Here is a 56,691-nt window from a genome sequence, read left to right on the forward strand (position 1 = left end):
GGTGATCCCGCCCGGGACGGTTCCGAGGCCCTGCCTGGGGCGATCCCGTGGCCCCGTCCGAGGCGGTCCCGAGGCTCCGTCCGGGAGCGTGAGACGCGCCGCCGGGCGCGGCTCGGCCCGGGAGGGTCGGGAGGCGGCGCCTCTACGGGTACAATTTCCGATGGCCTGTCACCGGCAGGCCGACTTCGCATGCCCCAGCAGGGGCCGTTCCCCCGGTCCGGGCTCAGCCCGGCGGGAGCGGTCCGGGGGCATCAGGGCGGCAACCGAGGGTTGCCGCGTCAACCGCAACCGCGCCCAGCGATGGGCGCCACGACTTGGAGGACAATTCCGTGTCCACCCCCGTCGTCACCATGCGACAGCTGCTCGAGAGCGGCGTTCACTTCGGCCACCAGACCCGTCGCTGGAACCCGAAGATGAAGCGCTTCATCTTCACCGAGCGCAACGGCATCTACATCATCGACCTGCAGAAGTCGCTGTCCTACATCGACCGTGCCTACGACTTCGTCAAGGAGACCGTCGCGCACGGTGGCACGATCATGTTCATCGGCACGAAGAAGCAGGCCCAGGAGGCCATCGCCGAGCAGGCCTCCCGCGTCGGCATGCCGTACGTCAACCAGCGCTGGCTGGGCGGCATGCTCACCAACTTCTCCACCGTGCACAAGCGGCTCCAGCGTCTGAAGGAGCTCGAGGAGCTCGACTTCGACAACGTCGCCGGCTCGGGGCTCACCAAGAAGGAGCTCCTCATGCGCCGCCGCGAGAAGGAGAAGCTGGAGCGCACCCTCGGCGGCATCCGCGACATGTCCCGCGTGCCCAGCGCGGTGTGGGTCGTCGACACCAAGAAGGAGCACATCGGGATCAGCGAGGCCCGCAAGCTCAACATCCCGGTCGTCGCGATCCTCGACACCAACTGCGACCCGGACGAGGTCGACTACCCGATCCCGGGTAACGACGACGCCATCCGCGCCGTCGACCTGCTGACCCGGGTCGTCGCCGACGCCGTCGCCGCCGGTCTCATGGCCCGCGCCGGCGCCGGCCGTGGCGGCGACGACAAGCCGGCCGTCGCCGGTGGCGCCGAGCCGCTGGCCGAGTGGGAGCAGGAGCTCCTCGAGGGCGCCGGCGCCCGCGAGGCCGAGGCCGCCCCGGCCGTCGAGAACGACGCCGAGGCCGAGGCTCCGGCCGCTGAGGCCGAGGCCGCTCCGGCCGCCGAGGCTGAGGCCGCTCCGGCCGCCGAGGGCGAGCAGGCCTAGGACCGCGACCGCCGGGATCCGCCCGATGAGCGGACCGGGGCGACGGCACCCGTCGAGGTGCCGCCCCGGGCCGCTCGACGGGTGAAGACCGGTGGGAGGGGCACCAGGACTGTCTGGCGAATGCTGCCCGTCGCGAGCGAGATCCGGACGGACGCCTCGCGAGGCGGAGGACGTGGCCGAGTCCACGGCCGACGACTCGCCCGGGCCCCGGCGGGAACGTGAAGCTTGTGAAGCGTTCCCTCCGGGGCGAGGGCGACGACGGAGCGGGGCGCCGTCCGGGCCACGCGGCAGGGCATGATTCGTCAGACACGACTAAGTTCTCCTCGTACGGCATGCGGCCGTACGACCCGCAAGGCTCCTTCCGGGCGGGCCTCCTCCATGAGGGCGCCCACCCGGGTCCACCCAGAACCCTGATCTCATGCCGACTCCTGAGATCAGTGACGATTCCCACGAGGAAAAGACAATGGCTTCCGTGAACATGGCCGACGTCAAGCGGCTTCGTGAGCTGACCGCGGCCGGCATGATGGACTGCAAGAAGGCGCTGGAGGAGTCTGAGGGCGACTTCGACCGCGCCGTCGAGATCCTGCGCCTCAAGGGCGCCAAGGACGTCGGCAAGCGCGAGGCCCGCACCGCCTCCAACGGCCTGGTCGCCCTGAAGCAGGACGGCGACTCCGCCGCCGCGCTGCTGGAGCTCAACTGCGAGACCGACTTCGTCGCCAAGGGCGAGCGCTTCCAGGAGCTGGCCTCCCAGGTCGTCGCGCACATCCTGGCCACCAAGCCGGCCGACGTGCCGACCCTGCTCGAGTCGCAGTTCGACGGCAAGACCGTCAAGGAGCAGCTCGACGAGGCCAACGCCGCGCTCGGCGAGAAGATCGAGATCCGCCGCTTCGCGGTGCTCGAGGGCGGCTACGTCGGCGCCTACATGCACAAGACCGACCCGCAGCTCCCGCCGGCGGTCGGCGTGCTCGTGCAGCTCGACAGCGCCAACGCCGAGGTCGCCAAGGACATCGCGCAGCACGCCGCCGCGATGGCCCCCAAGTACCTCAGCGCCGACCAGGTCCCCGCCGACGTCATCGAGAAGGAGCGCGCGCTCTTCGAGGAGATGACCCGCGAGGAGGGCAAGCCCGAGGCTGCCATCGCGAAGATCGTCGAGGGTCGCGTCAACGGCTGGTACAAGGACTTCACCCTGCTCCAGCAGGCGTTCGTCAAGGACAACAAGAAGACGATCGAGAAGTACGCCGCCGAGAACGGCGTCGAGGTCCGGGCTTTCGTCCGTTACAAGGTCGGCCAGGCCTAAAGGTCCGTTCCCCGGATCCTCGCCGCGGCGGGGGTCGGTTCGACGGACGCCCCGCGAGGCGCCGTCCGGGTGACCGCGGTAGGCGTGTCTGATGGATCCTCTCCGCGCGGGCGACCGCGGCGGGCGAGGAGATCCATCGGACACGCCTCAGCGAGAGGATCCGCGGGACAAGCCGTAGGCTTGACCCAGCTTCTCTCAACAGAACAGCTACGAGGAGGCCGCCGTCGTGCAGGAGAACTCAGAACCCGCTACGTCGGCGGTTTCGTCGTATGCGGGCTCGCTTCGCTGGAAGCGCGTCATGCTGAAGCTGTCCGGCGAGGCGTTCGCCGGCGGCGATCCGATGGGCATCGACCCCGTGGTGGTCAGCCATCTGGCCGACTCGATCGCCGAGGCCGTCCGCGTGGGCGTGCAGGTCTCCGTCGTGGTCGGCGGGGGCAACATGTTCCGCGGCGCCGCGCTGTCGGAGAGCGGCATGGACCGCGCCCGGGCCGACTACATGGGCATGCTCGGCACCGTCATCAACTGCCTGGCGCTTCAGGACTTCCTGGAGAAGCGGGGCATCGAGACCCGTGTTCAGACGGCCATCACCATGCAGCAGGTGGCCGAGCCCTTCCTGCCCCGCCGGGCCATCCGCCACCTGGAGAAGGGGCGAGTGGTGATCTTCGGGGCGGGCCTCGGCTCGCCGTTCTTCTCCACCGACACCTGCGCCGCGCAGCGCGCGCTGGAGATCGGCGCGGAGGCGCTGCTGAAGGGCACCCAGGTGGACGGCGTCTACGACTCCGACCCGCGGAAGAATCCCGACGCGGTCAGGTTCGACCACCTCGAATATGGTGAGGTCTTGACCCGTGGTCTCGGTGTCATGGACGCCACCGCCATCAGCCTCTGCATGGACAACGGTCTGCCGATCGTGGTCTTCGATCTCATGGGCGAGGGCAACATCCTGCGGGCGGTACGCGGTGAGAAGATCGGCACGTTGGTGAGCCCGGCAGGGAAATAGGGAGTGAGCCCGACGCAGCGAGCGGAGCGGTACGCGACGCAGGAGCGTCCCGCGACGTGAGTGAGGAAGGGTGAACGACCCCGGAGACAGGGAGTGAGCCTGACGTAGCGAGCGGAGCGGTACGCGACACAGAGCGGTCCGTGAAGCGCGTGAGGAATGGCGAGCGAACTCAGAAGACAGGGAGCCGCTGTGATCGACGAAACCCTCCTCGAGGCCGAGGAAAAGATGGACAAGGCCGTCGCGGTGGCGAAGGACGACTTCGCCGGGATCCGCACGGGTCGTGTCACCCCGTCGATGTTCAACAAGATCAATGCCGAGTACTACGGGACGCCCACGCCGATCCAGCAGCTGGCGTCGTTCCACGTCCCCGAGGCTCGCATGGTCATCATCCAGCCTTACGACAAGGGCTCCATGGCCGCGATCGAGCGCGCTATCCGGGACTCCGACCTGGGTGTGAACCCGGGCAACGACGGCCAGGTCATCCGGGTGGCCTTCCCCGAGCTGTCGGAGGAGCGCCGCAAGGAGTACATCAAGGTCGCCCGTACCAAGGCCGAGCAGTCCAGGGTCTCGGTGCGCAACATCCGCCGGCACGCCAAGGAGGCCCTCGACAAGATGGTCAAGGACGGCGAGGCCGGGGAGGACGAGGTGCGCCGGGCCGAGAAGGAGCTCGACGACCTCACCCAGAAGCACGTCGCCAAGATCGACGAGCTGCTCAAGCACAAGGAAGCCGAGCTGCTCGAAGTGTGAGCAACGGTCCTTGTCCCGCGTGGTCCCTCCGCGCGGGGCAAGGATTTTTCGTATGAGAGTAGGACCAGTGGAACCAGCGGCGGGCGCTAGCCGTACAGGACGGAATCTCCCCGCCGCGATCGCGGTGGGCGTGGGCCTGGGAGCGGCCGTCATCGGCTCCCTCTACACCGTCAAGGAGCTCTTCCTCGCCGTGGTGATCGCGGCGGTCGGTGTCGGGATGGTGGAGCTCGTCAAGGCGTTCGGGACCAGGCAGATCGGCGTCCCGCTGGTCCCCGTGCTCGCCGGGATGGCGGCCATGCTCGCCGGCGCCTACTGGGGCGGGCCCGGCTGGCTGCTCGCGATCTTCGCGATGACCGTCGTGGCGCTGATGGTCTGGCGGATGTTCCGGGGGACGGACGGTTACGTCCGCGACGTCACCGCGACGGTCCTGGTCACGGTCTACCCGTCGCTGCTCGCCGGTTTCGTGGCGCTCCTGCTCGCCCAGGACCAGGGGCCGGACCGGGTGGTGGTCTTCATCGCCACCACCGTCGCCAGCGACATCGGCGGGTACGTCGCGGGGGTCCTGTTCGGCAGGCACAAGATGTCGCCGGTGATCAGCCCGAAGAAGACCTGGGAGGGCTTCGCCGGTTCGGCGCTGGCCTGCATGGCCGTGGGCGGCTGGCTGACGGTGTGGCTGCTGGAGGCCGAGATCTGGAAGGGCGTGGTGATCGGCGCGGTCGTCGTGGTCCTCGCCACGCTCGGCGACCTGGTCGAGTCAGTGATCAAGCGGGATCTCGGGATCAAGGACATGAGCAGCGTGCTGCCCGGCCACGGCGGGATGATGGACCGCCTCGACTCCCTCGTCGCCGCGGTGGTCCCGGTCTGGGCGCTGCTGAGCCTGTTCGTGTGAGGACGGGACCGTACGGCCCCGCGGGAACGGTCAGGTCGCCCGCCGGGTGAGCCGGTCGGCCGAGAGCCGGGGGAGCAGCGCCTCGTAGCCGTCGGCCGCCTCCTGGAGCTCGTCGGCGGTGACGGGCATCAGCCAGAGCCACTGCACGGCGTCCCCGCCGAAGGTGAACCCCGACAGGTCGGGCAGCCCGGAGAGCCCGGCCAGCATGATGACGCCGCTGTAGGCGGAGCCGAGCGGGAAGGTCTCCGGCCGGTGGTACCAGCGGGCGGTGTGGCCGTGCCCGAGCCAGGTGACCGAGTGCCACGGGTACTGGCCCAGCCACATGAACAGCCGGGCGGCGTCCCGCGGGTCGCGGGGGGTGGCGACGGCGAGCTCCACGCGGGCGTAGGCGTCCGGTCGGTCGATGTACTGCTCCACGGTGGGCATGCGCTGGCAGCTCATCCCGACGGTGGACAGGATGCTGTATCGGCGTCCCCGCTCCGGGGGCCGTTCGGTGATCCCCACGGTCGGCAGGCGCCCGCCGCCCGCGTCCCAGAACCGGCCCGCGGACCCGACGGCCCGGTCCAGGTGGCCCATGACGAACTGCTGGAACGAGGCCCAGGCGCCGTCGCCGCCCCGCCACTCCCAGTAGGCGCGGGCTTTGTCCAGCCGGGGCGCCAGCCCCTCGCTGGCCTCCTCCAGGGACCACGCGAACGGCGTCTCGCCGATCGCGTCACGCGAGTAGCCCGGCATCGCCCTGGTCATGTCCGCCCAGCCAGGAATGACCGCGAGCAGTTCGTCGTTCTCGTACAGGGCGACGCCGTCGCCCTCCTCGAACCAGAGCGATCGCAACGTGCCCAGCGGCGGCCTGCCGGAGGGGTGCCGGGTGTTGGCCCGGGGCGCCACCGGGGGCAGTCCGGAGTTCAGGCGGTTCAGGTCGATCGTGGGCGGGGCCGGTACGTGGTTGGCCAGCCACACGGCTCCGTGCACCGTGCCTTCGGGCGCGCACAGGTAAGCTACCGACGAAATATCGTCGCGCTCGACCACCAGGGTCCGGCTCCCGTAGGGATTGACGTCGGACAGCACGACCTCGACGCCTTCTCCCCTCACCCCTGAGGGGCGGAATGTCGCCATACCTCCGGACTCTAGATCAGGGCCGAGCGTCGCTTCGAGTGTTCACGTAATCGTGGAGAGAAGGCTTCGCACGTGTCGACCGCCAGCCCGGCAGGGGCCCCCGCACCCGGCCAGCTCACCTTCGTGGCGCCCCGCCGGGCCAAGCCCGCGCGTCACCTGGCCGATCTGACCATGGCCGAGCGCCGGACGGCGGTCGCCGAGCTGGGCGAGAAGCCGTTCCGCGCCGACCAGCTCTCCCGGCACTACTTCGACAAGCTCAACGGCGACCCGCAGTCGATGACCGACCTGCCCGCCGCGGCGCGCGACAAGCTCGGGAGCGCGCTGTTCCCCACCCTCCTGACCCCGGTCAGGGAGCTGACCACCGACGGCGGCACCACCCGCAAGACGCTGTGGCGGCTGTTCGACGGGGCGCTGGTCGAGTCGGTGCTCATGCGCTACACCGACCGCACCACCATGTGCGTGTCCTCCCAGGCGGGCTGCGGCATGAACTGCCCGTTCTGCGCCACCGGCCAGGCGGGCCTGACCCGCAACATGTCGACCGCCGAGATCGTCGAGCAGGTCGTCGCCGGAGCCCGGGCCCTGGCGGAGGGGGCGGTCCCCGGCGGTCCCGGCCGGGTCGGCAACGTGGTCTTCATGGGCATGGGCGAGCCGCTGGCCAACTACAAGGCCGTGATCGGCGCGGTCCGCCGGATGACCGAGCCCTCGCCCTCCGGCCTGGGCATCTCCGCGCGCGGCATCACGGTCTCCACCGTCGGCCTGGTCCCGGCGATCGGCAAGCTGGCCGCCGAGGGCCTGCCGGTGACGCTGGCGCTGTCCCTGCACGCCCCCGACGACGAACTCCGCGACACCCTGGTGCCGATCAACACCCGCTGGAAGGTGGCCGAGGTCCTCGACGCCGCCTGGGACTACGCGGCGAAGACCAAGCGCCGCGTCTCCATCGAGTACGCCCTGATCAAGGACGTCAACGACCAGGAGTGGCGGGCCGACCTGCTCGGCAAGCTCATCAAGAACAAGCTCGTGCACGTCAACCTGATCCCGCTCAACCCCACCCCCGGTTCCAAGTGGACCGCCTCCCGCCCCGAGGACGAGCGGGCCTTCGTCCGCCGTCTGGAGCACCACGGCGTCCCGGTCACGGTCCGCGACACCCGCGGCCGTGAGATCGACGGCGCCTGCGGCCAGCTCGCCGCCGCCGAGTAGCGGGTCCAGCGATATTCACAAAAGGGACGTCGCGGTACGACGCTCACCAGAGGGATGCAAGTGTCACACAAGTGCGCTGGTGGATCCTCAGAGGGTGAACATCGCAAGAACCTCCCTCCTGGCACTCATGGCGGGTGTCCTGACAGGATGCACCTTCACCGTCGAGGCCGACGTGACGACCGGCGCCGAAGCGACCAAGGCGCCCGGCTCCTTCGCCGAGCCGTTCCCCGAGAAGCTGTTCACGATGGACCGCGTCTCCGTCGTGCCGGCCGCGGAGGGCGAGGCGATCCCGGATGGGACGCACCACAAGGCCACCGGCAAGCAGCTCACCGTGACCTACCGGAGCGGCGAGGGACCCACCGCGGGCCATCAGGTCGTCGCCACCGGGTCGCAGGCCCAGGTGAGCGACCTCAAGGCCGCCCTGGACTCGCTGACCGAGAAGGCCGGCAAGCCGGCCGGGGCGCGGACGGACTGGGTCCCGGTGAACCCCGGCGTGGGTCCCGCCGCGGCCGCCTGCCAGAACCTCGCCGAGGGCGAGGGCACCCGCTGCTACTGGGTCGACGCCGACACGGTGGGATACCTGCACATGTCGAAGGAGGCCGCCCCGTACATCCCCTTCGACAAGACCAGGCTCGCGCTGGAAGACCTGAAGAAGAGCAAGTGACGCGGCACGCGGCCGCCCCCGGGGCCTTCGCCGCCCGTTGAACCCTCAGTTCTCCTGGAGCCCCAGGGCGGCGACGGCCTTCTCCGCGCTGTCGTAGGAGGAGAACAGCCGGTCCAGGCCCATGATCCGGAAGACGTGGGCGAGGTCGGGGTCCAGGCCGGCCAGGACCAGCGCGGCGCCGGCGCCCTGGGCGCGCTGGTGGGCGGCGACCAGTATCGAGATGCCGGTGGAGTCGCAGAACGTCAGGGGAGACAGGTCGATCACCAGTCCGGCTCCGGGAGCGAGCGTGACCTCCTCCAGAGCCGCCCGCAGGCGGGGAGCGGTGTGGTGGTCCAGATCACCGGCCACGACCAGAACGTGCAGGCGGGCCGAGTGCGGGCGATGGGTGATGGTCAGACCGTGGTCATGCTGCACCAGGGCTCCTGAAGGGGGGCGGCCGTCGGGTGGACAGGGACGGACAGGGCGAGCACCGCGGTGTCGTCCGAGACACCCTCGCCCAGGCTGGCGATCAGTTTATGCACTGCGACGAGAAGGTCGTCCGCGCCGGCGGGCGCGGCGGCCTCCACGTAGGAGGCGAGACCCTCCCATTCCAGCATGGCGCCGGCTCCGGTGCGGGCCTCGGTGAGGCCGTCGGTGTACAGCAGCAGCGCGTCCCCGGCGTTCAGGCGGATGCTCACCTGCGCGAAGTGGGGGTCGCGCAGGATGCCGATCAGCTGCCCGCCCTCCGGGTGGACGATCTCGACGCCGCCGTCCGCCCGCACGGCCAGGGCGGGGGGATGCCCGCCGCCGGCGAGGGTGACGGTGAACCCGTCGCCGTCGGGCTCCAGGACTCCGAAGACGGCGGTGCAGTACGGCGGCGGCGCCTGGCTGCCGGCGTGCTCCTGGTGCAGGACCGTGTCCAGGTTGGCCAGCACCGCACGCGGGTCGGGATCGTAGACGGCGGCGGCGCGCAGCGTGTAGCGGACCAGGGAGGTCAGGGCGGCGGCGTCGGCGCCCTTGCCGCAGACGTCCCCGAGGAAGAACCCCCAGCGGTTGCCGTCGAGCGGGAACAGGTCGTAGAAGTCACCGCCCACCTCGTCGGCGGAGAAGGGGTGGTAGGCCGCGGCCGCGTGCAGCCCCGGCACCCGGGGCAGGGCCGGGGGCAGGAGCGTGCGCTGCAGGGTGCGGGCCAGGCGCTCGGCGCCGGCGCGCAGCTCGCGCTCGGCGGCGACGGTGCGCGCGGCGGCCATCCGCAGCTCCAGCTCGCCCGTCACCAGGGCGGCCAGATCCTGCAGGGCGTCCAGCTCCTCGGCGTCGGCCTGCCGGGGGCGGGTGTCCATGACGTTGACGCTGCCCAGGCGGTGACCGTCCGGAGCGGTGATCGGGGCCGCCGCGTAGAACCGGACGCCGGGACCGCCGCTGACCAGCGGATCGGCCGCGGCGCGCGGATCGGCCAGGGTGTCCGGGATGACGAGGACGCCGCCGTGCTCGACGGCCCGGGCGCACAGGCTCGTCGCGCGCGTGCCCTGGAACGCCTGCGCCGGCAGCCCGTGGGCGGCGCCGCACCGCACCCGTTCGCCGTCGACGACGGTCACGGTGGCGACGGGAGCGCGGAAGATCCGCGCGGCCAGCGAGGTCACCCGCTCCAGAGCGCCGTCACCGGGAGCGTCCAGGGACAGATAGCGGCTCACGGCCGCCGACCGGTGCGCTTCGTCGGCGCTGTCGATATCGGGCTCCTCCACCTCGCTGCGTGCGGCGCGCGGGGCGGACACAGGGCCCCGGAGCGATTTGCCTCATCCTACGTAACCGTTGGAGCAACCCTTACGTGACCTTTGGGACCACGCCGGTGGAGTCGTTCATCCGTTCACGCGGAAAGAGGAGAGGCGATGAGGTGGCCTTCCCCGCCGAGTCGGCGCAGCTGGCGCCGGTGCGCACGGCGCTGCGCGGCTGGCTGAACCGCTGCGGGCTCAACCCATCCATGATCCAGAAGGTCCTGGTCGCCGTCGGCGAGGCCTGCGACAGCCGTCACCGGACCTGACGGAGCACCGCTAGGGCCGGGTACGGCGGAGCCGCGCGTAGACCGCGGCGCCGGCCGCGGACCAGAAGAGGGTGGCGGCCGTGACCTGGAGCAGGATCTCGTCGAGCGTCCCGGCGTTGGCGGCGCGCATCCACGGCATGACCGGCACGGCGAACGCGCCGGCCGGGGTGAGGCTGGCCAGCAGCAGCGCGAGATAGCCGCCGAACAGCGTCAGCATCGAGGTCGCCGGGGAGGGCAGGATCGGTCTGCTGGTCAGCGCGCCCAGCGCGGTTCCGGCGCTCAGGCCGAGCAGGTGCAGGCCCGCGCCGCGGGCGACGTCGCCCGCGGGCGGGGTGACGGCGAAGCCGTGGAGCAGGGGCAGGGCGACCGCGATCGCCGCCAGCCCCAGGTTGACGGCCAGCGCGGCCAGCAGCCCGGCGGCGACCTCCCGGCGCGGGCCTCCGGCCGACGTCGCCGAGATCAGCCGCTGCGCCGGGGGCTCGGTGTCGAGCAGGCCCCGGGCCGCCCAGGCGAAGACGATGATCAGCAGTCCCGCGGAGTCCGCGTAGGAGGGCAGTTCCTTGCCCGGGGGGACCAGCGTCGAATAGAAGATCACCATCATGATGAACAGCCCGGTCAGCGGTTGCAGCAGCCGGTGGGAGCGGGCGTAGGCGGCCAGCTTGAACCGGATGAGGGCGATCACCTGGAGCCTCCCGGGGCCGGTCGGCCCGGACCGTGACCGGACCGGATGATTCTGGTGGCCTGGGGCCTCACCGTGGCCGGGCACGGCAGGACGCCGTGACCGGACCGGATGGTGGTGGTCGCCTGGGGCCTCACCGTGGCCGGGCACGGCAGGACGCCGCGGCTGGACGGGGTGCGATGGATCATGCGGGCCGCCTGGTGAGGTAACCGTCCGCGCGGAGCTTCTGCTCGACCTCGTCGGCCTCCTCCATGCCGACGAGCACCTCGATGACCGCGTGCCGCGCCCGCTCGCCGTCGCCGACCTCCCTCGACGCCCGCTCGCGGTCGTCCTCGGCGAGTTCCCTTGATGCCCGCTCGCGGTCGTTCCCGGCGGCCGTCCGCCGTACCCGCTCGGCGTCCGGGACGGTGACCGAGGCGTCGGCGACCAGCCAGTGCTCCGCGCCGGGGAAGCTGCGCAACTGGTTCTGGTGGTCGCTGACCACGACCGTGCCCCCGCCGGAGGCGACCTCCCCGATGATCTCCGGGAGCTCGGCGCGGGTCTGCTCGTCGAGCCCGGCGAAGGGCTCGTCCAGGATCAGCAGGCCGGGCGGGGCCAGCAGCGACTGGATCAGGCCGACCTTCTGCGCGCTGCCCTTGGACAGGTCGCCGAGCGGCTGGTCGAGCAGGTGGGAGGCGCCCAGCCGCTCGGCCAGGGCCGTACCGGCCGCGGGGGAGACGCGCCGGGCCCGGGCCAGGTGGGCCAGGTAGGCCGCGACGGTGAAGGGCTGCTCCACCGGGAACACCTCGGGGGCGTAACCGACGACTCGGGGCCGCCCGGTGACCGAGCCCCGGGACGGGCGGACGATCCCGGCCAGGAGCCGCAGGAGCGTCGACTTGCCCGCTCCGTTGCGGCCGGTCACCTCCACGACGGACCCGGCCTCCAGGGCGAGGCCGACCTCCCGGAGGACCCAGGGGCCGCGGCGGGAGTAGCGGAACGACACGCTGGACAGGCGCATAGGCCCGTCACCCTACCTCCCCCCGGCGCTCGCTTTACTGTCCTGATCCCCCCAGAATGGTGGTCTCACATACAGGGACGGAAAGGATGCGGGGTTGAACCGCTTTCCACGGGTGCTGGGCCTGCGTTCCGGATACGACCCGGATCAGGTCGACGCGTTGGTCCGCCGGATCGAGGGCACCCTGGGCCGGGGTGAGCCGGTGGATGAGCCGATCACCGCCGACGAGATCCGGGAGGCGCGCTTCCGCGCGAAGCTGGGCGGATACAACGAGACCGCCGTGGACTTCGCGCTGGAGGCCTTCATCGTCGCGATCGAGACCCGTCCCGAGCGGGGGCGCGTCCCGCAACCGCGGGCCGCCCGGGTCCCCGCACCCGTGCCGCGGATCGACGAGACGCGGGTCCGGGAAGCGCGGATCGACGAGGCACGGGCCGCTGAAGTGCGGGCCGCCGAGGCGCGGGTCCAGGAGGCGCGGGCCGCCGAGGCGCGGGGGGCGGCGGGACCACGCGATGACGCGCCGGTGGACGAGGCCGCCACGGACGAGGTCCCGGTGGTGGGGATCGGCGAGGCCGACGTCCTGGTGGCGGGGGGCCGCGCCGGCGACGCCCACGGTGAGGGCGTCCACGCGGGCGTCCGCGACGCCGGAGCCGCCGAGAGCGGGAGCCGGGCGGACGCCGAACGCGGCGACGAGACGCGCGCCGCCGGGCCGGAGCGGCCCGTGGCCCTGTGGCCGCACCCGCCGGAGTCCCTGCTGGCGGACTATCCGTCGCCCGAGCCCCTGCCGGCGGACTATCCGTCGCCGGAGCCGGACGGCGTGACGCTCGCCGAGCGGGAGGAGCAGGCGATCAGGGTCGAGCGGGTCGCCTTCCGGGCCGGGCGGCTGGGCATGGGCTACGACGAGGGCGAGGTGGACGAGTTCCTCGACCGGATCGTGGCCACCCTGCGCGGGACCACCGACCAGCCCGTCACGGCCGCGGAGGTGCGCGCGGCCCGGTTCGGCACGGTGATGTTCAAGCCGGGGTACGCCGTGAGCCAGGTGGACGGCTTCCTGGCCGAGATGGCCGACGTCCTGGAGGGCTACTTCGGCGCGTGACCCCGCGGGACGGCACGTCCCGCGGGGGCGCCCCGGAGCTTCAGCGGGTGCCCCACGAGTAGGTCTGCTTGTGGAGCTTGAGATAGACGAAGGTCTCGGTGGCGCGCACGGTGGGGATGGCGCGGATCTTGCCGAGGATCTCCAGGAGGTGCTGGTCGCTCTCGCAGACGACCTCCACCATGATGTCGAGGGATCCGGCGGTCAGCACGACGTAGTCGATCTCCGCGATGGCCGACAGCTCGTCGGCCACCTCCTCCAGGTCGCCCTCGCACTTGATGCCGATCATCGCCTGCCGGGAGAAGCCGAGGGTCAGCGGGTCGGTGACCGCGACGATCTGCATCACCCCCGCGTCGAGCAGGCGCTGGACCCGCTGGCGGACCGCCGCCTCGGACAGGCCCACGGCCTTGCCGATCGCCGCGTACGGCTTGCGCCCGTCGCTCTGCAGCTCCTCGATGATCTTCTTGGAGATCTCGTCGAGGACGACGGTGCCGGGCCGGGAGTCGTTGTCCCGGCGTACCTTCGGTGGTGTCGTCATCCTCGCTCCCATGGACCATGGACAAGTTTCGGGGCTGTGGCTGTCATGTTGCGGTTTTGGTGCGACATGTTGTCAGTTCTGGCTGCTCTGTCAAGCGATTCCGTAGCAATTTGGTATCTTCACAACGAAATCCCTTGTTGAGAGACTGTCGCTCTGTAAGAGTCGCGACAACTCAACCCCCATGCGCTAGGAGGTCGACGGTGACCACCCCGGTTGAGAACCCTGAGCTCACCCGTCTTCGAAACTACGTCAACGGCGACTTCGTGGAGGCCACGAGCGGCCGGTTCTCCGACATCATCGATCCCTGCACCGGAGAAGCCTATCTGCAGGCGCCGATCTCCGGTGTGGAGGACGTGGACGCGGCCTACGCCGCCGCGGCCGCCGCGTTCGAGTCCTGGAGCCAGACCACGCCGGGCGAGCGCGCCAACCTGCTGCTGAAGGTCGCCGACGCGATCGAGGCGCGGGCCGACGAGCTGAACGAGGCCGAGTGCCGCAACACCGGCAAGCCGCGGGCGCGCATGGCCGAGGACGAGACGCCGGTGGCCGCCGACCACTTCCGTTTCTTCGCCGGCGCCGCCCGCACCCTCGAAGGGCCGACGTCCGGAGAGTTCCTGGCCGACCACACCTCCGTCATCAGGCACGAGCCGATCGGCGTCATCGGCCAGGTCACGCCCTGGAACTACCCGATGATGATGGCCGTGTGGAAGATCGCCCCCGCGCTCGCCGCCGGCAACACCATCGTGCTCAAGCCGTCCGACACCACCCCGGTCTCGACGATCAAGCTGGCCGAGATCATCGGCGGGATCCTGCCGAAGGGCGTCTTCAACGTCGTCGCCGGCGACCGCGAGACCGGCGCCCTGGTCGTCGGCCACCCGACCGCGCAGATGGTCGCGATCACCGGTTCGGTCGGCGCCGGCATGGCCGTCGCCAAGACCGCGGCCGACGACCTCAAGCGGGTCCACCTGGAGCTCGGCGGCAAGGCCCCGGTCGTCGTCTTCGAGGACGTCAAGGACATCAAGGCCGCCGCGGAGGCCATCGCCACCGCGGGCCTGTACAACGCCGGCCAGGACTGCACCGCGGCCTGCCGCGTGCTGGTCCACGAGAGCATCCACGACGAGTTCGCCGCGGCGCTCGTCGAGGCCGCCGCGAACACCAGGACCGGCGACCTGTCCGACGAGGAGGCCCTGTACGGCCCGCTCAACAACGCCAACCAGCTGGAGCGCGTCGCGGACTTCTTCAACCGGGTCCCCGGGCACGCCAAGGTCCTGACCGGCGGCCACCGCATCGGCGACAGGGGCTACTTCTTCGCCCCGACCGTCGTGGACGGCCTCCAGCAGGACGACGAGATGGTGCAGAACGAGATCTTCGGCCCGGTCCTCACCGTCCAGACCTTCTCCGACGAGGCCGACGCGCTCGCCAAGGCCAACGGCGTCAAGTACGGCCTGTCGGGCTCGGTCTGGACCTCCGACCACGGCCGGGCGATGCGGATGTCGCGGAAGCTCGACTTCGGCGTCGTGTGGGTCAACACCCACATCCCCTTCGTCTCCGAGATGCCGCATGGAGGCTTCAAGCACTCGGGTTACGGTAAGGACCTGTCGGTCTTCGGCCTGCACGACTACCTGCGGGTCAAGCACGTCATGCACTACATCGGCGAATAGCCGCGAACAGAGAGACAAGCCTGGTATGACCGAAACCCAGGCGGGCACGGGGGAGGCCACGGCCTCCCCCGTCACACCCCAGGTGCCCGCCATCGAGCTCGACGGAGTCGTCAAGGAGTACCTCGCCCACGGTGAGGTCGTCCAGGCGGTCAAGGGAGTCACCTTGTCCATCGCCGAGGGCGAGTTCTTCTCGCTCCTCGGCCCCTCGGGCTGTGGCAAGACCACCACCATGCGCATGATCGCCGGGTTCGAGGACCCGTCGCGCGGCACGGTGCGGCTCCACGGCCAGGACGTGACGAACGTGCCGCCCAACCGGCGCGACGTCAACATGGTGTTCCAGTCCTACGCCCTCTTCCCGCACATGAACGTGTGGGACAACGTGGCCTTCGGCCTGCGGCGCAAGAAGACCTCCGAGGCCGAGATCAAGCGGCGCGTCGGCGAGACGCTGGAGATCGTGGACCTCGTCGGCCGCGAGAAGCGCCGGCCCCGGGAGATGTCCGGCGGCCAGCAGCAGCGGGTCGCGCTGGCCCGCGCCCTGGTCAACCGGCCCCGGGCGCTCCTGCTGGACGAGCCGCTGGGCGCCCTGGACCTCAAGCTCCGCCAGGCCATGCAGATCGAGCTCAAGCGCATCCAGCGCGAGGTCGGCATCACCTTCGTCTACGTCACGCACGACCAGAGCGAGGCGCTCACCATGAGCGACCGCATCGCCGTCATGCACGACGGTCTGGTCGAGCAGCTCGCCTCCCCCCGGGAGATCTACGAGCGTCCGGCCACCGCGTTCGTGGCCGGCTTCATCGGCACCTCCAACCTGATCCGCGGCACCGTCGACCGGGTCGAGTCCGGCAACGCCGTACTCGCGCTGGACGAGGGCGGACGGGTCCTGGTGGCGGAGGCGTCGCATCGGGCGGGGGACCCGATCACGATCACCGTACGCCCCGAGAAGATCACCATTTCCACGGAAGAGCCCGGGGGGGAGCTCAGCGCCGTGCGCGGCACCGTCTCCGAGGTGGTCTACCTGGGCCTGTACAACAGTTACGCGGTGCGCCTCGCCGACGGCGCCGAGGTCACCGTGTTCCAGCAGAATGCGCTCGACAGCAGCAGCACGGCGGAGCGTGGTGACGCCGTGTGGTTGTCGTGGCAGCCGCACCACTCGTACGCGATCGGAAGTTGAGCCTCTCCATGCACGACCCCCGCACCTCCCCCGCCTTCCTCCGCGGCATGACCCAGAGCCGCTCCGTCAACCGGCGGGACGTCTTCCGCCTGGCCGGCCTCTCGGCCGCCGGGCTCGCCCTGAGCGCCTGCGGCGTCCAGGGCCAGCAGAAGGCAGCCCCCAAGCCGTCCGAGGTCGCCGACTTCTGGGCCGGGAAGCAGAAGAACGGCAAGGTCGTCTTCGCCAACTGGCCGGAGTACATGCCCGAGGGCCGCGAGCCGCTGAAGAAGTTCCAGCAGGAGACCGGCATCGCGTTCGAGTACCTCGAGGTCATCGACGAGAACGCCTCCTTCTTCGGCAAGTCCGAACCGCAGCTGCGGGCCGGGCAGCCGCTGGGCTACGACATCATCGTGATGACCAACGGCACGCAGTTCGCCAAGATGCAGGCCCTGGGCTACCTGGTGGGACTGGACCACAAGCAGCTGCCGAACTTCGCCGCCAACGCCGCGCCGAAGTACAAGAGCCCGGCCTACGACCCGAACAACACCTACTCCATCCCCTACACCTCCGGCATGACCGGCATCGCGTACAACACCAAGTACGTCAAGGACCCGATCAAGAGCATCCAGGCGCTGTTCGATCCCAAGTACAAGGGCAAGGTCGGCATGATGGCCGACTCCCAGGAGATCGCCAACTTCGGCCTGCTCGCGCTCGGCGTCGCGCCGGAGCAGGCCACCAAGGCCGACTGGCAGAAGGCCGCCGACCTGCTCAACAAGCAGCGCGAGGACGGCATCGTCCGCAAGTACTACGACCAGGACTACATCGACGCGGTCTCCAAGGGCGACGTGTGGCTGACCATGGGCTGGTCCGGCGACGTCTTCCAGCGTCAGCTCGCGGGGGAGCCGGTCGCGTTCGTGGTGCCCGAGGAGGGCGGCACGATCTGGACCGACAACATGATGATCCCCAAGGGCGCGGCCAACCCGGTCGACGCGCTCATGCTCATGGACTACCTCTACAAGCCCGAGATCGCCGCCGAGCTGACGGAGTACATCCAGTTCGTCACCCCGGTGCCCGCGGTGAAGGAGCTGCTGTCCACCAAGGCCGCGGGGCTGTCGGGTGAGGACAAGGAGGCCCTGGAGGCGATGATCGAGAGCCCGCTGATCTTCCCCTCCGAGGCCGACTACGCCAAGCTGCACGGATACATCTCGCCCGTCCAGGCGGCCGATCAGCAGGCCTTCGAGAGCCTGTTCCAGGCCGTCACCCAGGGTTAGCGGATGAGAAGGGTCAGAACGGCCGCCGCGCCGTACCTGCTGGCGCTGCCGGCGTGGATCTGGTTCGGCGTCTTCTTCGTGGTGCCGATCGCGGCCATGGCCTCGGTCTCGCTGACGACCGGCAACCTCCTGGAGGGCTTCCAGCAGACCTTCAGCTTCTCCAACTACGCCGACGCCATCGGGCAGTACCACACGCAGATGATCAGGTCGCTGGTGTACGGCGGCGTCGCCACGGTGATCATGCTGCTGCTGGCCTACCCGATGGCCTACTGGATCGCCTTCAAGGGCGGCAGGCGCAAGTCGATGTACCTGTTCCTGCTGCTGCTGCCGTTCTTCGTCTCGTTCGTGCTGCGCACGATCTCCTGGGGCTTCCTGCTGGCCGACGACGGCATCCTGTTCGGGCCGCTGAAGTCGGCGGGTCTGCTGCCCGCCGACTTCCACGTGCTGGCCACCGAGTTCGCGGTGATCGGCGGACTGGTCTACAACTTCCTGCCGTTCATGGTGCTGCCGATCTACGTGGCGCTGGAGCGGGTGGACCCGCGGGTGATCGAGGCCGCCTACGACCTGTACGCCTCGCGGTGGGCGGCCTTCCGCAGGGTGGTGCTGCCGCTGTCGCTGCCGGGCGTCTTCGCCGGCGTGCTGATGACCTTCGTGCCGGCCACGGCCGACCCGGTCAACGCCCGGGTGCTCGGCGGCACCGGCAACACGATGATCGGCAACATCATCCAGACCGAGTATCTGACCAACAACGACTACCCGACCGCGTCGGCGCTGTCGTTCACGCTGATGGCGGTGCTGCTGGTGGGCATCTTCGTCTACGCCCGGTCGCTCGGCACCGAGAACGTGCTGGAGGCGGCGGCCCGATGAGAGGCAAGCTCGGCGACAGGCTCCTGCACGGCTACACCTGGCTGATCATCGCGTGGCTCACCGCGCCGATCCTCGTGATGATCATGTTCGGGTTCAACGACAAGCAGAGCAAGTCCAACACCTCGTGGCAGGGCTTCACACTCCGCTGGTACGGGGAGCTGTTCGCGGACGGCTCCCTCACCGAGGCGCTGGTCAGCTCGCTGCAGATCGCGGTGATCAGCACGGTGCTGACCACCGTGGTCGGCACCGCCCTCGGCCTGGCCCTGGGCCGCCACCGCTTCCGCGGGCGGGGGGTGAGCAACTTCCTGGTCTTCGCGGCGATCTCGACGCCCGAGCTGGTCATGGGGGCCTCGCTGCTGTCCCTGTTCGTCTCGGGGAACACCCCGCGGGGCACGCTCACCATCACCATCGCGCACGTGCTGTTCTCACTGTCCTTCGTGGTGGTGACGGTGCGCGCCCGGGTGGTCGGGCTCGACCCCTCGATGGAGGAGGCGGCCAGGGACCTGGGGGCGGGCCCGTGGACCACGTTCCGGCTGGTCACCCTTCCGGCGATCATGCCGGGCGTGCTCGCCGGGGCGCTGCTGGCCTTCGCACTGTCCGTCGACGACTACGTTGTGACCAGCTTCGTCAACGGCTCCACGCTGACGTTCCCGCTGTGGATCATGGGAGCGGTCAAGGTGGGCATTCCACCGCAAGTCAACGTCATGGGCACGCTAATCTTCGGTATCGGAGTCGCCATCGCGATCGCCAACGCGATCGCGAGCCGGCGTCGCGCCTGAGGACTCCGGGGCCCCGCGCCGTGCGGCGCGGGGCCCCGGCATACCGTCTGCGGCAAGGAACAGGGAGGCGAGATCGGAATCAGGCGGGGGGAACCCGCGCCCGATCAACTGACTGATCGAGCAATCAACTCAAGAAAGCTTTTCAAGACTCACGTTGGGAAGTGAGATTGTGGATCCGCTGAAGGCACTGACTGATGCGGAGCGCAAGCCGTACTGGCTTGACAGTACGGCGAAACCCGAGCCGCAGCCGCGGCTCTTCGGGAACACGACGGCCGACCTCGCGGTGGTCGGCGGCGGCTTCTCGGGGTTGTGGACGGCCCTGATGGCCAAGGAGCGCGACCCGTCGCTGGACGTGGTCCTGCTCGAAGGACGGAGGATCGGCTGGGCGGCCTCCGGGCGCAACGGGGGCTTCGCGATGGCGACCCTCACCCACGGCATCGCCAACGGGCTGGAGCGCTGGCCCGAGGAGATCTCGACGCTGGAGCACATGGGCCTGCGCAACCTCGACGAGATCGGCGAGACCGTCACCCGCTACGGCATCGACTGCGGCTACGAGCGCACCGGGGAACTGCACGTGGCGACCGAGCCGTGGCAGCTGGAGGAGATGCACGAGAGCGCGCAGGTCGCCCGCGAGCTGGGCGTCCGGTTCGACGTGATGGACGCCGGCCAGGTGCGGGCGGAGGTGAACTCGCCCACCTACGCCGGAGGGATGTGGGAGCGTGACGGCTGCGCCATGCTCGACCCCGCCCGGCTGGCGTGGGGTCTGCGGCAGGCCTGCCTGGACCTGGGCGTGCGCATCTACGAGCGCACGCCCGTCCGCTCCGTCAAGGACGTCCCGGCGGGCCTGGACCTGCTGACGCCGTACGGCACGGTGAAGGCCGCCAAGGTGGCCCTCGGCACCGGCGTGTTCCAGCCGCTGCTGCGGCGGCTGAAGCACTTCCTGGTGCCGGTCTACGACTACGCGCTGATGACCGAACCCCTCTCGGCCGAGCAGCTGGCCTCGGTCGGCTGGCACAACCGCCAGGGCGTCGGCGACTCGGCCAACCAGTTCCACTACTACCGGCTGACCTCGGACAACCGCATCCTGTGGGGCGGGTACGACGCGGTCTACTACAACGGCGGGAAGATCAAGCCGGAGTACGAGCAGCGCGACGAGACCTTCGTCAAGCTGGCCGAGCACTTCTTCACCACCTTCCCCCAGCTGTCGGGGCTGCGCTTCAGTCACCGGTGGGGCGGGATCATCGACACCTGCAGCCGCTTCAGCGCCTTCTACGGGCAGTCGCACGGCGGGCGCCTGGCCTACGCCGTCGGCTACACCGGGATGGGCGTCGGGGCGACCCGCTTCGGGGCCAACGTCATGCTCGACATGCTGAGCGGACGGCGGACCGAACGGACCGAGCTGCGGATGGTCAGGGAGAAGCCGGTCCCGTTCCCGCCCGAGCCGATCCGCTCGGCGGGCATCCAGATGACCCGCTGGTCGATCGCCCAGGCCGACCTCAACCAGGGCCGCCGCAACCTCTGGCTGCGCACCCTGGACAAGATGGGCCTCGGGTTCGACTCCTAGCTCCCGCGGCTCCCGGTCCCGCCGGTTCCGGCGGCTCCGCAGGTTCCGGTGGCTCAGGACGCCGCTCGACCCTCCGGATCCGGTCCGACCATTCCGACCACGTTCTGTACGGTCCGCGCCGTGCGGGCACGGCGTCCACAGACGCCTGCCCGCCTCCGCGCGTCGTCCACAGGCTCGCGCTCCGGGCTCGCCCCGGGGGCGCGGGCCGTACAGACTTGGGGGCATGACCGAGAGGGTTGAGTTCACCGCCGACGGGATCACACTCGTCGGAGATCTGCGTGTGCCCGAGGGGCCGGGGCCGCATCCGGCGCTGGTCCTCACCGGGCCGTTCACCGGCACCCGTGACCAGGTCACCGGGCTCTACGCGGCCCGGCTGGCCGAGGCCGGATATACGACACTGGCGTTCGACCACCGCAACTGGGGCGAGTCCGGCGGGCAGCCGCGCCGGCACGAGGATCCACAGGGAAAGCTGCACGACCTGCGGGCCGCGGTCTCGCTGCTGCGCGCCCGGCCCGGGGTGGACGGCGACCGGATCGGCGCGGTCGGCATCTGCCTGGGCGGGGGCTACGCGCTGAGGTTCGCCGCGTTCGACCCCCGGGTGAAGGCGTTCGCCGGCATCGCCGGGGCCTACAACAACCCCTACGCCATGCGCGCCGGGATGTCCCCGGACGGCTACCGGGGAGCGCTGGCCTCCTTCACCGAGATCCTGGAGCGCCAGGATCAGGACGGGCCGGTGGAGTACATGCCGGTCGTCGCGGAGGAGGGCGAGGCGGCGATGCCGGGTGACGAGCCGTTCGCCTACTACGGCACCTCGCGCAGCGCCTCGCCGCACTGGCGCAACGAGGTGACCCGGGCCTCCATCCGCGAGCTGATCACCGTGGACAACATGACCGGCGCCGACTTCCTCGCGCCCACGCCGGGGATCATCGTGCACGGGGTGGTGGACCGCTTCTGCTCGCCCGAGGGCGCGGAGGAGGCCTACAAGCGCATGGACGGGCCCAAGAAGCTCGTCTGGCTCGACGCCCGGCTGCACATCGACCTCTACGACGCCGAGCCGTACGTCACCCAGGCCGTCGAGGCCGTGACCGCCTTCCTCGGCGAGCACCTCCGCCCATCGCCCGGGGAGGGCGGGGCGCCGGGCGGCGGCTGACGGCGCGGGCCCGGTCGCCCCCGGTGACCGCCCGGAGACGGTGACCGCCCGGAGACGGAGACCGCCCGGGGACGGAGACCGAAGACGGAGGCCGTACATCCATCGATGTACGGCCAGGTTGGGCCCGCGTGACGATGTTCTCCGCCGGCCGGGGCGGAATCGTGGGCGTTATGACGAATCACCGTATCGACGTTCTCGACGTCCTCAGGGGTGTCGCCATCATGGGCACCCTGGGCACGAATATCTGGATCTTCACGGATCCCGGCGGGCCCGCCGCCGTGTTCGACACGCTGGCCCAGCCGGGAACCGTGGAGACCATCCTGAGGTTCCTGACCAACGGCAAGTTCCTGGCGCTGCTCACCCTGCTGTTCGGGGTCGGCCTGGAGCTGCAGTACCGCTCGGCGCGGCGGCGGGGCGCCCCCTGGCCGGGCTGGTACCTGTGGCGGGCGGCGCTGCTGTTCGCCGAAGGGCTGATCCACTACTTCCTGATCTTCGAGTTCGACGTGCTCATGGGCTACGCGATCACCTCGATGATCGTGGCCTACCTGATCGGCCGGAGCGACCGCGCCGTCCGGGCCTGGATGATCGGGGTGGGCTCGGTGTTCGCCGTGGTGATCGGCCTGCTCACCGCCGCCCTGGTGTACGGCCAGGACACGGCGTCCACCCCCGCCTCCGGGGAGAGCACCCTGTTCAGCGAGGGCGGCTACACCGAGCAGGTCGCCGCCCGGGCCGAGCTGTTCGGCCTCTACCGGCTGGAGGCGGTGTTCATCGTCCCGATGGGGATCGTGCTGTTCCTGCTCGGCTCGCGGCTGATGCGCGCCGGGGTGTTCGAGCGCTCCGAGCGGGGCGCCGCACTGCGCCGGAAGCTCATGATCCTGGGCCTCGGCGCGGGCGCGCCGCTGAACCTGCTGACCTCCTTCGCCGGGGAGGGCTGGTTCCTGGTGGACCGCTACCTGCTGCCCCCGCTGGTGGCGCTCGGCCTGCTCGGGCTGGTCACCTCCGTCGTCCACCGGATGTCCGGCGCCCCCGGCCTCCTCCGGCGCGGGCTGACCGCGGTCGGCCGGACGGCGCTGAGCTGCTACGTCTTCCAGAACCTGGTGGCGGCCGTGCTCTGCTACGGCTGGGGACTCGGGCTGGCCGGGCGTCTCGACGGGCTGCGGCCGTGGTGGGTCCCGGCCGCCTGGGCGGGGATCTGCCTGCTGTTCATGACGCTGGCCTCGCTCTGGTTGCGCCGTTTCGACCGGGGACCGCTGGAACTGCTCTGGCAGTGGGCCTACCAGGCGCCCCAGCGCTCCCGGCGAGAGCCGGAGCAGGTCCCGGTCTCCCGGCGGTGAGGCGGCTCAGGGCAAACGGGCTGGCGGGCGGAGGCTCAGGGCAAACGGGCTGGCGGGCGGAGGCTCCCGGCGGTGGGCCCCGCGCCTCACCGGGTCGCGCCTCACCTGGTCCCGCCTCACCGGGCCGGGTCCGGCGGGCCCGCGCTTCGGCGGGCCTCAGTCCTGGAGCGCGGCGCGCAGTTCGCCGACGAGTCCGGCGCTGCGCCGTTCCATGGACCGCAGGCCCAGGCGGCGGTGCGTCTCGGCGGCCTGCTCCGCGTGCGCCAGGGCCTCCTCGATCCGGCCCGTACGGCGCAGCAGCAGCGCGACGACGTCGTGGAGCGAGCCCCACGAGACGCAGCCCGTGCCCATCGTCATCAGCTGGGAGGCGATCGGCGTCAGCTGCTCCAGCAGGCCGTGCGGGTCGGGGCGGCCGATCCGGGCGGCGACGAGCCCCCACTGCCAGACCATGTACTGCCAGGCCCAGTCACGCTCGACGGTGACGCCCCAGCGGTCGATCAGCCGGTGGGCCAGGGCCTCGTCCCCGGCCTCCAGGGCGGCCAGCACGGCGGTGGGGCGCAGCAGCCGGTTGGAGTCGTCGTCCCCGGCCTCGACCAGCTGGTCCAGCAGGCCCTGCGGCTGCCGCCCCCGCCCCCAGGCGGAGAAGAACGTGCAGGCCATCTTGAGGGCGTCGGGTCCCCACAGACTGGTGCGCCGGTAGCTGTCGGTGGCGGCCGTCGTCAGGCGGTCGGCCTCGTCCCAGTCGCCGTCGAGCATGGCCCGCCCGACCCCGGCGTAGGTCACCTGCGTCTCGAGCTCCGGCATGCGCACCTCGGCGGTCAGCCGCTGGCAGCGCGCGAGCTCGGCGTCGAAGTCGGCCAGCATGCCCGCCCTGAGGAAGCCCGGCATGCGGTGCATCCGGGCGGTGATCTCGGTGGCGCGGGTCAGGCCCGGCAGGGTGAGGATCTCCTCGGCCGCCCGGTAGCGATCCTCGTCGTTCTCCGGCGTCCAGGCCGCGATGATGAAGTTGTTCAGGGCGCGCGCCAGCAGCTGCGGGTCCCCGGTCGCGCGGGCCAGCTCGACGGCCTCGGCGGCGTACCGCTGCCCCTCCCGCTGCCGCTCGCCGTAGTACAGCTCCACGCCGAGGGTTCCCAGCAGCTCGGCCCGCCGTCTCTCCTGACCGGCGGGCAGCCGGGACAGCTGGTCCTCCAGAACGGCGATCATGCGCCGGTCCACGACCCCGTAGGCGCGCCAGTTCCAGAGCGTGATCCCGCCGAAGACCGTCGCGGCCTCGATCACCGCGTCGTCGCCCAGGTCGGTGGCGAGCGTCACCGCCTCGTCCAGCGCCACCCGCGCCCCGACCACGTCGCCCGTCACCCGGCGGGCGCGGCCGAGCTCCACCAGCAGCGCGTAGCGGGAGGAGGACGCCTCCGGCGCGGACGGGTCGAGGGAGGCGAGCGCCTGCTCCCAGAACATGACCGCCTCGTCGTAGGCGAGCCGGGCCGAGGCCTGGGCGGCGGCCCGGGCCGCGTACGAGGTGGCCTTGGCCGCGTAGCCGACCCGCGCGGCCAGGCCGAAGTGGTGGGCCAGCACCGGCAGCCGCGCGTCCAGATCGCCCCGGGCCAGGCTCTCGGCCGCCTCGCCGACCCGCCCGTGCAGCTGCGCGCGCTGCAGGCGGCTCAGCCCCGAGTACAGCGCCTCCTGGACCAGCGCGTGCGAGAAGCGGTAGTCCCAGCCGCCGTCCACCTCCGCCAGGAGCCCCGTGGCCACCGCCGGTTCCAGCAGCATCATCAGCCGCGCGCCGCCGATCCCGGAGGCGGCCTCCAGCATGTCCGCGCCGACCTCGCGGCCGATCACCGCGGCGACCCGCAGCAGCGTCTGGGAGTCCTCCGGCAGGCGCGACACCCGCTGGGCGATGACGTCGCGCACGCCGTCCGGCACGGCCAGCGCGACCACGTCGGCCGTGGTCACCCGGTCCAGCGGGTGCACGCTGGCCAGCAGGCGCAGCAGCTCGCCGAGGAAGAACGGGTTGCCCCCGGTGCGGTCGTGCAGCGCGCGGACGAGCTCCGGGTCGGTGCCGCCGAGGTAGTCGGCGATCTGCTCGGTGGTGAAGGCGGTCACGCCCATGCGCTCGGTGCCCCGCTGCCGGGTGAGCTCGCCCAGCACGTCGGTCAGCGCCTGCCGCGCCTCGGCGGGTTCGGGGCGCAGGGTGGCCAGCACCAGAAGCGGCACCCGGTGCAGGTCGCCGGCGAGGAAGGTGAGCAGTTTCAGGGAGGCGGCGTCCGCCCAGTGGATGTCCTCCATGAGGACCAGGAGGGGCCTGGCGGACGCGCGCCGGGACAGCACCCGGGAGATGGCGTCGTAGAGCAGGAAACGCGCTGTGTCGGGGTCGGCGGCGTCCGCCGAGGGGGCCGTACCGTGGGGGCGGCCGTCGCCGGTCAGCCGGCGGAGCACCTCGTGAAGATCGTCACCATCGTCGTGGAACGCCTGCAGCACCTGGATCCACGGCCAGAACGCGGGCGCGCCGCTGCCCTCGATGCACCGGCTCCACACCACGGTGAGGCCCCGCCCGCCCGCCATCTCGGCCGCCGCCTCGGCGAGGCGGGTCTTGCCGATCCCGGACTCGCCGCTGACGAGGAAGACCCCGCCTCTGCCGATGCCGGCCTCCTCCACCCGGTCGGCGATCCGGCGCAGGTGCGGCTGCCTGCCGACGAGCCGGGGCAGGTCGCCCGCGGCGGGGACGGGGGCGAGGCCGGGCAGCGTGAGAACGGCGGGTGCCGCGGCGAGGGCGGGGACGAGGCCGGGCGCCGTGAGAACGGCGGGTGCCGCGGAGGGGGCGGGCTCCGCGGGAGCTGTGGAGACGCCGGGTCCCGCGGCAGCCGCGGAGACGTCGGATCCGGCGGGTGCGGCCGGCGCCGCCGGGGGCGTCTGCGGCCAGGGAGCGTGCGGCCAGGGGCCGTCGAGGGACGCGTCCTGATCGAGGATCGCCCGTTCCAGCCGCCGCAGCTCCGGGCTCGGGTCCAGCCCCAGCTCGTCACCGAGGAGCGTGCGGCAGCGCTGGTAGACGGCCAGGGCCTCCGCCTGCCTGCGGTCGCGGTACAGGGCGCGCATCAGCAGCCCCCACAGGCCCTCGCGGTAGGGGTCGTGTTCGAGCAGGCGCTCGGCCTCGACGGCCACCTCGGCGTGGCGGCCCAGGGCGAGCCAGGCCTCCGCCCGGACCGACAGCGCGGACATCCGCGTCTCGGTGAGCCGGGTGGCGAGGGATCCGGCGAAGGAGTCGTCGGGGAAGTCGGCCAGCGGCTCCCCCCGCCATTGCGAGAGGGCGGGAGCCAGGATGCGCTCGACCTCCTCCGGCCTGTTCGCGGCGAGGGCGGAGTGCGCGGCCTCGCACGCCGCGGTGAACCGGTTGGCGTCCACCTGCCCGCTGGAGATGTCGAGCAGGTAGCCGGGCTCGCGGGTGCGCAGGACGCGGGCGGGGGAGCGCGGGCTGCGCAGCGGTTCGAGGATCCGGCGCAGCTGGGAGATGTACGCCTGGAGCGTTCCCGTGGCACTGGAGGGGGGCTCGTCGGCCCACAGGCGGTCGATGAGCTGGTCGAGGGGGACGATCTGGGGGGCGTTCAGCAGCAGCAGCGCCAGGACGGCCCGCTGCTTGCGCGGGCCGATGTCGAGGACCGTTCCCGAGGAGTCCACGACCTCCAGCGGTCCCAGGATCCGGAAATCCAGCCCCGCGCCCGTCCCGTCCGCCTCGTCCACCGGGGCTCGCATGCCATCGACCGCCGTTCGCATCACAGTTCCCGCCCGAACCAGATGATCGCGGGGGAGTCGAAACTTCCCATATCGTACTGATATGTCCAGCTTGTGTCCCTCGTTTCTTCCGCCGCGACGGCCACAGGAGTGAACTCCGCCGCGCGCAGCAGCGCGCGCATCCCGTCGTCCCCCGGCGTGGCCAGATAGTGCACCCGCCGTATCCCGTCGGCGCGTAACTCGGTCAGCAGGTCGCCCAGGAGCCGTCGTCCCAGCCCCCTTGCCCGGTACGGCGCCGCCACCGCCAGCGCGCGCAGGCGGGCCAGGGGCGCGGTCCGTCCCGTCTGGACCAGGGCGGCGGCCAGCGGCGGCGCCTCGGCCGGGCCGCCCAGATCGGCCAGGACGTACATGCGGCAGCGGGCCGCGGAGACCTCGCCCAGGGCCGAGGTCAGCGCCGGGCCGAGCAGCCGGGCGCCCGCCGCGTTCACGTGCGCCGGGACCTCCCGCAGCAGCAGGGTGCTGAAGGACGGGGACGACCTGGGGTCGGGTGGCGACGGCATGCCCCCAGCATCGACCGGCGCTCTAGGACGCCGCTTGGATCCGCTTCGCGACCCCTCGGATCCCCCCGCCCGCCGCCGTCGCCCGCCCGTTCCCCCTCGCCTCCCCCGCCCGCCCGCACCGGGATCACCGTGTGGTTATGGAACCTTCCAAGCCGCCTCCTGGTGGCGCACAGGTCACGCCCCAGTGCCGTCCTAGAGGCACGTGGGATAACTGGCGGCGGATCAGGCGGACCCGCCCGATCACCTCTCACCACCCCTCACCAGGAGGAGACAACATGAGCGTTCACCCGGCTTCCGGCATCGCCGGCACGGACCTAGAGATCCTGCGCAAGGACGTCCGGGGGACCGTCCTCGCCCCGGGCCAGGACGGCTTCGAGGAGGAGGCGGCCGGGTTCAACCTCGCCGTCCGGCACCGTCCCGCGGTGATCGTGGGCGCCGCCGGCGCCGAGGACGTCGCCGCCGCGCTCCGCTTCGCCACCGCCCACCGCCTGCCCGTCGCCGTGCAGGCCACCGGCCACGGGGCGGTCCAGGCGGCGGACGGCGCGGTTCTGATCACCACGTCGCGGATGCGCGGCGTCAGCGTCGACGCCTCCGCCCGCAGCGCCACGATCGCCGCGGGCTGCACCTGGGCCGAGGTCGTCGAGGCGGCCGCGCCGTACGGCCTGGCCCCGCTCAACGGCTCGTCCTCCCGGGTCGGCGCGGTCGGCTACACCCTCGGCGGCGGTCTCGGCCCGATCGCGCGGACCTTCGGCTTCGCCGCCGACCACGTACGGGAGATCACCGTCGTGACCGCCGACGGCACGATCCGCGTCGCCGACGCCACCCGCGAGACCGACCTGTTCTGGGGACTGCGCGGCGGCAAGGGCAGCTTCGGCGTGGTGACGTCGATGACGATCGACCTGTTCCCGGTGACCTCCCTGTACGGCGGCGGCCTGTACTACGCCGCCGAGGACGCCGCCCGGGTCCTGCACGCCTACCGCGACTGGGTCGGCGCGCTCCCCGAGTCCGTCACCACCTCCGTGGCGATGCTCCGCCTGCCTCCGGCGCCCGAGCTCCCGGAGCCGCTGCGCGGGCGTTTCGTCGTCCACCTCCGCTTCGCCTGCGTAGGCGAGGACCAGGAGGCGGAGGCCCTGCTCGCCCCCATGCGCGAGGCGGCCCAGCCGATCTTCGGAGCCGTCGGGCGGATGCCGTACACCGAGATCGACGTCGTTCACAGCGACCCGGTGGACCCCATGCCGACCTGCGAGCGCGGCGCCCTCCTGCGCGAGCTCACGGAGGAGACGGTGGAGGCGATGCTGGCGGCCGCCGGCCCCGCCGCCGAGGTCCCGCTCGCCATCGTGGAACTGCGCCAGCTGGGCGGCGCGCTGGCCCGCGAGCCCGAGGAGCCGAACGCCGTCGGCGGGCGCGACGCCGCCTTCTGCCTGCTGGTCATCGGCGCCCCGGTGCCCGAGCTGATGGACACGGTGGTCCCCGCGTGCGTCCAGGCGACCGTCGAGGCCCTGGCCCCCTGGTCGACCGGGGGCGCGCTGCTCAACTTCCTGGGCGGCGGGTTCGACGCCGAGCGGATCTCCCGGGTCTGGCCGGAGGCGGCGCTGCGCAGGCTGGTGGAGCTGAAGGACCGCTACGACCCGGAGAACCTGTTCCGCCTCGGCCACGTCGTCCCGCGCGACGGCCTGCCGGGGGGTACGGGGCGGAAGGACCACCCGCAGCACTGATCGGTCCTCCTCACGGCTCCCGGGGCGGGGCGATGACCGGGCGGAGGACGTCCAGGACCGTCGCGTCCTCGATCGTCGAGGGCACCGGTTCGTCGGCGCCCTCGGCCATGCCCCGCATGGTCTTGCGCAGGATCTTGCCCGACCTGGTCTTCGGCAGCGCCGGAACCACGTCCACCCGCTTCAGCGAGGCCACCGCCCCCACCTCGTCCCGGACCGCCCGGACCAGCTCGGCGCAGACGACGTCGGGGTCGGCCTCCACGCCGCTCTTGAGCACCACGAAGCCGCGGGGGACCTGGCCCTTCAGCGCGTCGGCGACCCCGATGACCGCGCACTCCGCGACCGCCGGGTGCGCGGCCAGCACCGCCTCCATCGACCCGGTCGAGAGCCGGTGCCCGGCCACGTTGATCACGTCGTCGGTGCGGCCCATCACGAACAGGTAGCCGTCCTCGTCCCGGTAACCGCCGTCGCCGGTCAGGTAGTGGCCGGGGAAGGCCGACAGGTACGAGCCCACGTAACGCCCATCGTCCTGCCAGAGCGTGGGGAGGGCGCCCGGCGGGAGCGGGAGCCGCAGGCAGATGGCGCCCTCCTGACCGGGGGCGCACTCCCGGCCGTCGCCGTCGAGGACCCGTACGTCGTAGCCGGGGACGGGCACGGTGGGGGAGCCCGGCTTGATCGGCATGGGCTCCAGTCCCCGCAGGTTCGCCGCGACGGGCCAGCCGGTCTCGGTCTGCCACCAGTGGTCGATCACCGGGACGCCCAGCTTCTCCGAGGCCCAGTGGTAGGTGTCGGGGTCCAGGCGCTCCCCGGCCAGGAACAGCGTCCGCAGCGACGAGACGTCGTACTTCCCGAGCAGGGTCGCGGCCGGGTCCTCCCGCTTGATCGCCCGGAACGCGGTGGGGGCGGTGAACAGGGTGTTCACCCCGTGCTCGGCGATCACCCGCCAGAACGCGCCCGCGTCCGGCGTGCCGACCGGCTTGCCCTCGTAGAGCACGGTCGCCGCGCCGAGCAGCAGCGGGCCGTACACGATGTAGGAGTGGCCGACCACCCAGCCCACGTCGGAGGCCGCCCAGAACACGTCGTCCGGCAGGGCGCCGTAGACGTTGTGCATGCTCCACAGCAGCGCCACCGCGTGCCCGCCGTTGTCGCGCACCACGCCCTTGGGCAGGCCGGTGGTCCCGCTGGTGTAGAGGATGTAGAGCGGATCGGTCGCCTTCACCGGCACGCACCCCGCCGGGCCGGTCGCGGCGGAGGTCATGGCGGCGGCCCAGTCGACGTCCCGGCCGGGCACGAGCTCGGCGACGGCCTGCTCGCGCTGGAGGATCACGCACCGCTCGAGCCGGTGCGCGGCGAGATCGAGCGCCGCGTCGAGCATCGGCTTGTACGGCACCACCCGGCTCGGCTCGATCCCGCAGGAGGCCGAGACGACGACCTTGGGCCGCGCGTCGTCGATCCGGACCGCCAGCTCCTTCGGCGCGAACCCGCCGAACACCACCGAGTGCACCGCCCCCAGCCGCGCGCAGGCGAGCATGGCGACCACCGCCTCGGGCACCATCGGCATGTAGATCACGACCCGGTCGCCCTCGGCCACGCCCAGGTCCCGGAGCACCCCGGCGAACCGGGCGACCTCCGCCAGCAGCTCGGCGTAGGTGAAGCGGCGGACGGTCCCGGTGACCGGGCTGTCGTAGATCAGCGCGAGCCGCTCGCCGCGCCCCGCCTCCACGTGCCGGTCGAGCGCGTTGAAACAGGTGTTCAGCTCCCCGTCGGGGAACCAGCGGTAGAAGGGCGCGTCGTCACGGTCCAGGACGCGGCCGGGTGCCCGGCTCCAGGTGACGGCCCGGGCGGCTTCGTTCCAGAAGCCCTGGGGGTCGGCGATGCTGCGGGCGAAGGCGTCAGCGTACGACATTGCGCCATAATGCATCCGCTCATGGGCATCCGGGAGATGCCCTGTCGGCCAGTGGTCGGTTCCATGCGCTCGCCGGAGTCGGAAGCGGCCGCAACCGCTGGCCGAAAAAATACGGGAAATCATAATTAATCGGGATGCTCGGGGTGGGTGAACGGCGAGCGCGCCGATTGCCGCCGTCCGCCGGCGTGAACATTTTCCCGATGCGCCTCCCCGGCCTCTCGCGTTTCCTCTCGGCGGTCTGGGATCCTTGCGTTCCGGAGTGAGGGAGAAATCAAGAGACCCGGTCAGGGGTGAGGGATGTGCCCGTCGCTTTGAACTCCGACGGCCGCTTGGAGGTGTTCGTCCGGAGCGGCGGAAACGAGCTGTGGCACATCTGGCAGACCACGCCGGGCGGTCAGTGGTCCGGGTGGAGCTCTCTCGGCGGGAAGGTGTACGGAAGGCCGGCCGTGGCGGGCAACGCCGACGGCCGCCTGGAGGTGTTCGCGCCGGGCGGCCTCACCCGGCTGTGGCACATCTGGCAGACGGCGCCCGCCGCCGGCCCGTGGTCGGAGTGGCACCCGCTCGGCGAGATGACCTCACAAGGACCGGCCGTGGCGGGCAACGCCGACGGCCGCCTGGAGGTCTTCACCCCCGGCAACTCCAGGCGCCGCTTCGAGCACGTCTGGCAGACCGCGCCGAACAACGGCTGGTCCGAGCCGGGCGTCCTGGGCGAACTGCGGCACTGGCCCGGATCGCCCGTCGTCGGGCGCAACGCCGACGGCCGCCTTGAGGTCTTCAGCCGCTCCTATCGCGATTCCGAGCTGGTGCACGCCTGGCAGATCTTCACCCCCTCGGGCATCACCTGGTCCGACTGGCACCCGTTCGGCGGGAACGGGCCGGTAGCCGTCGGCGGCAACGCCGACGGGCGGCTGGAGATATTCATGATCGGTTCCGACAAGGCCCTCTGGCACCGGTGGCAGATCTTCACCCCCTCGGGCATCACCTGGTCCGGCTGGCGCTCGCTCGGCGGGGTGCTCGACGCCGAGACGCTCGCCGTGGGACGCAACGCCGACGGGCGGCTGGAGGTGTTCGCCCGCCCGGAGGTCCGGTCCGACGACGGGATCACGCGCCGGCCGGGACCGATATTCCACATCTGGCAGACGGCACCGGGCTCCGCCTGGTCGGAATGGGAGCCTCTCGGCGGGCTCGACACGCGCTTCGATGGAGGCCCGGTGGTCGGGCGGAACGCCGACGGCCGCCTGGAGGTGTTCGCCCGCGGTTTCGGGGGCCCGCTGTGGCACATCTGGCAGATATCCGAATCCGGGGGGATCTCCTGGTCGCATTGGGAATCGCTGGACGGGTCGGTTCAGGAAATGTAAGCCGATCGGAGAGCGAACATGCTGGTGTCCATCTTCCTCGCCGACAACGCCTTCGAACGCCTGGTCAAAATACGGCTTCTCGCGGAGTTCCGTCCGATCGACGAGCCGCTGCCCTACAAGGGCGAGTCCTGCTATATGGATGGGTTCGAAATAACGTCGATGCGGATCGGCCGGTCGTCGCGGCCGTTCACCTTCGCCCTCAACCGGCCGCAGCCCGACGGGACCGTCGCGCCGGCGGGTCCCGTCCTCGGGGTGGCGCCGATGGCCGTCAAGGTCAGCGGCGCGCTCCTGCTCGTCTCGTCCGCCGCGGTCAAGGCCGCGAGCCCCCCCGGGCCGGACGGGCGCCACGGCCTGCCGGACCGGCCGGAGCACCTGCGGGTGCCGATCATCGACGCCGAGCTCGACGCCTTCTTCACGGTCGCACCGGACGGCACGCCGCTGCTGAACCTCCCGCTCCGGGCGGTCCCCGGCGCCGAGCTCCTCGGCGACGTGCCGACCTTCCTCGGCGACCTGACCTCCCTGACCGTGCCCTTCCCGGTCAGGGACGCCTTCGCCGAACTGCTGGGACCGCAAGGGGGCCGGGTCCTCAACGCGGGCGTCGTCGCACTGACCGAGGGCCGGGGCGTGGAGATCCGGCTGGAGCTCGAACCGATCGCCCAGGGCGACGCCGCGGCCGAGAACGGCCGCCTGAGAGACTGGGCCGCCTTCTTCGCGGGCGGGCAGCCCGCGCTGCTCGCCGGCCACGACTGGGCGATCGACCTGCCGGCGGGGCCGCTCGCCGACAAGGGCGCGCGCGAGCTCGACGAGCAGTTCGGCAAGCCCGGCGTCGCCGCGCACTTCACCTCCAGCGGCGACGCCGGGGGCGCCTTCTCCCCCGGCAGACCGGGGTTCGACTTCCGCAAGCACGGCTTCTTCCCCGGCGGCTGCGCGGGCCTCGACATCCGGGCCACGGTGGAGTCGTCGACGACCCTGTCCGTCCCCGCCCCGGACACGCTCCGGACGAGCGTCGAGCTCGACGTCGACCTCGACGACTGGGACTCCTTCAAATGCATGCTGATCTCCCTGGTCAACCCCCTGGCGGGCATCATCACCACCTTCGACCAGGAACTGCCGTGGTTCGCGTTTCCGCTGGTCGGCGCGTTGCTGCCGCTGGTGCCGATAGCCTTCGGGCTCGGCGGCGACGACGTCCTGACCCGTGAAGCGATCAAGGAGGCGCAGAGCGCGGCCGCCGACAAGGACGGGACGGTCGTCGTCCGGACCGGCCTGAACAGCTTCCGCGTCGACGTCACCAAGAAGGTCACGACCCCGCTGACCCGCGACTGGCTGGTCGTGGAGGACGTCGCCGGCGCCGGGGACCGCCTCGTGCTGCGCGGCCGCTTCACCGCCCCGGACCTGCGGACGCTGCCGCGCCTGCGGGGGACGCTGAGCGACCCCTTCGGGTTCTGGACGGAGCGGGACCGCTGCTCCACCGCCGGGGAGTGGGAGACCTTCGCGACGCTGACGCTCGGCCTGGAGGACGAGACCGGCAGGCCGGTCCACCGGCCGGCGCTGCCGATCCGCTACGGCATCGACGTCCAGCCGGTCGACGGCAAGTACGCGGTGGTCGGCCAGACGACATGGAGGATCGTCGACGACGCGCAGCGGGTCTACACCGGCCCGGCCACGCTGGTCCGCTGGACCGGAAGCCCGCCGGGCGTCTTCGAGATCCAGGTCATCAACCCGCCCGAGCCCTTCCGCTCGGCGCCGTACCCGTTCCGCATGCGCTTGTTCACCTCGACCGGGGTGCGGGAGTTCGAGATCCCGGCGCCGCCGCCGGTGCCCCGGCCGCCGGAGACCGAGGAGGAGCGGATCGCCGAGGCGGCCAAGCGGATCTCCGACTGCTACACCTTCTCCACGCTGCTCACCCGGGTGAAAGCCCTCCAGGTGTTCTGGCTGCCCACGCCTCAGCCCGTGATCAGGACCGCCCAGCACTGGCTGGTCGCGATCCGCGGGCTCGACGGGGAGGACCGGGTCAACGTGTGGGACGCGCACACCCGCGAACTGCTCGCCGAGACCCGTCCCTACGCCGGGGGACTGACCGAGGTCTCGCTGGTCCTGCCCGCCGGGCAGGCGGTGCGGGCGCTGCAGCTCACGTTGAACGAGGAGCCGCCGATCCCGATGGAGACGTACGCCCGCCGGGTGGCCGCCCTGCGGGGCCGGGACGGGGCCGCCCAGCACACCGTCCTGATCCGCCAGACACCCCTCCACACCGTGGCCGAGATCGCGCTCGGCCGGGCGGCCGAGACGGTCGTCCCCCAGCGGGACCGGGAGCGGCTGAGCCTCTTCACCCGCGGCCCGGACGGGTTCGGACGCATCGACCTCGACCCTCTCGACCCGGGACGGCACCCGGTCGGCACGCGCGTCGAACCCGATGCCGCCCCCGGGGGGCAACTTCCCGGAGCCGGCATGCGGGTCACGCGGGCGTCCCACGAGGGACGCGCGGTGACCGAGATCGTCGAGACGGGCCTCGCCGGGCGGGAGCGGCTGGTCGGGCGCTACCGCGCCCGCCCCTGGTACGACCGCGGCGGCGTCGCCGGCGGTTTCTTCGCCCAGCTCGACGAGGCGGGCACGACGGTCACGCTGTACGTGCGGGGGGCGACGCGCACCGTCATGCCCGACATCGGCGCCCGCCGGCCATGAGGGGACGCCGGGACGCCTGAGCGGGGCGCTCAGCCGGACGCCCGTCCGGGTCCCGTCCCGCCCGCCGGGCGGGACCCATCCGGCGGACGGGACGACGCTCGGGGTGTGGTGACCGTGCCCGAGGTGCCGTCCACGGTGATCTCGTGCCCGGTGTCGACGCGCTCGGTCGCGCGGGCCACGCCGACGACCGCCGGGATGCCGTACTCGCGGGCGACCACCGCGCCGTGCGAGTTGGCCCCGCCCATCTCCATCACCAGGCCGCCCGCGGTCAGGAACAGCGGGGTCCAGCCGGGGTCCGTGGACGGGCAGACCAGGATCTCGCCGGGTTCCAGGTGCGCCCCGGCCGGGTCGAGGACCACCCTGGCGAGGCCGGTCACCGTCCCGGCCGAGGCCGGCGTGCCGGTCAGCGCGCCGTCCGCGGCGGCGGGGGCGGCGACCGCCTCCGGCTCCGTGCCGTCCGACAGGATCACGCGAGGGAGGTGCCTGCGGCGTCCCTCACGCGCGGCCTCCTCGCGCCGCTCGGACACGAGCGCGCGCAACGGGCGGGTCCCGTCCGGACCGGACGCGGAGACCGGTTCCGGCGCCGCCGGGGCCTCGTCCGGGCCGGGCGCGGAGGTGAGGGCGGCGCGGACCTCCGGCAGGGTGAGGAAGAACACGCCGTCCGGGGAGTCGAGGACGCCGCGGGCGGTCAGCTCGGCGCCGATGGTCCGCAGCTCGGCGCGCATCGCGGCGAAGGTCGTGACCATGAGGAACTTGGGCAGCTCCCGCAGGCCGGCCAGGGCGCGGGCCCGGCCGAGGGCGAAGCGGACGATCCGGCCGCGGAGGCCGCCCGCGCGGGTGCTCAGGGCCGTGATCGTGCGGGCCGCCTCGGCGGCGCCCGCGGCGAACACGGCGTCGGGGGCCAGCGCCGGGTCGTCCAGCCGCAGATAGTTGGCCACCACGCCGATGATGTGCGTCGGATCCTCCGACCAGCGGGGCACCCCGATGTCGATCTCGGCCACCGCGCGGACGCCGTACGTCGCCAGGAACTCGCGCAGCCCCCCGTCCACCGCGGCGGGCAGCGATCCCGCGTGGAAACGCGCGGCGAGGTCGGCGGCGGGAGTGGTCAGCAGCAGGGACGCGGCCTCGGCGTCCCGGCGGATCCGGGTGGCCAGGTCCCACAGGGCCAGGTCCATCTCGGTGGTCACGTTGTGCGGCAGGCCGCGCAGGACGGTGAGCATCTCGCCGGGGCGGGCGCGGTCGCCCAGCAGCCGGGAGGCCAGGCCGAACATGGCGAGCCCGGCCAGCGCGCTCGGCAGGATCGTCGGGACGACCGGGAAGACCTTGGCGGCTATCGTGCGCTCGACGAGGTCGAGCCGTTCGAGCGGGGTGGCGTCCTCCGGGGAGGCGAGCCGTGCCCGCAGCTCCGCCTCCACCCGTGCCGCGTCGCGGTGCGCGGCCTCCGGGCTCAGCAGGGCCCGGACGATGCGCGGGGGGACCCGGTAGCGGGTCGCGATCCGCGCGACCCGGCGCAGAGCGGGACGGACGGAGCGCTGGGTCACGCTGAACCGGGGGTCGCGGGCCAGCTCCCGCAGGACCACGGCCGACCTGGCCTCCATCAGGTCCAGCAGCCGGGGCGCGAGCGTCCGCCCGACCCGGCTCCGGATGACCCCGGTGACGTCGAAGAACAATCGCCCGCCGCCGACGGCGAGGATCGGCGCTCCCTCGCGGGGGTCGGGCACCGTGATGCCGTACACCCCGGCGGCGACCGACGAGACCAGCCGGAGGACCCCCTGGCCCATCGGCGTCAAGGGCTGGTAGACCCCCTGCGCGACGCTGAACGAGAAGTAGATCCGGGGGCCGGAGGGCGCCGGGGCGGTGGGCAGGCGCCGGGGGATCGGGAAGAGCGTGGTGATCGGGCGTGACTGGGTCAGCCAGAGGACGCCGTCGCCGTCGATCGCCCACTCGGTGTCCTGGGGCGCCCCGTAGTGGTCCTCGACCCGCCCGCCCAGCTCGGCCAGGGCCCCGATCTGCTCGTCGGTGAGGCACGCGCCGTCCGCCGCCGTCTCGACGTGCTCGACGCCGCCCTCCGGCAGGGGCCGTACGGCCAGCAGCTTGTCTCCCAGCCGCCGCTCGGTGATCCGCCCGGTGGCGATGTCCACCACGAAGTGGTCGGGGTTGACCGCGCCGGAGACGACGGCCTCACCGAGGCCGGGACTGGCGTCGATCACGGCCTCGCGCCGCCGCCCGGTGACGGGGTTGGCGGTGAACATCACCCCGGCGACCTCGGCCCGCACCATCTCCTGGATCACGACGGCCAGCCGCACGGTGCGGTGGTCGATGCCGTTCGCCGCCCGGTAGGCCACGGCCCGGTCGGTCCACAGGGACGCCCAGCAGTTCCGGACCGCCTCCAGCACGGCGTCCGGGCCGATGACGTTGAGGTAGGTGTCCTGCTGCCCGGCGAAGCTGGCGTGCGGCAGGTCCTCGGCGGTGGCGGAGGAGCGGACGGCGACGGGGCCGCGCGCGCCGCGTCGTACGGCCTCGGCGATGTCGTCGGGAACCGGCGCGTCGAGAATGATCTTCCGGGCCATCGCGGCCAGCTCGCCCAGTCCCCGCGTGTCCGTGGCGGGGGTCGCCTCCAGGGAGTCGAACACCGCCTCCAGGCTGCCGGACCGCTCGGTGACCCGCCGGTATGCCTCGGTGGTGACGCACCGGCCCGGCGGGACGGGGAGCCCGGCGGCGGTCAGCACGCCGAGATTGGCGGCCTTGCCGCCGACGAGCGGCAGCGCGTCCGCTCCGATCTCGTGAAATTCCAGGATCAGTGGAGCGTTCATGGTCGGGCCTCCTTGAACTCCACGATAAATCCGCGCGGCCATTAAATCAACAAGTGATGAAATAGTGGTCCGCCCGGAAGGGCTCAGGGGGCCAAGGGCTCAGAGGCTCAGGAGGTCGGCCGGAGGCGCACGCAGCACAGGCCGGGGGCGGGGGCGAGGCGGGCGGTCATCTCGGCGAGGGCCATGCCGTCCAGCACCCCGTCGAGCAGGTGCAGGTTCATCCCGCAGACGAGATCGGTGTGCTCGCGCGCCAGGACGTGGAAGGGGCAGTTGCGCAGGACGATGTCCCCGTCCCCGTCCCCGTCCCCGTCCCCGTCCCTGTCTGCGTCCCCGTCCCTGTCCGCGATGCGGGGCTCGTAGCCGTGGGCCGCGAGGGCGGCGAGCAGGGCGGCGCGGGCATCCTCGGCCTCGGCGACCCCTCCGGGTCTCCCGGCCCCCTCGTCACGTCCGGCTTCCCTGGTCTCCCCGCTCTTCCCGGCTCCTCCGGCTTCCCGGTCGCCCGCGGCCGGGCGCGCCGCCTGACCGATCTCCCTGCCCAGCCGGTGCGCCCGCCGCTCCAGCGCCGCCCGCGGCGACTCCCCGGACCGCTCGGCCTCCTGGAGGGCGCCGGCCAGCAGCAGGCCGGCCAGGTCGTAGTGGCGCTCGGGCAGGGAGACGGCGACGTCGCAGGCCGCGCGCCGGTACAGCTTGGCGGGGCGGCCGGCGCCGGGCCCGGTCCGGCCGGTGCGCCGGGCGAAGACCGTCTCCAGCAGTCCCTGCTCGGCGAGCCGTTCGAGATGGAAGGCCGCGGTGGTGCGCGGCAGGTCCAGAGCCTCGGCGACGTCGTCGCGGCTCACGGGCTCCGGCCGCCCTGTGACGTGGTCGTACACCTGGCGGCGCGTCGGCTCGCCGAGCGTGGCGACGGCGGTGATCCGGGCGGCCCTGAGCTCCTCGTGTTCGTCCACGGAACCACTCTATAGCCAACTTCCATTGACTAAATGAGGGGAGGGGGCTAGCTTTCTAACTGAAGTGAATCCTGTCTTTAGAAGGAGAAAACCATGCTCTCCAGCACTCCCGCCACGGGCTCTACGGGCGAGGCGGCCCTGTCCGACCCCGCCTACCGGGCGTTCCTGCTCCTGCGCGTGGTGTTCGCCGCGGCGCCGATCCTGTTCGGGCTGGACAAGTTCGCCGGCCTGCTCACCGACTGGCCGCGCTACCTCGCGCCGTGGATCGACGGCATCGTCCCGGGCACCGCCGAGCAGGCCATGTACGCCGTCGGCGTCATCGAGATCGTCGCCGGGATCACGGTCGCGCTGCTGCCGCGGTTCGGCGGCTGGATCGTGGCCGCCTGGCTCGCCGGGATCATCCTCAACCTGCTGACCGGCCCGGGCTTGTACGACGTCGCCCTGCGGGACTTCGGACTCCTGGCCGCCGCCGTGGCGCTGGCCCTGCTCGCCTCCCGGTACTCTCCCGCCCGGCGCGACCGTTCCCCATACTGAGTTCTCAGGCCGTACCGGCTTCTCAAGCTGTGCCGGCGTCCGAGCCGAGAGAAAGGGCTCCCATGGCCACCGAGCAGACGTTCGTCATCGTCGGAGCGGGCCTCGCGGGGGCGAAGGCCGCCCAGACCCTGCGGGAGGAGGGGTTCGCCGGCAGGATCGTCCTCATCGGCGCCGAGACCGAGCGGCCGTACGAACGTCCGCCGCTGTCGAAGGGCTACCTGCTCGGCAAGGAGGAGAGGGCCAAGATCTACGTCCACGACGAGGGCTGGTACGGCGAGAACGCGGTGGAGCTGCTCTCCGGCAGGCGCGTGACGCGTCTCGACCGGAGCGCCCGCCAGGTCGAGCTGGACGACGGGGGCCGCCTCGCCTACGACAAGCTCCTGCTGGCCACCGGCTCGTCCCCGCGCCGCCTCGACCTGCTGGGCGCGGACCTGGAGGGCGTGCACTACCTGCGCACCGTCGCCGACTCCGAGCGGCTCCGCGACGCCCTCCGGGGCGGCGGCCGGGTGGTCGTGGTGGGGGCCGGATGGATCGGGCTGGAGACCGCCGCCGCCGCGTGGGAGCACGGCTGCGAGGTGACCGTGGTCGAACCCCGGCCCGTGCCGCTGGAGGCCGCGCTCGGTCCGGAGATGGGCGCGTTCTTCGCCGACGTCCATCGCGGTCACGGCGTCGAGGTGCGGCTCGGCCTGGCGGTGGCCGGGTTCATCGGCGACAAGCACGTCCGCGCGGTGGCGGTGGACGGCGGCGACCAGATCCCGGCCGACGCGGTGGTCGTGGGCGTCGGCGCGCGGCCGGAGACCGGCATCGCCGAGCGGGCGGGCCTGACCGTCGGCAACGGCGTCCGCGTCGACGCGGCCCTGCGCACCAGCGACCCCTCCGTCTACGCCGCCGGCGACGTGGCCGAGGCCTTCCATCCGCGGTTCGGCACGCACATCCGCGTGGAGCACTGGGCCAACGCCCTCAACGGCGGACCGGCCGCGGCCAGGTCCATGCTCGGGCAGGAGGTCGTCTACGACCGCCTGCCGTACTTCTACACCGACCAGTACGACGTGGGCATGGAGTTCTCCGGCTGGTTCGTCCCGGGCGGCTACGACGAGGTGGTCGTCCGCGGGGACCTGCGGGCGCGCGACTTCCACGCCTTCTGGCTGGCCGGGGGGCACGTCGTGGCCGGGATGCACGTCAACCGGTGGGACGAGGGCGTCGCCCCGGTCCAGGAGCTGATCCGCATGGCCGCCCCCGTCGACCGCGACCGCCTCGCCGATCCCGCGGTCCCCCTGCCGGACCTCGCGAAGCTCTGACCGCTCCCCGCCGGGCCGGCAGGGGCGGTCCGGCGGGTGGTGCGACGGCGGAGAGCGGGATGGCGGGTGGTGCGACGACGGGGAGCGGCCCGGCGGGTGAGATCCGATCCGCATCGGGCCGAACCGCCGGCGGCTCCGCGGGGTAGAAAGATTTATGAGGTCTCGTCTCCTCCCCGCCGTTCTGCTGGCTCTGACGGTCGCCGGGACGGTCTCCGGCTGCCAGCCGGACCCCTTCCCGCCCGCCGGAGCCGGGAGCGGGAGCACCGCGCCGGAGCCCACGGGCGCCGTGCCGGGGTCCGCAGGCATCACACCGGACTTCGGGAGCGCCACGCCGGATCCCGCGGCGAAGCTGCGCCGCCCGTGGCCGGACTCACGGCTCGGGCCGGGGGAGCGCTGCCCGGTCACCACCGAGACCACGCGCCCGGACCCGGAGCTCGCGCCGCTGCAGGGCACGGGCCGGGCAGGGCCGGTGGGGCTGGGCGCGGACGGCCGGCTGGAGTACCTCCACCCCGACGACGGCGGCTGGACGGACCGCTCCTGGGGCGGGCAGAAGGTGCTGTGGGCGGTGGACCCCGGGCTGGACACGCTCGTGCTGGTCCGCGGCCGCCGGCTCGACGGCCCCGGCGAGGTGGCCTTCGGCGACCCCGCCGCACCCGAGCTCCTGCTCGACCCGGCCGAGGACGCCAAGCCCGGCGGCTGGCGGGACCATCCGTCCTACACGCGGCTGCGCGCCCCCGGCTGCTACGCCTACCGGATCGACACGGAGGCGGGCTCCTTCATGATCGTCTTTCGTGCCGTCGGTCCCGCGGTGACTCCCGGCGGCTGAGCCCTCCCCCCGGCCCGGCGACCCGCTCACGCCGGGCCCGGGGGGAGGAGCCGGCGGCTCATTCCTCCCCGGAGAACCTCTCCCAGGCGGACTGCCGCGTCATGCCCAGGGCCGCGCCGATCCTGGCCCAGGTGACGCCGCGGGCGCGCAGCCTGCCGACCCAGGTCTGCAGGTCGTCCTCGACCTGGGAGGCCACCGCCGCGACGCGGGGCAGGTGGTCGAGCATCTGCTCGTCGGTCATGCTCTCGGCCCAGGGGATCTCGGGCTCGGACGCGGCCTCCCGCACCTGGCTGAGGATGTCGTTGCAGAGCCGGACGCACTCGTCGCAGATGTGCACACCGGGGCCGGCGATCAGCTTGCCCACCTCGGTGCCGGCCTTCCCGCAGAAGGAGCAGCGGAGCTTCTCGCGGGTGGGGGACGTGGTGCTCATCGAGTCCTCCTCGATCATCGCCTGTCAGGCTGAGCCTGACGCCATGGGGTGACCGTACGCCGTCAGGGATAGCCTGACAAGAGGCGTCGCGCGATGACCGGAACCCGGCCGGGGGCGGATGGTGCGGGTGTGACGGGAGGGGCTTCAGAGGGTCACGGTAAAATGAGTCCAATTTGTGGCATAAGATGGCTTGTTGGTGCGTTCTGAACGGATGCACGCAATGACCGCACGGCGGCCGCTATGAGCGGTATCTACCCCGGTCGAAGCCCAAGCACGACGGGGCGCTCCCGACCGGGGAGCGCTCCGTCTGGACTCGGACGGAGACCCGTTGAAGTCTTACCTCGCCGTTCTCGGCTCCCCCGGCGCCTGGCGATTCCTCGCCCCCGCCTTCCTGGCCCGCCTGCCGTACGCCATGTTGCAGCTCGGCATCCTCCTGCTCGTGGAGTGGTCCACCGGCTCGTACGGCGCCGCGGGCATCGCCTCCGCCGCCGCGGCCGTGACGCAGGCGCTGGTCGGGCCGCGGACCGGACGCCTGGCCGACAGGTACGGCCAGGCCAGGGTGCTCCTGCCGCAGATCGTCGTCCACGCCGTCGCGCTCGGCACGCTGCTGGCGCTGGCCGCGACGCAGGCCCCGGCCGCCGTGCTGGTGGCCGTCTCGGCGCTGGCCGGCGGGTCGATGCCGCAGGTCGGCTCGATGGTCCGGGCCCGGTGGGCGCACGTTCTCGGCGGGACGGGGAAGCTGAACACGGCCTTCGCCCTGGAGTCGATCACCGATGAGCTGACCTTCACCCTCGCCCCGGTCCTGCTGGTCGCTCTCTCGACCGGTTTCTCCCCGGTCTGGGCCCTGTCGGCGGCGCTGGTCATGGTCGTGGCGGGCACGCTGATGTTCGCCGCGGTCCGCAGGGGCGCCCCCGAGCCGATGCCGGTCCGCGTCAGGTCCCAGGGCGGCGTGCTCCGGCTGCGCGGGGTGGCCGTGCTCGCCCTCGCCTTCGTCGCCCTCGGCACCGTCTTCGGCAGCCTCCAGGTCGGCATCACCTCCACCACCGCCGCCCTCGGCCAGCCCGGCGCGGCCGGGCCGATCTACGCGACGTTCTCCGGCGCCAGCCTCGTCGGCGGCGCCCTCTACGGCGTCACGCGATGGCGGGTGGGGGCCGAGATCAGGCTGGCGGCGACGGTCGCCCTGCTCTCCGCGGCCACGGTCGCGCTGAGCTTCGCCGGATCCGTGCCTCCGCTGTACGGCGCCGCCGCCCTGGCCGGGTTCGTGATCGCCCCCGCGGTGATCACGGGTTACACCCTGGTGGAACGGCTCGTCCCGGCCGAGGTCAGGACCGAGGCGTTCACCTGGCTGAACGGCGCGATCGGCCTGGGCATCGCCACCGGCGCCGCGGTCGCCGGCCAGCTCGTGGACCGGTTCGGCTCCACTTTCGCCTTCCTCGTTCCCCCGGTGACCACCGGCCTGGCCGCCCTGCTGGTGCTGTCCTTCCTGCGCACGCTGCGGCCCGGAGGCAGGGGGCGGTCCCGGGCCCGGGACCGCGAGCTCGTCACGACGTCATGATCCCGGCGCCGTGATCTCGCCGCCGCCCGGGGGTGAGCCTCGCTCCGGCCCGAGCGGGCCCGGCCCGGAAGCGGGCGCGGGCGCGGGCCGGAAGCGGGTGCGGGCCGGAAGCGGGCCGCCCCGGTCAGGCGCGGGCGGCCTGGGCCGCGCGGCGGGCCGCGCGACGCTCGACGAAGCGGGAGGCGGTGGTCTCCGTACGGTCCAGGAACTCGGCGAGCTCCTCGCGGGCCTTCTCGCCCTCGGCGTCGAGGCCCTTCAGGTCGAAGACGGCCCACTGGCGCAGGACCGGCATGAGCACGTCGTCCAGGTGCAGGCGCAGATCGTAGATCCCGGCGTTGGCGATGATCATCGCCTTGCGGGTGAAGCCCTCGATGCCGGTGCCGGGCATCTGGAAGGTGGTGACCACGTCGGTCACGGCGCGCATGGTCTGGCTCGGGGTGAGCTCGAAGGCCGCGTTGAGCAGGTTCCGGTAGAAGAGCATGTGCAGGTTCTCGTCGGCCGCGATCTTGGCGAGCAGGCGCTCGCAGTTCGGGTCGCCGGAGGCCTTGCCGGTGTTGCGGTGCGAGATGCGGGTGGCCAGCTCCTGGAAGGAGACGTAGGCCAGCGAGTGCAGCACCCCCTCGTAGGAGTTGGTGAAGCCCTCGCCCATGTGGACCATCCGGGCCCGCTCCAGCGCGACCGGGTCGACCGCCCGGGTGACGGTCAGGTAGTCGCGGATGGCGGTGCCGTGACGGCCCTCCTCGGCGGTCCAGCGGTGCACCCAGGTGCCCCAGGCGGCGTCGCGGCCGAAGGTGGTGGCGATCTCGTGGTGGTAGCTGGGGAGGTTGTCCTCGGTCAGCAGGTTGACGATGAGGGAGACCCGGGCCTCCTCGGGGATCGTCGAGTCCGTCTCGGACCAGGCCTCGCCGCCGAAGATCCCGTCGTAGTCGCGTCCTTCCGACCACGGGATGTACTCGTGCGGGAACCACTCCTTGGCGGTACTGATATGCCGGTTCAGCTCGCCGGCCACGACGGGCTCAAGTTCGTGCAGAAGCTCGGTCTGGCTGAGCTCTCGCATAAGGTCTCCCCACGCAGACTACGGAACCGTAACTTACGTTAACGTAGGTAAAACCTCCGACCGTAAGTGGGATTGGTCCTATTTATCGGTCTGAGGTTTGTGGTGTTCCACCTTGTGTCCCCCCGGCGCCTCCCCTCGCCGTCTCACCGCGTCCCCACCCCCGGGACCGTGGGGATTCCCTCGCCGAACCCGTATTAGTGCATGGTCGCCCCGCGCCCCGGCGGTGAAGGTGGGGAGGTGGAATTCATGATCCTCGGCCCGCTGGAGGTACGGCGGGACGGAAAGGCCGTCGAGGTGACCGGCGACCGGCAGCGCGCCCTGCTGACGGGCCTGCTGCTGCGCCGGGGCTCCGTGGTCCCCTTCGAGCAGCTGGTGGACGAGGTCTTCGCCGACCGGCTGCCCCGCCACGCCCGCAACACCCTCCATACCTGCGTGACCCGGCTGCGGCAGTTCCTCGGGCAGGACGGGATCGTGCTGACCCGCTCGCCCGGCTACCTGCTCGACGCCCCGGGGGACAGCGTGGACGCCGAGCGCTTCGCCGCGCTGGTGACCCGCGCCGGGCGCGCCGGCGACCCGCGGTCCCGGCTCGGCCTGCTGGAGGAGGCGCTGGGCCTGTGGCGGGGGCCCGCCCTGGCCGGGTTCGACTTCGCCAGGGCCGAGGCCGCCCGCCTGGAGGAGATGCGGCTGGCCGCCCGGGAGGAGCGCGCCGCCGCCCTGCTCGCCCTCGGCGAGCCCGAACCGGCCGCGGCGGACCTCGACGCGCTGGCCATCGCCCACCCGTGGCGCGAACGCGCCGTCACGCTCCTGGTCACCGCGCTCGCCCGGGCCGGACGGGCGCCCGACGCCCTGGCCGCCTACACCCGCCACCGCGACGCGCTCCGCGACGAGCTGGGCCTCGACCCCTCGGCGGACCTGCGGGAGCTGCACCGGCGCGTGCTCCGCGGCGAGCTGCGCCCCGCGCCCGGCCCCGTCGCGGCCGCCGCCCCCGCGCGCCGGGAGCGCCGTCCCCGTCCCCGCCCCGGCGACCTCATCGGACGCGAACCCGAGCTGGCGGCGGTCCGCGGGACGCTGGCCCCCGGCCGGATCGTCACCCTCGTCGGCCCCGGCGGCGTCGGCAAGACCAGGCTCGCCCAGCAGGTCGCCGACGACTACGTCGGCGAGCACGGGGAGCGCGGTGAGCACGGGGAGCACGTCTTCTGGGCGGACCTGGCGTCGCTCCGGGACGCCGCGGCCCTGCCGTACACGGTCGCCGCCGCCGTCGGCCTGGAGGTCGAGCCGGGCGTGGCGGTCGTGGACGCGCTCGGCGAGTGGGCCGGTACCGCGCGCGGGCTGCTCGTCCTGGACAACTGCGAGCACCTGCTGCCGGCCGTGCCGGAACTGGTGGACCGCATGCCGGGGGTGAGCGCGCTGGCCACCAGCCGCGAGCCGCTCGGCGTCGCGGGGGAACACGTCCTGGACATCCCGCCGCTGGAGTGCCGCCACGCGGTCGAGCTGTTCCGGGCCCGGGTCCCGATCCCCGGATTCGCCGCCGAGCCCGGCCAGGAGGAGCGGATCGCCGAGATCTGCCGGGCGCTGGACGGGCTGCCGCTGGCCGTGGAGCTGGCGGCGGCCAGGATCGGCTCGCTCACCGTGGACGACCTCGCCGGCCGGTTGGACGGGTGCTTCACGCTGCTGCGCCGTACCCACGCGGCGGGCCGTCACGGCGCGCTGGAGACGGTGATCGACTGGTCCTACGACCTGCTCTCCGCCGAGGAGCAGCGGGTCTTCCTCCGGCTCGCGGCCTTCGCGGGCACTTTCGACCTGGCCGCCGCCGAGGCCGTGGCCGGGCCGGAGACCGCCGACCTGGTGATCCGGCTCGCCGACCGGTCGATGCTGACCCGGCCCGGCCACGCGGGCGTCGGCCGCTACCGGATGCTGGAGACCGTCCGCGCCTACGCCCTGCGCCGCCTGGACGGTGCGGAGCTGCCGCGGCTGCGGCGCCGGCACGCCACGGTGATGGCCGAGCTGGCGGAGGAGGCCGAGGCGGGGCTGGCGGGACCCGAGGAGATCCGCTGGGCGCGGACGCTGGACACCTGGCTCGCGGACATGCGCCTGGCCTGGACCTGGGCGGGCGAGGCCGGAGAGCACGACCTGATGGTGCGGATCGCCGCCGCGCTCGTGCGCTACGGCTACTGGCGCGGCCGCCGCGACGTCCTGGCCTGGGGCGAGGCGACGGCGGCCGCGGTCTCCGGGCACCGGAGGCTGATGACGGCCTACGGCGCCGCGGCCTTCGCCGCCTGGGGCGACGGCCGCCTGGCCGAGGCCGCCGCGTTCGCGCGCGAGGGCGTCGCCCTGGCGGAGGGGACGCCGGGGGCCAGGCGGGGGGACGTGGCGATGGCGCTGGCGGCGCTCGGGGACGTGGCGCTGGTCAGCGGCGATCTGGTCGCCGCGCTCGACGCCTACCGGGCCATGGAGAAGGCCGGCGGCGGTCCCTTCGCCTCGGCCGTCGCGGTCGCGGGCCAGGCTCTCGCGCACTGCTACGGCGGCGACGAGATCGCCGCCCCGCGCGCGGCCCGCCGGGCGGTCACGCTGGCCGCCGAGTCGGGCAACCCGAGCATCATGGCCTTCGCCCGCTTCGCCGAGGGCGAGACCCTGGCGGATCTCGACCCGGCCGCGGCGGAGGCGTCGCTGACGGTGGCGCGGACCTTGTGCGAGGAGACCGGCAACCGCCTGATCACCGGCCTGGTGCTCACCTCGACCGTGGCGCTGCGCGGACGGCACGGCCCGGCGGGACCCGCACTGGAGCTGTTCCGGGAGGCGATCGCGCACTGGCGCCGGGTGGACAACCGCACGCTGATCGCGACCGCGCTGCGCAACCTCGTCATGCTGTTCGCGCGTACCGGCATGGACGAGGCCGCGGTGACACTCGCCGCGACGTTGAGGCGGGCGTCACCGGGCGTCTCATACGGAGCCGAGGCCGATCGGCTCGCGCGGGCGCTGGCGGCCGTCCGGGCCCGGCTGGGCGGGGACCGCCACGCCCGGGCGGAGCGGGCCGGCGCCGGCCGGTCGCTGGAGGAGGGGGCGGACCACGCCCTGGCCGTCCTGCACGCCCGCGCCGCGGGCCGCCAGGAAGACCAGCGCGATCTCGGCGAGCAGCAGCAGGCGTTCGAGCAGCCCGTAGTAGTCCGGGCCGCCGATGAGGTCCGCGGTCAGCGAGCCGGGGTGTGCCGCTAGGAAGGCCGCCAGCAGCGCCACCGACGCCGCGCTCACCGTGAGCAGCGCGGTGTCGCGCCCGCGGCGGCCGAGCAGCCAGCCCGCGCAGGGCAGCGCGGTGAACACCACGGCCGCCGCCCAGCGGTGGATCTCCCCGGTGATCGAGACCACCGCGGGCGCCGCGTCCGTGGGGAACGACGCGGTCAGCAGCAGGCCGAGCGCCCCGCCGACCAGCAGCACCCGGGCGGCCGCGCTGCCCGACGGGTCCGTCCGGGCCAGGCCGTACGCGGTCCACAGGCAGCCCGCGGCCAGCGCCAGCGTGCCCCCGACCAGCGCCCAGGCGGTGCCCTCGGCCAGCGCGTAGTCGCTGATCAGGCCGCTCATCGGGGAGACGGCGCCCCCGGCGGCGAGGTGCGCGTAGACCATCGCCACCAGGGCGAGCGCGGCCCCGCCCATGCCGAGCCCGCGCCAGGCCGGCTCCCGGCCCGCCGGCCGGGCGGCCTCCACGTCCCCGCTTCCCGTCATTTCCGTCTCCCCGCTCTCCGCCGTCTCCGCGTCCCCGCCACGGCCCGCCGCGCCACGGCTCATCGGGCCACCTCCCGGTAGATCTCCTCGAACCGGGCCAGCGAGGCCTGGTGGTCGTGGGTCAGCGCGATCGCGCGGCTGGCCGCGCCCATGGTGGAGCGCAGGCCGGGCGAGGTGATCAGGGAGGTCAGGTCGCGGGCCAGCCCCTGGACGTCGCCGGGGCGGTACAGGTAGCCGTTCTCGCCGGATCGGACCAGGTGGGGAAGGGCCATCGCGTCGGCGGCCACCACCGGCAGGCCGGTGGCCATGGCCTCCAGGGTGGCGATGCTCTGCAGCTCCGCGACCCCCGGCATGGCGAAGACGTCGGCGGCGGCGTAGGCCCGGGGCAGGTCCTCGTCGTGGACGAACCCCAGGAAGGTCACATGCCCGCCGACCCCGATGCGCCGGGCCAGCCGTTCCAGCGTGGCCCGCTGCCCGCCGGTGCCGACCAGCACGAGCTGCACGTCGTCGCCGTTGAGGATGTACGGCAGGGCGCGGATGAGCTCGTCCAGCCGCTTCTCCTCGTCCAGCCGCCCGACGAACAGCACGGTGTCCCGGTCGGGCAGGCCGAACGCCGCGCGCGCCCGGGACTTCGGCTCCGCCGCGGGCCGGAAGCGGCTCAGGTCGATGCCGCAGGAGACCGGCTCCACGGGCAGGGCGAACCCCTTGCCGGACAGCAGCCCGGCGGCGGTCCGGGTCGGCGTGGTGATCCGGTCCGCGCGGGAGAAGATCCGGTTGAAGTCGCGCCAGGCGAGCTCGCCCGCGCGGTCGCGGAACCGGCCGGGCACGTGCGCGAACTGGAAGAGGTTGTCGGGCATGAAGTGGTTGGTCGCGACCACCGGCACGTCCCCGCGCCGGGCGGCGGCGATCGCCGCCCGGCCGACCACGAAGTGGCCCTGCGTGTGGACCACGTCCGGGGCGACGTCGGCGATCAGCCGGTCGAGCCGGGCGGGAAGGGAGACCCGCATGCTCGGGTGGACCAGCAGCGGCGCCGAGCGCAGCCGGTGCACGGTCACGTCGCCGTCGCGCTCGGTCCTGGCCGGGCCCGTGTCCGAGGCGCAGACCACGTGGACGTCGTTGCCCCGCCCGGCCAGGCCCTGGGCGAGCCGGTGGGTGAAGTAGGCGGCGCCGTTCACGTCCGGCGGGTAGGTGTCGGTCGCGATGAGCACCCGGCGGGGCCGGACCGGGAGGGACGCGGGGACGGGAACGGCGGAGGGGACGGGAACGGCGGACGAGACGGCGGAGGGTGCGGCGGGGGACATGACCATGGAGCGGACTCCGTTCATCTGGCTGTGGGGTCGGGGGCGGACGACAGCGGAGTGGTGCGGGCGAGGGCGACGGTCCCGGCCGCGGCGAGCGCCGCGGCCGCCAGGGCGACGAGGGTGTCCGCCGCACCGGAGGGCAGGGGCTCGCCGAGCAGGAGCGCCCCGAACGTGAAGGCGGTGAGCGGGTCGGCCACCTGGAGGGCGGCGAAGGCGACGCCGAAGTGGCCGAGGGCGTAGGCGCGCTGCAGCAGGGCCAGGGCGACGAGTGCGGGGATCGGGGCCGCGGCCAGGAACCAGAGCTCCCGGTTGCCGTCGACCAGGACGCGGGCGAGGGTGGAGGTCGCGCCGTACAGCACGCCCGCTCCCGTCGCCAGCAGCCCGGCCCGCGCGGCCGGGGAGGCCCGGCGGGCGGCGGCCCCCATCAGCAGGGCGGCGGTGGCCGCCCCCGCGAGCAGGGCCACCGCCTCCCCGGTGCCGAGGTGCGGGGGGCCGGAGGATTCGGGGACGACGAGGACCAGGCCGATGAGCCCGGCGGCGACCACGGCCGCGGCGGCCAGTTCACCCGCCCGCAGCCTGCGGCCGTGCAGGGCGGCGGCGCAGGGCAGGGCGAACAGGAGGCTGGCCACGCCCAGCGGCTGCACCACGGTGAGCGGGCCGTACTTGAGCGCGACGATGTGCAGGACCGTGCCCGCGGCGATGGCCAGACCGCCGAACAGCCAGCGGGGCCGCCGCAGCAGGCCGCGCAGGCCGGGCTCGGCCGCGCCCGCCGCCTCGAACTGCTGCAGCGCGGCGCCGAGTGCGAAGAACAGCGAACCCAGCAGTGCCAGAGCGACGGCCAGCACGGTCATGCGTACTCCTCCCACAGCAGATCAAGACATGACGAGATGGCCGCGACGCCTCGTGGAGGCATCCGGTTCGTGGTTTTCCGGTGGACTAGTGGAAGCGTCCCGCGCCGGAGGAGTCCGGACCATAGGGGATCTCCCTGACTTCGATGGGAGATCCCTGAGATCCGCGTCGGGGGAGCGGTGGGAGAGCGCTACCCCTCAGGTCTGGTTCCGGCTGATCCGGAGTCGTCCGGGAGGGACGGTGGCACGCCCCGGTCAGTCGGCGGCGTAGGCCGGCTCGGCCTCCGGGGACTGCGGGACGACCTCCCGGCGGCGGCGCGCGTACCGGACGACCTCGACGATCACGGTGATCGTCACGGCGATGCCGAGACCCAGCAGCAGGCCCTTGATCGGGTCGTGCTCGAAGGCGGCCCCGCCCACGTAGCCGATCAGGGCCGAGTAGACGGCCCAGGAGGAGGCGGCGATCCCGTCGAAGAAGGCGAAGGAGCGGCGGGGGTAGGCGACCGCGCCCATCGTCAGCGTGCACGCCGTACGGCCGCCGGGGATGTAGCGGGCCACCACCAGGACCAGCCCGCCCCGCTCGGCCAGCGCCTGCTCGGCCCAGGCGAACGCCTTGCCGCTGCGCTTGCCGTTGCGCAGCTTGTCGTTGGTGGTGCGGCCGATGGCGTAGGAGATGTGGTCGCCGGCGAACGCGCCCAGCGCCGCCACCACGATCACCAGCGCCACGTTGGGAGCGCCGGTGGAGGCTGCGAACACGCCCGCCGTGATGACGGAGGTCTCGGCGGGCACGATCGGGAAGAACCCGTCGAGCATCGCCAGCGCGAACAGCGCCAGGTAGATCCAGGGGGAGGACATCACCTGCTGGACGACGTCGAGGATGGCATGGGTCATGACCGGGCTCCAGGGGGTCTCGGGTGATTCTCACAGCACGCTGACGGCCCGGTGGTTTCCAGACATCGGGGAGGGCCCCGGAGTCCGCGGGGCGTACCCCTGAGATCCCTCAGGGATCCGTCACGTGGACCGTATGGGTGGCATCTGTCATGTGGCTTGCATGTGGATTGACCGTATGAATTGTGCAGGTTTTCCGGCATCGCACGAACGGCCCCGACCGCCCCCTACTTTCGTCGGGGGTGCGCGTGCTCCCCGAGACGGAGGGACGGGCCGCGGAACGGCTGTAGCGTCACGGAGTGATGGACGAGAGGAAACCGGCGAAGGCTGTTCCCCGGGCCTGGAGAGGGCTGCTGCTCTGGGCGGTGTTGTGCGTCCCGGCGCTCCTCGCGCCGCCCCTCCCCACGTGGCTGGGCCCGGGTGACGGCGGCTGGACGCGGGCGTGGGCGGTCCTGGCGGGAGCGGCCCTCCTGGCGGCGGTCATGCTCGCCCGCCGGCGGGCGCCGCTCGCCGTCGCGCTGGCGGTCCTGGCGGCGGGGTCGCTCAACGTCGAGCAGGGCTGGGCCACCACCAGGCTCTGGTGGGTGCAAGAGCCGGTGAAGCTGGGACCGCTGAACGGGTTCACCCTCGCGGTCGTCGCCCTCAGCTACCGGGCCGGCCGCCGGATGCCCCGCGCGCGGCCCGCCGCCCGGGCCTACGCCGCGGTCGTCGGCGCGGTCGCCGTCCTGACCGCGGTGGTCTCCCTCGGTCCCGAGCCGGCCCCCGCGGCGGCGTCCTGGTCCTCGGTCCTGTCCGGCGTGCTGCTCTGGGCGGTCCTGCCGTGGTCGGCCGGGCTGGCGGTACGGCAGCGCGCGGAGTCACGCGCCCGCGAGCAGGGCCTCGTGGCCGCCCAGGCCCGCCTCCGCGAACGCAACCGGATCGCCCAGGACATGCACGACTCGATCGGTCACGACCTGGCCCTGATCGCGCTGCGGGCCGCCGCCCTGGAGATGGCCCCCGACCTGGACGAACGGCACCGCAAGGCGGCGGGCGAGCTGCGCGGCGCCGCCGCCGAGAGCACCGAGCGCCTGCGCCGGGTCATCGGCGTCCTGCGCGAGGCGGACGAGGGAGACGGCGGGGCGGGCGCGGCGCCGCTGACCCCGCCCCAGGAGAGCGTCGCGGAGATCGTGGAGCGGGCCCGGGACTCGGGCCTGGAGGTGGAGTTGCGCGGGGACGGCGGCCTGCGGGACCGTACGGCCTGCCGGGTCGTCCAGGAGGCGCTGACCAACGCCGCCAAGCACGCCCCCGGGGCCCCGGTGACGGTCGAGGTGCTGGACGGGGCCGGAAAGCCGGACGGGGCCGGGAGGTCCGACGACGCCGGAGAGATCACGGTGATCGTCCGCAACCGGGTCCCGGACGTCTCGCCCGCCCGATCACGCGGGGGCGGCCTGGGGCTGATCGGCCTGCGCGAGCGGGTACGGCTCGCCGGCGGCGCCTTCGAGGCCGCCCGCGGCCCGGAGGGCTTCCTGGTCCTGGCCCGCTTCCCCGTCGAGGCGGCGGAGCCTTCCCGGGAGGTCCCGGCGGAGCCTTCCCGGGAGACCGGCGTGAGCGAGGCGGGCCGTATCCTGCCGGACGGAGTCACATGATCCACATATCGCCCGACGGAGCGACACGATCCGCGCCCTGCCGAACGGAGTGACATGATCCGGGTGCTGCTGGCCGACGACGAGGCCATGATCCGGGCGGGGGTCCGGGCCATCCTGGCCGCCGACCCGGAGATCGAGGTGGTCGCCGAGGCGGGCGACGGACGGGAGGCGATCGACCTGACGCTCTCCCACCGCCCCGACGTCGTCCTGCTCGACATCCGCATGCCCCGGCTGGACGGCCTGGCGGCGGTCGCCGAGCTGCGCCGTACCGCGCCGGAGACCGGTGTGCTGATGCTGACCACGTTCGGCGAGGACGAGTACATCGCCCGGGCGCTGGGGGAGGGCGCGAGCGGGTTCCTGCTCAAGGCGGGCGACCCGCGTGAGCTGCTGGCCGGGATCCACGCCGTCGCCGAGGGCGCCGCCTACCTGTCGCCGAAGGTCGCCCACCGGGTCATCACCGAGCTGACCGGCGGCCGGATGAGCCGCACGGCCGCCGCCCGCGAGCAGATCTCCGGCCTCACCCCACGCGAGCGCGACGTCCTCGCCCTGGTCGGCGCGGGCCTGTCCAACGCCCAGATCGCCCGCAGGCTCCACCTGGTGGAGGGCACCGTCAAGGCCCACGTGAGCGCGATCCTCACCCGCCTGGACGCCCGCAACCGCGTCCAGGCCGCCATCCTCGCCCACGAGGCGGGCCTGCTCGACCCGGAGGGGTAGAGGCGGTTCCCCGGCCGGGGGAGCGGGGTGGGAGAGTCGCACCATGACTCAGTTGATCAATGACCCCCGGATCGGAGTCCCCCGTCTGGCGGCGACCGCGGTGGCGGTCGTGGGCATTCTCCCCTACCTCGCCCTCAAGCTCATCTGGCTGGCCGGCGGCACCCTCGGGATCCAGGACCCCTCCGTCCTGGAGGACGCCGGTTTCTTCGGGCTCAACCTGCTCACCTTCGGCATGGACGCGGTGGCGCTGGTCATCGTGCTCGCGTTCGTCCGCCCCTGGGGGCGGCGGATCCCGGCGGGGCTGGTCCTGCTCCCCACGTGGGTCGGGATCGGCCTGCTGGCCACGATCCTCGCCCAGGTCCCGTTGAGCGCCTTGGCCGGAGTGCTGAGCGGGACCCCGCTCCTGTCGGAGGACAGCCCGGTGGCCGGGTGGGTCTATCTCGTCGTCTACGCCGGGTTCTGCTGCCAGGGGCTCGGCCTCATCATCGGGTTCCGGTACCACGCGCGCCGCCGCTGGCCCTGGGTGTTCACGCGCGGGGTCTCGGACGGCACGGCGGGCGCCACCGGCGAGTTCCAGGGGTTCGCGGCATGGGGGGTGGTGATCGTCGCAGGAGTCCTGGTGTTGATCAACCTGAGCTGGATGCTCGGCGCGACGTACGGCCTGCCCGCCGCGCTGGTCGCCGACCGCACCTTCGCGTTCTACCTGAACAGCGGGGTGAACACGGTGCTGGCCGTGGCCGCGGCGGCGGGCCTGCTGGTGATCGTCCGGCGGCGCTCGGGGCGGCCCCTGTGGATCCCGGTGACGCTCGCCTGGGTCGGCTCGGGCGCGATGTTCGGCTGGTCCCTCTACTCGATGATCATCACCTTGACGCCGAACCCGCTGAATCCCGGCGGCGACCAGGGCATCCTCGGCATGGTCAGCCTCTTCACCCTGCTCACCGGGGCCGTCGTCGGCCTGACCGGCATCGTCGCGCTGGCCGAGCACGCCTCCGCCTCGCGTCCGGCTCCGCCGGGCGCGGCGGGGTAGGCGTCCCGCGGGCCGCACCTGGTCGAGGGCGCCGTCCACGGCCCGGGAAGGTTCGTCAGCGGGCCTCTTCGCCGGTGTCGTCGAACAGGTCGTGCACGGTCGGGGCGGTCGCCGCGCGGGCCGCCCACGACTCCAGCCGGGTCAGATCGGTGCAGGCGGTGACGCGGGTCCGGATCTCATCGGAAACCGGCAGGCCGCGGGCGGCCAGCACCACCAGCACCATCCGGGCCGCCTCCTCGGTCTTGCCCTCCGCCTTGCCCTCGGCCAAGCCCTCCGCCTTGCCCTCCGCTCTGCCCACGGTTTTGCCTTCTTCCAGGCCGCGGCCGTAGTGCTCGCGAGCGAAGGGACTGTAGACGGGCCAGGCGGTGGACGTCATGATCTCCTCCAGGAGGCGTCGGATCTCAGGTGTGGCCATGCTGAACGCGGAACAGCTAGATGACGGCGTCATGTTGAGGGGATGGCGCGTCACTCATTGTGACATGTAGAGCACGGAAAGCGATTATATTTTCGAGAACTCATGCCCATGAAGCCGTACGGCCCGTGGGGGCGTTCGTTCGATGAGTTCCGGAATGGCGTTCCGGCTCCCGGGTACGCCCTCGGTCGTACGGCGAGAGCCGCCCCCCGAAGGATGCGGGGCGGCGGGCGGCCCGGAAGGCTTGAGGCCATGAAGGTGAGCCTGAACATCACGAACTACTCGTGGCCGGAGGGTGCGGCGGGCCTCGCCTCCCGGCTCGGCGGGATCGTCCGCGCGGCCGACGAGGCGGGCCTGGACACCGTGTGGGTCTCCGACCACCTCATCCAGGCCGCTCCGGGGAGCACTCCCGAGGCGGAGATGCTCGAGGCGTACACGACGCTGGGCTTTCTCGCGGGGCGGACGCGGCAGGTGAGACTCGGCACGATGGTGACCGGCGTCACCCATCGTCCGCCCGCCCTGCTGGTCAAGGCCGTCACCACGCTCGACGTGCTCACGGGCGGGCGCGCCTGGCTCGGGGTCGGAGCCGGATACCACGAGGAGGAGGGGCGGGCCATGGGCCTGCCGCTCCCGCCCGTGGCCGAGCGGTTCGAGCGGCTGGAGGAGACGCTCCGGCTCGCGGTCCGGATGTGGTCGGGTGACGAGAGCCCCTTCGAGGGGCGGCACCTCCACCTGGAACGCCCGCTCGGCAGTCCGCGCCCGCTGTCTTCGCCCCGCCCGCCCATCCTGATCGGGGGCATGGGGGAGCGGCGGACCCTGCCTCTGGTGGCGCGGTACGCCGACGCGTGCAACCTCTTCGACGTCCCCGACGGCGGCCGGACGGTCAGGCGCAAGCTGGAGGTCCTGGCGCGGCACTGCGAGGAGCTCGGCCGGTCCTATGACGCGATCGACAAGACGCTGAGCACCCGGCTGGACCCGGGGGAGACGGCGGAGGCGTTCGCCGGGCGCTGCGCGGCGCTGACGGAGCTCGGGATCGGGCACGTGGTCGTGATCACCGGCGGCCCGTGGACGGAGGAATCGGTGGGGACGCTCGGCGCCGCGGCCTCCCGGGTGCGCTCACTCTGACCCGTGCGGATGGAGCTGCTCCGACGTGCGGGAGCGGTCGCCCCGGCCTGCCGGCGCCGCACCTCCCGGCGGCCGTCGAAGGGTCAGGCGGCGGGGGCGGGGGCGGGATCGTGGTGCAGGCGGCGCAGGACGCGCCGGAAGGCCCAGATGGAGAAGGTCGCGGCGGTGCCGGTGATGGCGGCGACGATCAGGGTGCGGGTCAGCAGGTAGGTGCCGACCGAGTTGTGGAGCAGGAGCCAGATGCTCACGGTGGAGTTGGCCAGCAGCACGAAGGCCCACAGCAGGGTGATGCGGGCGAAGAAGCGGCGGACCCGCTCGTTGCGCAGCACCACCGAGGGCAGGTGGACGTAGTCGAGGGTCAGCTTCTGCACCAGCGGGCGGCCCAGCCGCACCGAGG

General features: G+C 72.7%; 47 protein-coding genes and 1 pseudogene (1 of these 48 only partly in view). 29 read left to right on the forward strand and 19 right to left on the reverse strand.

Annotation, left to right across the window (positions count from 1 at the left end):
• Nucleotides 1-350 precede the first annotated feature (350 nt).
• From rpsB to Plo01_RS06925, 5 genes are all read left to right on the forward strand, one after another.
• The gene (rpsB, locus tag Plo01_RS06905; RefSeq protein WP_203889724.1) at nt 351-1,247 is read left to right on the forward strand and encodes a 30S ribosomal protein S2; all 897 of its coding nucleotides are present in this window, start codon (nt 351-353) and stop codon (nt 1,245-1,247) included.
• Nucleotides 1,248-1,710: 463 nt separating this feature from the next.
• Entirely contained in the window at nt 1,711-2,544 is an 834-nt protein-coding gene (gene tsf / locus Plo01_RS06910) for a translation elongation factor Ts (RefSeq protein WP_203889668.1), read from the forward strand.
• Nucleotides 2,545-2,770: 226 nt separating this feature from the next.
• Nucleotides 2,771-3,541, forward strand: a complete 771-nt coding sequence (gene pyrH, locus Plo01_RS06915) for a UMP kinase (RefSeq protein ID WP_203889669.1) — start codon at nt 2,771-2,773, stop codon at nt 3,539-3,541.
• Nucleotides 3,542-3,730: 189 nt separating this feature from the next.
• On the forward strand, nt 3,731-4,288 hold the full coding sequence (frr, locus tag Plo01_RS06920; protein ID WP_203889670.1) for a ribosome recycling factor: 558 nt from the start codon (nt 3,731-3,733) through the stop codon (nt 4,286-4,288).
• A 52-nt stretch (nt 4,289-4,340) separates the two neighbouring features.
• Nucleotides 4,341-5,177, forward strand: coding sequence for a phosphatidate cytidylyltransferase (locus Plo01_RS06925; RefSeq protein ID WP_203889671.1), 837 nt, complete (start codon nt 4,341-4,343; stop codon nt 5,175-5,177).
• Nucleotides 5,178-5,207: 30 nt separating this feature from the next.
• Here Plo01_RS06925 and Plo01_RS06930 read toward each other — a convergent pair whose 3' ends face one another.
• A complete protein-coding gene (locus Plo01_RS06930; protein WP_203889672.1) occupies nt 5,208-6,290 on the reverse strand; it encodes a suppressor of fused domain protein in 1,083 nt (360 codons plus the stop codon).
• A gap of 72 nt (nt 6,291-6,362) precedes the next feature.
• On the opposite strand from Plo01_RS06930, the gene rlmN reads away from it, so the two are divergent.
• Together rlmN and Plo01_RS06940 are read left to right on the forward strand one after the other, a co-directional pair.
• Entirely contained in the window at nt 6,363-7,487 is a 1,125-nt protein-coding gene (rlmN, locus tag Plo01_RS06935) for a dual-specificity RNA methyltransferase RlmN (RefSeq protein WP_203889673.1), read from the forward strand.
• 94 nt (nt 7,488-7,581) lie between these two features.
• Nucleotides 7,582-8,151: a hypothetical protein gene (locus Plo01_RS06940; protein WP_203889674.1), complete on the forward strand. Its 570-nt coding sequence runs from the start codon at nt 7,582-7,584 to the stop codon at nt 8,149-8,151.
• Nucleotides 8,152-8,196: 45 nt separating this feature from the next.
• Here Plo01_RS06940 and Plo01_RS06945 read toward each other — a convergent pair whose 3' ends face one another.
• Together Plo01_RS06945 and Plo01_RS06950 are read right to left on the reverse strand one after the other, a co-directional pair.
• Entirely contained in the window at nt 8,197-8,565 is a 369-nt protein-coding gene (locus Plo01_RS06945) for an STAS domain-containing protein (protein ID WP_239315962.1), read from the reverse strand.
• Complete coding sequence (locus Plo01_RS06950; RefSeq protein ID WP_203889675.1) at nt 8,544-9,872, reverse strand: PP2C family protein-serine/threonine phosphatase; 1,329 nt, start codon at nt 9,870-9,872, stop codon at nt 8,544-8,546. Before Plo01_RS06950 ends, Plo01_RS06945 begins: the two co-directional genes overlap by 22 nt.
• Nucleotides 9,873-10,021: 149 nt before the next feature.
• Between Plo01_RS06950 and Plo01_RS06955 the strand changes: the two genes are divergently transcribed.
• Nucleotides 10,022-10,168: an ATP-binding protein gene (locus Plo01_RS06955; protein ID WP_203889676.1), complete on the forward strand. Its 147-nt coding sequence runs from the start codon at nt 10,022-10,024 to the stop codon at nt 10,166-10,168.
• A 10-nt stretch (nt 10,169-10,178) separates the two neighbouring features.
• Here Plo01_RS06955 and Plo01_RS06960 read toward each other — a convergent pair whose 3' ends face one another.
• Together Plo01_RS06960 and Plo01_RS06965 are read right to left on the reverse strand one after the other, a co-directional pair.
• Nucleotides 10,179-10,850 (reverse strand): hypothetical protein, encoded by a 672-nt coding sequence (locus Plo01_RS06960; RefSeq protein ID WP_203889677.1) that lies wholly within the window; start codon nt 10,848-10,850, stop codon nt 10,179-10,181.
• A gap of 181 nt (nt 10,851-11,031) precedes the next feature.
• Complete coding sequence (locus tag Plo01_RS06965; protein ID WP_275415368.1) at nt 11,032-11,844, reverse strand: ABC transporter ATP-binding protein; 813 nt, start codon at nt 11,842-11,844, stop codon at nt 11,032-11,034.
• 94 nt (nt 11,845-11,938) lie between these two features.
• Between Plo01_RS06965 and Plo01_RS06970 the strand changes: the two genes are divergently transcribed.
• Nucleotides 11,939-12,934 carry a DivIVA domain-containing protein gene (locus Plo01_RS06970; protein WP_203889678.1) on the forward strand — a complete coding sequence of 332 codons (996 nt, stop codon included), beginning with the start codon at nt 11,939-11,941 and terminating at the stop codon, nt 12,932-12,934.
• Between the two features lie 40 nt (nt 12,935-12,974).
• Here the strand turns inward: Plo01_RS06970 and Plo01_RS06975 are convergent, their stop codons facing one another.
• Nucleotides 12,975-13,469, reverse strand: a complete 495-nt coding sequence (locus Plo01_RS06975; RefSeq protein WP_203889679.1) for an Lrp/AsnC family transcriptional regulator — start codon at nt 13,467-13,469, stop codon at nt 12,975-12,977.
• Between the two features lie 200 nt (nt 13,470-13,669).
• On the opposite strand from Plo01_RS06975, the gene Plo01_RS06980 reads away from it, so the two are divergent.
• The 8 genes from Plo01_RS06980 to Plo01_RS07015 all read left to right on the forward strand — a co-directional run bounded on the left by Plo01_RS06980 (nt 13,670) and on the right by Plo01_RS07015 (nt 23,242).
• Complete coding sequence (locus Plo01_RS06980; protein WP_203889680.1) at nt 13,670-15,127, forward strand: gamma-aminobutyraldehyde dehydrogenase; 1,458 nt, start codon at nt 13,670-13,672, stop codon at nt 15,125-15,127.
• 25 nt (nt 15,128-15,152) lie between these two features.
• Nucleotides 15,153-16,298: an ABC transporter ATP-binding protein gene (locus Plo01_RS06985; protein ID WP_203889681.1), complete on the forward strand. Its 1,146-nt coding sequence runs from the start codon at nt 15,153-15,155 to the stop codon at nt 16,296-16,298.
• An 8-nt stretch (nt 16,299-16,306) separates the two neighbouring features.
• Nucleotides 16,307-17,548: an ABC transporter substrate-binding protein gene (locus Plo01_RS06990; RefSeq protein WP_203889682.1), complete on the forward strand. Its 1,242-nt coding sequence runs from the start codon at nt 16,307-16,309 to the stop codon at nt 17,546-17,548.
• A 3-nt stretch (nt 17,549-17,551) separates the two neighbouring features.
• Nucleotides 17,552-18,415 (forward strand): ABC transporter permease, encoded by an 864-nt coding sequence (locus tag Plo01_RS06995; RefSeq protein ID WP_203889683.1) that lies wholly within the window; start codon nt 17,552-17,554, stop codon nt 18,413-18,415.
• On the forward strand, nt 18,412-19,194 hold the full coding sequence (locus Plo01_RS07000) for an ABC transporter permease (protein WP_203889684.1): 783 nt from the start codon (nt 18,412-18,414) through the stop codon (nt 19,192-19,194). Before Plo01_RS06995 ends, Plo01_RS07000 begins: the two co-directional genes overlap by 4 nt.
• A 169-nt stretch (nt 19,195-19,363) precedes the next feature.
• Nucleotides 19,364-20,758, forward strand: a complete 1,395-nt coding sequence (locus Plo01_RS07005; protein WP_203889685.1) for an NAD(P)/FAD-dependent oxidoreductase — start codon at nt 19,364-19,366, stop codon at nt 20,756-20,758.
• 223 nt (nt 20,759-20,981) lie between these two features.
• A complete protein-coding gene (locus tag Plo01_RS07010) occupies nt 20,982-21,908 on the forward strand; it encodes an alpha/beta hydrolase (RefSeq protein ID WP_203889686.1) in 927 nt (308 codons plus the stop codon).
• Nucleotides 21,909-22,078: 170 nt separating this feature from the next.
• A complete protein-coding gene (locus Plo01_RS07015; protein ID WP_203889687.1) occupies nt 22,079-23,242 on the forward strand; it encodes a DUF418 domain-containing protein in 1,164 nt (387 codons plus the stop codon).
• Between the two features lie 156 nt (nt 23,243-23,398).
• On the opposite strand, the gene Plo01_RS07020 is transcribed toward Plo01_RS07015, so the two are convergent.
• Nucleotides 23,399-27,007, reverse strand: a complete 3,609-nt coding sequence (locus Plo01_RS07020; protein ID WP_203889688.1) for an ATP-binding protein — start codon at nt 27,005-27,007, stop codon at nt 23,399-23,401.
• Nucleotides 27,007-27,525, reverse strand: coding sequence for a GNAT family N-acetyltransferase (locus Plo01_RS07025; RefSeq protein ID WP_203889689.1), 519 nt, complete (start codon nt 27,523-27,525; stop codon nt 27,007-27,009). Before Plo01_RS07025 ends, Plo01_RS07020 begins: the two co-directional genes overlap by 1 nt.
• Nucleotides 27,526-27,800: 275 nt before the next feature.
• Here Plo01_RS07025 and Plo01_RS07030 point away from each other — a divergent pair, with 275 nt between their 5' ends.
• Nucleotides 27,801-29,240: an FAD-binding oxidoreductase gene (locus Plo01_RS07030; protein WP_203889690.1), complete on the forward strand. Its 1,440-nt coding sequence runs from the start codon at nt 27,801-27,803 to the stop codon at nt 29,238-29,240.
• 10 nt (nt 29,241-29,250) lie between these two features.
• On the opposite strand, the gene Plo01_RS07035 is transcribed toward Plo01_RS07030, so the two are convergent.
• On the reverse strand, nt 29,251-31,266 hold the full coding sequence (locus tag Plo01_RS07035; RefSeq protein WP_444980756.1) for a propionyl-CoA synthetase: 2,016 nt from the start codon (nt 31,264-31,266) through the stop codon (nt 29,251-29,253).
• A gap of 176 nt (nt 31,267-31,442) precedes the next feature.
• Between Plo01_RS07035 and Plo01_RS07040 the strand changes: the two genes are divergently transcribed.
• Together Plo01_RS07040 and Plo01_RS07045 are read left to right on the forward strand one after the other, a co-directional pair.
• Entirely contained in the window at nt 31,443-32,501 is a 1,059-nt protein-coding gene (locus Plo01_RS07040; protein WP_203889692.1) for a PLL family lectin, read from the forward strand.
• Nucleotides 32,502-32,519: 18 nt separating this feature from the next.
• Complete coding sequence (locus Plo01_RS07045) at nt 32,520-35,180, forward strand: hypothetical protein (protein WP_203889693.1); 2,661 nt, start codon at nt 32,520-32,522, stop codon at nt 35,178-35,180.
• 29 nt (nt 35,181-35,209) lie between these two features.
• Here Plo01_RS07045 and Plo01_RS07050 read toward each other — a convergent pair whose 3' ends face one another.
• Nucleotides 35,210-37,993, reverse strand: a complete 2,784-nt coding sequence (locus tag Plo01_RS07050) for a PEP/pyruvate-binding domain-containing protein (protein WP_203889694.1) — start codon at nt 37,991-37,993, stop codon at nt 35,210-35,212.
• Between the two features lie 107 nt (nt 37,994-38,100).
• The gene (locus Plo01_RS07055) at nt 38,101-38,937 is read right to left on the reverse strand and encodes a helix-turn-helix transcriptional regulator (protein WP_203889695.1); all 837 of its coding nucleotides are present in this window, start codon (nt 38,935-38,937) and stop codon (nt 38,101-38,103) included.
• A gap of 93 nt (nt 38,938-39,030) precedes the next feature.
• Here Plo01_RS07055 and Plo01_RS07060 point away from each other — a divergent pair, with 93 nt between their 5' ends.
• The 3 genes from Plo01_RS07060 to Plo01_RS07070 all read left to right on the forward strand — a co-directional run bounded on the left by Plo01_RS07060 (nt 39,031) and on the right by Plo01_RS07070 (nt 41,595).
• The gene (locus Plo01_RS07060) at nt 39,031-39,471 is read left to right on the forward strand and encodes a DoxX family membrane protein (protein ID WP_203889696.1); all 441 of its coding nucleotides are present in this window, start codon (nt 39,031-39,033) and stop codon (nt 39,469-39,471) included.
• A gap of 62 nt (nt 39,472-39,533) precedes the next feature.
• Complete coding sequence (locus Plo01_RS07065; protein WP_203889697.1) at nt 39,534-40,769, forward strand: NAD(P)/FAD-dependent oxidoreductase; 1,236 nt, start codon at nt 39,534-39,536, stop codon at nt 40,767-40,769.
• Nucleotides 40,770-40,923: 154 nt separating this feature from the next.
• On the forward strand, nt 40,924-41,595 hold the full coding sequence (locus tag Plo01_RS07070; protein WP_203889698.1) for a hypothetical protein: 672 nt from the start codon (nt 40,924-40,926) through the stop codon (nt 41,593-41,595).
• A gap of 58 nt (nt 41,596-41,653) precedes the next feature.
• On the opposite strand, the gene Plo01_RS41480 is transcribed toward Plo01_RS07070, so the two are convergent.
• A complete protein-coding gene (locus tag Plo01_RS41480) occupies nt 41,654-42,025 on the reverse strand; it encodes a ClpX C4-type zinc finger protein (RefSeq protein ID WP_203889699.1) in 372 nt (123 codons plus the stop codon).
• Nucleotides 42,026-42,353: 328 nt separating this feature from the next.
• On the opposite strand from Plo01_RS41480, the gene Plo01_RS07080 reads away from it, so the two are divergent.
• Nucleotides 42,354-43,580, forward strand: coding sequence for an MFS transporter (locus Plo01_RS07080; protein ID WP_203889700.1), 1,227 nt, complete (start codon nt 42,354-42,356; stop codon nt 43,578-43,580).
• Between the two features lie 124 nt (nt 43,581-43,704).
• Here Plo01_RS07080 and Plo01_RS07085 read toward each other — a convergent pair whose 3' ends face one another.
• The gene (locus Plo01_RS07085) at nt 43,705-44,637 is read right to left on the reverse strand and encodes an acyl-ACP desaturase (RefSeq protein ID WP_203889701.1); all 933 of its coding nucleotides are present in this window, start codon (nt 44,635-44,637) and stop codon (nt 43,705-43,707) included.
• 246 nt (nt 44,638-44,883) lie between these two features.
• Here Plo01_RS07085 and Plo01_RS41535 point away from each other — a divergent pair.
• Nucleotides 44,884-46,575 (forward strand): annotated as a pseudogene (locus Plo01_RS41535) (ATP-binding protein); the annotation flags it as partial.
• A gap of 1,002 nt (nt 46,576-47,577) precedes the next feature.
• Here Plo01_RS41535 and Plo01_RS40880 read toward each other — a convergent pair.
• The 4 genes from Plo01_RS40880 to Plo01_RS07105 form a co-directional block, all read right to left on the reverse strand.
• Complete coding sequence (locus tag Plo01_RS40880) at nt 47,578-48,417, reverse strand: DUF998 domain-containing protein (protein WP_275415369.1); 840 nt, start codon at nt 48,415-48,417, stop codon at nt 47,578-47,580.
• Complete coding sequence (locus tag Plo01_RS07095; protein WP_239315966.1) at nt 48,414-49,661, reverse strand: glycosyltransferase; 1,248 nt, start codon at nt 49,659-49,661, stop codon at nt 48,414-48,416. Before Plo01_RS07095 ends, Plo01_RS40880 begins: the two co-directional genes overlap by 4 nt.
• Before the next feature lie 14 nt (nt 49,662-49,675).
• The gene (locus tag Plo01_RS07100; RefSeq protein ID WP_203889703.1) at nt 49,676-50,506 is read right to left on the reverse strand and encodes a DMT family transporter; all 831 of its coding nucleotides are present in this window, start codon (nt 50,504-50,506) and stop codon (nt 49,676-49,678) included.
• 252 nt (nt 50,507-50,758) lie between these two features.
• Entirely contained in the window at nt 50,759-51,394 is a 636-nt protein-coding gene (locus Plo01_RS07105) for a DedA family protein (protein ID WP_203889704.1), read from the reverse strand.
• Nucleotides 51,395-51,693: 299 nt separating this feature from the next.
• Here Plo01_RS07105 and Plo01_RS40885 point away from each other — a divergent pair, with 299 nt between their 5' ends.
• Genes Plo01_RS40885 through Plo01_RS07120 form a run of 3 tightly spaced genes read left to right on the forward strand, consistent with a single transcriptional unit; the run spans nt 51,694 to nt 54,757 of the window.
• Complete coding sequence (locus Plo01_RS40885) at nt 51,694-53,016, forward strand: sensor histidine kinase (RefSeq protein WP_203889705.1); 1,323 nt, start codon at nt 51,694-51,696, stop codon at nt 53,014-53,016.
• A 54-nt stretch (nt 53,017-53,070) separates the two neighbouring features.
• Nucleotides 53,071-53,730 carry a response regulator gene (locus tag Plo01_RS07115; protein WP_203889706.1) on the forward strand — a complete coding sequence of 220 codons (660 nt, stop codon included), beginning with the start codon at nt 53,071-53,073 and terminating at the stop codon, nt 53,728-53,730.
• Between the two features lie 43 nt (nt 53,731-53,773).
• A complete protein-coding gene (locus Plo01_RS07120; protein ID WP_203889707.1) occupies nt 53,774-54,757 on the forward strand; it encodes a hypothetical protein in 984 nt (327 codons plus the stop codon).
• A gap of 55 nt (nt 54,758-54,812) precedes the next feature.
• On the opposite strand, the gene Plo01_RS07125 is transcribed toward Plo01_RS07120, so the two are convergent.
• Entirely contained in the window at nt 54,813-55,133 is a 321-nt protein-coding gene (locus Plo01_RS07125; RefSeq protein ID WP_203889708.1) for an RpnC/YadD family protein, read from the reverse strand.
• A 288-nt stretch (nt 55,134-55,421) separates the two neighbouring features.
• Here Plo01_RS07125 and Plo01_RS07130 point away from each other — a divergent pair, with 288 nt between their 5' ends.
• Entirely contained in the window at nt 55,422-56,294 is an 873-nt protein-coding gene (locus Plo01_RS07130) for a TIGR03560 family F420-dependent LLM class oxidoreductase (RefSeq protein WP_203889709.1), read from the forward strand.
• An 83-nt stretch (nt 56,295-56,377) separates the two neighbouring features.
• On the opposite strand, the gene Plo01_RS07135 is transcribed toward Plo01_RS07130, so the two are convergent.
• Nucleotides 56,378-56,691, reverse strand: the end of a protein-coding gene (locus tag Plo01_RS07135) for a VC0807 family protein (RefSeq protein WP_203889710.1). It continues 331 nt past the right edge of the window; only the last 314 of its 645 coding nucleotides appear in the window; its start codon lies beyond the right edge, outside the window; its stop codon occupies nt 56,378-56,380.

This window comes from Planobispora longispora (assembly GCF_016863135.1).
Classification (GTDB): domain Bacteria; phylum Actinomycetota; class Actinomycetes; order Streptosporangiales; family Streptosporangiaceae; genus Planobispora; species Planobispora longispora.

Coding starts and splice junctions, on each gene's coding strand:
- Plo01_RS07085 (WP_203889701.1), bottom strand. CDS start 44,637: ATGCGAGAGCTCAGCCAGACCGAGCTTCTGCACGAACTTGAGCCCGTC.
- Plo01_RS06930 (WP_203889672.1), bottom strand. CDS start 6,290: ATGGCGACATTCCGCCCCTCAGGGGTGAGGGGAGAAGGCGTCGAGGTC.
- Plo01_RS40880 (WP_275415369.1), bottom strand. CDS start 48,417: ATGAGCCGTGGCGCGGCGGGCCGTGGCGGGGACGCGGAGACGGCGGAG.
- Plo01_RS07015 (WP_203889687.1), top strand. CDS start 22,079: ATGACGAATCACCGTATCGACGTTCTCGACGTCCTCAGGGGTGTCGCC.
- Plo01_RS06990 (WP_203889682.1), top strand. CDS start 16,307: ATGCACGACCCCCGCACCTCCCCCGCCTTCCTCCGCGGCATGACCCAG.
- Plo01_RS07035 (WP_444980756.1), bottom strand. CDS start 31,266: ATGATTTCCCGTATTTTTTCGGCCAGCGGTTGCGGCCGCTTCCGACTC.
- Plo01_RS07000 (WP_203889684.1), top strand. CDS start 18,412: ATGAGAGGCAAGCTCGGCGACAGGCTCCTGCACGGCTACACCTGGCTG.
- Plo01_RS07115 (WP_203889706.1), top strand. CDS start 53,071: ATGATCCGGGTGCTGCTGGCCGACGACGAGGCCATGATCCGGGCGGGG.
- Plo01_RS07125 (WP_203889708.1), bottom strand. CDS start 55,133: ATGACGTCCACCGCCTGGCCCGTCTACAGTCCCTTCGCTCGCGAGCAC.
- Plo01_RS07050 (WP_203889694.1), bottom strand. CDS start 37,993: ATGAACGCTCCACTGATCCTGGAATTTCACGAGATCGGAGCGGACGCG.
- Plo01_RS07120 (WP_203889707.1), top strand. CDS start 53,774: ATGACTCAGTTGATCAATGACCCCCGGATCGGAGTCCCCCGTCTGGCG.
- Plo01_RS07010 (WP_203889686.1), top strand. CDS start 20,982: ATGACCGAGAGGGTTGAGTTCACCGCCGACGGGATCACACTCGTCGGA.
- Plo01_RS07130 (WP_203889709.1), top strand. CDS start 55,422: ATGAAGGTGAGCCTGAACATCACGAACTACTCGTGGCCGGAGGGTGCG.
- Plo01_RS07100 (WP_203889703.1), bottom strand. CDS start 50,506: ATGACCGTGCTGGCCGTCGCTCTGGCACTGCTGGGTTCGCTGTTCTTC.
- Plo01_RS40885 (WP_203889705.1), top strand. CDS start 51,694: ATGGACGAGAGGAAACCGGCGAAGGCTGTTCCCCGGGCCTGGAGAGGG.
- Plo01_RS06965 (WP_275415368.1), bottom strand. CDS start 11,844: ATGCGCCTGTCCAGCGTGTCGTTCCGCTACTCCCGCCGCGGCCCCTGG.
- rpsB (WP_203889724.1), top strand. CDS start 351: ATGCGACAGCTGCTCGAGAGCGGCGTTCACTTCGGCCACCAGACCCGT.
- Plo01_RS06995 (WP_203889683.1), top strand. CDS start 17,552: ATGAGAAGGGTCAGAACGGCCGCCGCGCCGTACCTGCTGGCGCTGCCG.
- Plo01_RS07030 (WP_203889690.1), top strand. CDS start 27,801: ATGAGCGTTCACCCGGCTTCCGGCATCGCCGGCACGGACCTAGAGATC.
- Plo01_RS07065 (WP_203889697.1), top strand. CDS start 39,534: ATGGCCACCGAGCAGACGTTCGTCATCGTCGGAGCGGGCCTCGCGGGG.
- Plo01_RS07020 (WP_203889688.1), bottom strand. CDS start 27,007: ATGCGAACGGCGGTCGATGGCATGCGAGCCCCGGTGGACGAGGCGGAC.
- tsf (WP_203889668.1), top strand. CDS start 1,711: ATGGCTTCCGTGAACATGGCCGACGTCAAGCGGCTTCGTGAGCTGACC.
- Plo01_RS06985 (WP_203889681.1), top strand. CDS start 15,153: ATGACCGAAACCCAGGCGGGCACGGGGGAGGCCACGGCCTCCCCCGTC.
- Plo01_RS07105 (WP_203889704.1), bottom strand. CDS start 51,394: ATGACCCATGCCATCCTCGACGTCGTCCAGCAGGTGATGTCCTCCCCC.
- Plo01_RS07095 (WP_239315966.1), bottom strand. CDS start 49,661: ATGGTCATGTCCCCCGCCGCACCCTCCGCCGTCTCGTCCGCCGTTCCC.
- Plo01_RS06975 (WP_203889679.1), bottom strand. CDS start 13,469: ATGACGACACCACCGAAGGTACGCCGGGACAACGACTCCCGGCCCGGC.
- Plo01_RS07060 (WP_203889696.1), top strand. CDS start 39,031: ATGCTCTCCAGCACTCCCGCCACGGGCTCTACGGGCGAGGCGGCCCTG.
- Plo01_RS07045 (WP_203889693.1), top strand. CDS start 32,520: ATGCTGGTGTCCATCTTCCTCGCCGACAACGCCTTCGAACGCCTGGTC.
- Plo01_RS07025 (WP_203889689.1), bottom strand. CDS start 27,525: ATGCCGTCGCCACCCGACCCCAGGTCGTCCCCGTCCTTCAGCACCCTG.
- Plo01_RS07070 (WP_203889698.1), top strand. CDS start 40,924: ATGAGGTCTCGTCTCCTCCCCGCCGTTCTGCTGGCTCTGACGGTCGCC.
- Plo01_RS41480 (WP_203889699.1), bottom strand. CDS start 42,025: ATGAGCACCACGTCCCCCACCCGCGAGAAGCTCCGCTGCTCCTTCTGC.
- Plo01_RS06925 (WP_203889671.1), top strand. CDS start 4,341: ATGAGAGTAGGACCAGTGGAACCAGCGGCGGGCGCTAGCCGTACAGGA.